Source organism: Bacteroides acidifaciens (assembly GCF_024623065.1).
In the GTDB taxonomy this organism is placed as follows: domain Bacteria; phylum Bacteroidota; class Bacteroidia; order Bacteroidales; family Bacteroidaceae; genus Bacteroides; species Bacteroides acidifaciens.
Genome location: NZ_JANJZR010000034.1, coordinates 1 through 43978, shown reverse-complemented (window position 1 = coordinate 43978; position 43978 = coordinate 1). Strand labels below are relative to the sequence as shown.

Annotated in this window: 39 protein-coding genes, 2 tRNA genes and 1 pseudogene; 17 read left to right on the top strand and 25 right to left on the bottom strand. The window is 41.1% G+C overall.

All coding sequences use genetic code 11. The annotated features are described in order from the left end of the window. Positions 1-100: 100 nt before the first annotated feature. Positions 101-784, bottom strand: coding sequence for an energy transducer TonB (locus tag NSB03_RS11595; RefSeq protein WP_024988428.1), 684 nt, complete (start codon positions 782-784; stop codon positions 101-103). 842 nt (positions 785-1626) lie between these two features. Here NSB03_RS11595 and NSB03_RS11590 point away from each other — a divergent pair. Next, the gene (locus NSB03_RS11590; RefSeq protein ID WP_024988427.1) at positions 1627-3735 is read left to right on the top strand and encodes a BT4734/BF3469 family protein; all 2109 of its coding nucleotides are present in this window, start codon (positions 1627-1629) and stop codon (positions 3733-3735) included. Positions 3736-3990: 255 nt separating this feature from the next. Here the strand turns inward: NSB03_RS11590 and NSB03_RS11585 are convergent, their stop codons facing one another. Then, on the bottom strand, positions 3991-4698 hold the full coding sequence (locus NSB03_RS11585; protein WP_024988426.1) for a hypothetical protein: 708 nt from the start codon (positions 4696-4698) through the stop codon (positions 3991-3993). 482 nt (positions 4699-5180) lie between these two features. Here NSB03_RS11585 and NSB03_RS11580 point away from each other — a divergent pair, with 482 nt between their 5' ends. The 5 genes and pseudogenes from NSB03_RS11580 (at position 5181) to NSB03_RS11560 (ending at position 9476) form a co-directional block, all read left to right on the top strand. Next, on the top strand, positions 5181-6404 hold the full coding sequence (locus NSB03_RS11580) for a site-specific integrase (protein ID WP_024988425.1): 1224 nt from the start codon (positions 5181-5183) through the stop codon (positions 6402-6404). Between the two features lie 25 nt (positions 6405-6429). Then, positions 6430-7571 (top strand): annotated as a pseudogene (locus tag NSB03_RS11575) (PDDEXK nuclease domain-containing protein). A gap of 228 nt (positions 7572-7799) precedes the next feature. Continuing rightward, entirely contained in the window at positions 7800-8372 is a 573-nt protein-coding gene (locus tag NSB03_RS11570; protein WP_009860058.1) for a Crp/Fnr family transcriptional regulator, read from the top strand. Between the two features lie 9 nt (positions 8373-8381). Next, on the top strand, positions 8382-8945 hold the full coding sequence (locus NSB03_RS11565; protein ID WP_009860057.1) for a Crp/Fnr family transcriptional regulator: 564 nt from the start codon (positions 8382-8384) through the stop codon (positions 8943-8945). 99 nt (positions 8946-9044) lie between these two features. Beyond that, positions 9045-9476: a GNAT family N-acetyltransferase gene (locus NSB03_RS11560; RefSeq protein ID WP_015546400.1), complete on the top strand. Its 432-nt coding sequence runs from the start codon at positions 9045-9047 to the stop codon at positions 9474-9476. A gap of 13 nt (positions 9477-9489) precedes the next feature. Here NSB03_RS11560 and NSB03_RS11555 read toward each other — a convergent pair whose 3' ends face one another. Further along, positions 9490-10464 (bottom strand): IS982 family transposase, encoded by a 975-nt coding sequence (locus tag NSB03_RS11555; RefSeq protein WP_024988424.1) that lies wholly within the window; start codon positions 10462-10464, stop codon positions 9490-9492. Between the two features lie 71 nt (positions 10465-10535). Between NSB03_RS11555 and NSB03_RS11550 the strand changes: the two genes are divergently transcribed. The 7 genes from NSB03_RS11550 (at position 10536) to NSB03_RS11520 (ending at position 15068) form a co-directional block, all read left to right on the top strand. After that, complete coding sequence (locus NSB03_RS11550; RefSeq protein WP_167371345.1) at positions 10536-10697, top strand: hypothetical protein; 162 nt, start codon at positions 10536-10538, stop codon at positions 10695-10697. 21 nt (positions 10698-10718) lie between these two features. Next, positions 10719-11387, top strand: coding sequence for a hypothetical protein (locus tag NSB03_RS11545; protein ID WP_024988423.1), 669 nt, complete (start codon positions 10719-10721; stop codon positions 11385-11387). Between the two features lie 29 nt (positions 11388-11416). Continuing rightward, complete coding sequence (locus tag NSB03_RS11540; RefSeq protein WP_024988422.1) at positions 11417-13708, top strand: outer membrane beta-barrel family protein; 2292 nt, start codon at positions 11417-11419, stop codon at positions 13706-13708. A gap of 12 nt (positions 13709-13720) precedes the next feature. After that, positions 13721-13972, top strand: a complete 252-nt coding sequence (locus NSB03_RS11535) for a 4-fold beta flower protein (protein ID WP_128824472.1) — start codon at positions 13721-13723, stop codon at positions 13970-13972. Positions 13973-13992: 20 nt separating this feature from the next. Beyond that, on the top strand, positions 13993-14232 hold the full coding sequence (locus NSB03_RS11530) for a hypothetical protein (protein WP_024988420.1): 240 nt from the start codon (positions 13993-13995) through the stop codon (positions 14230-14232). Then, positions 14186-14605 (top strand): RteC domain-containing protein, encoded by a 420-nt coding sequence (locus NSB03_RS11525; protein ID WP_024988419.1) that lies wholly within the window; start codon positions 14186-14188, stop codon positions 14603-14605. Before NSB03_RS11530 ends, NSB03_RS11525 begins: the two co-directional genes overlap by 47 nt. A 130-nt stretch (positions 14606-14735) precedes the next feature. Next, the gene (locus NSB03_RS11520; RefSeq protein WP_024988418.1) at positions 14736-15068 is read left to right on the top strand and encodes a helix-turn-helix domain-containing protein; all 333 of its coding nucleotides are present in this window, start codon (positions 14736-14738) and stop codon (positions 15066-15068) included. A 55-nt stretch (positions 15069-15123) separates the two neighbouring features. On the opposite strand, the gene NSB03_RS11515 is transcribed toward NSB03_RS11520, so the two are convergent. The 8 genes from NSB03_RS11515 to NSB03_RS11480 all read right to left on the bottom strand — a co-directional run bounded on the left by NSB03_RS11515 (position 15124) and on the right by NSB03_RS11480 (position 21110). Continuing rightward, on the bottom strand, positions 15124-15843 hold the full coding sequence (locus NSB03_RS11515) for a hypothetical protein (RefSeq protein ID WP_117987799.1): 720 nt from the start codon (positions 15841-15843) through the stop codon (positions 15124-15126). Between the two features lie 4 nt (positions 15844-15847). After that, a complete protein-coding gene (locus NSB03_RS11510; RefSeq protein ID WP_024987965.1) occupies positions 15848-16765 on the bottom strand; it encodes a relaxase/mobilization nuclease domain-containing protein in 918 nt (305 codons plus the stop codon). Beyond that, on the bottom strand, positions 16731-17114 hold the full coding sequence (locus NSB03_RS11505) for a MobC family plasmid mobilization relaxosome protein (RefSeq protein ID WP_024987964.1): 384 nt from the start codon (positions 17112-17114) through the stop codon (positions 16731-16733). The genes NSB03_RS11510 and NSB03_RS11505 overlap by 35 nt, the downstream gene beginning before the upstream one ends. A gap of 146 nt (positions 17115-17260) precedes the next feature. Continuing rightward, positions 17261-18226, bottom strand: a complete 966-nt coding sequence (locus tag NSB03_RS11500) for a DUF8464 domain-containing protein (protein WP_005782049.1) — start codon at positions 18224-18226, stop codon at positions 17261-17263. 163 nt (positions 18227-18389) lie between these two features. Then, positions 18390-19469: an AAA family ATPase gene (locus NSB03_RS11495; RefSeq protein ID WP_369888742.1), complete on the bottom strand. Its 1080-nt coding sequence runs from the start codon at positions 19467-19469 to the stop codon at positions 18390-18392. Next, positions 19469-19756: a helix-turn-helix domain-containing protein gene (locus NSB03_RS11490; protein ID WP_005633171.1), complete on the bottom strand. Its 288-nt coding sequence runs from the start codon at positions 19754-19756 to the stop codon at positions 19469-19471. The genes NSB03_RS11495 and NSB03_RS11490 overlap by 1 nt, the downstream gene beginning before the upstream one ends. Before the next feature lie 125 nt (positions 19757-19881). Then, the gene (locus NSB03_RS11485) at positions 19882-20790 is read right to left on the bottom strand and encodes a hypothetical protein (protein ID WP_024987962.1); all 909 of its coding nucleotides are present in this window, start codon (positions 20788-20790) and stop codon (positions 19882-19884) included. A gap of 236 nt (positions 20791-21026) precedes the next feature. Then, a tRNA-Leu gene (locus NSB03_RS11480) sits at positions 21027-21110 on the bottom strand. Positions 21111-21274: 164 nt separating this feature from the next. Between NSB03_RS11480 and NSB03_RS11475 the strand changes: the two genes are divergently transcribed. Further along, a complete protein-coding gene (locus tag NSB03_RS11475) occupies positions 21275-22357 on the top strand; it encodes a mannose-1-phosphate guanylyltransferase (protein WP_024987961.1) in 1083 nt (360 codons plus the stop codon). 147 nt (positions 22358-22504) lie between these two features. Here NSB03_RS11475 and NSB03_RS11470 read toward each other — a convergent pair whose 3' ends face one another. The 3 genes from NSB03_RS11470 to rpsO all read right to left on the bottom strand — a co-directional run bounded on the left by NSB03_RS11470 (position 22505) and on the right by rpsO (position 25227). Beyond that, entirely contained in the window at positions 22505-24154 is a 1650-nt protein-coding gene (locus NSB03_RS11470) for an AMP-binding protein (RefSeq protein WP_257466402.1), read from the bottom strand. A 42-nt stretch (positions 24155-24196) separates the two neighbouring features. Then, a complete protein-coding gene (locus NSB03_RS11465; protein WP_065539709.1) occupies positions 24197-24772 on the bottom strand; it encodes a helix-turn-helix domain-containing protein in 576 nt (191 codons plus the stop codon). Between the two features lie 185 nt (positions 24773-24957). Further along, entirely contained in the window at positions 24958-25227 is a 270-nt protein-coding gene (gene rpsO / locus NSB03_RS11460; RefSeq protein ID WP_004296393.1) for a 30S ribosomal protein S15, read from the bottom strand. A 155-nt stretch (positions 25228-25382) separates the two neighbouring features. On the opposite strand from rpsO, the gene typA reads away from it, so the two are divergent. Next, positions 25383-27182: a translational GTPase TypA gene (gene typA / locus NSB03_RS11455; RefSeq protein ID WP_004317549.1), complete on the top strand. Its 1800-nt coding sequence runs from the start codon at positions 25383-25385 to the stop codon at positions 27180-27182. 90 nt (positions 27183-27272) lie between these two features. Here the strand turns inward: typA and NSB03_RS11450 are convergent, their stop codons facing one another. The 3 genes from NSB03_RS11450 to pckA form a co-directional block, all read right to left on the bottom strand. Continuing rightward, positions 27273-27797, bottom strand: a complete 525-nt coding sequence (locus tag NSB03_RS11450) for a chromate transporter (protein ID WP_008642639.1) — start codon at positions 27795-27797, stop codon at positions 27273-27275. Further along, complete coding sequence (locus tag NSB03_RS11445; protein WP_024987960.1) at positions 27794-28351, bottom strand: chromate transporter; 558 nt, start codon at positions 28349-28351, stop codon at positions 27794-27796. The genes NSB03_RS11450 and NSB03_RS11445 overlap by 4 nt, the downstream gene beginning before the upstream one ends. Positions 28352-28625: 274 nt before the next feature. Continuing rightward, complete coding sequence (gene pckA, locus NSB03_RS11440) at positions 28626-30233, bottom strand: phosphoenolpyruvate carboxykinase (ATP) (protein ID WP_024987959.1); 1608 nt, start codon at positions 30231-30233, stop codon at positions 28626-28628. Between the two features lie 286 nt (positions 30234-30519). On the opposite strand from pckA, the gene upp reads away from it, so the two are divergent. Then, positions 30520-31173, top strand: coding sequence for a uracil phosphoribosyltransferase (gene upp / locus NSB03_RS11435; RefSeq protein ID WP_024987958.1), 654 nt, complete (start codon positions 30520-30522; stop codon positions 31171-31173). Between the two features lie 4 nt (positions 31174-31177). Here upp and NSB03_RS11430 read toward each other — a convergent pair whose 3' ends face one another. The 8 genes from NSB03_RS11430 to NSB03_RS11395 all read right to left on the bottom strand — a co-directional run bounded on the left by NSB03_RS11430 (position 31178) and on the right by NSB03_RS11395 (position 43728). Next, positions 31178-32053: a helix-turn-helix domain-containing protein gene (locus NSB03_RS11430; protein WP_024987957.1), complete on the bottom strand. Its 876-nt coding sequence runs from the start codon at positions 32051-32053 to the stop codon at positions 31178-31180. A gap of 38 nt (positions 32054-32091) precedes the next feature. Then, complete coding sequence (locus NSB03_RS11425; RefSeq protein ID WP_024987956.1) at positions 32092-33729, bottom strand: efflux MFS transporter permease; 1638 nt, start codon at positions 33727-33729, stop codon at positions 32092-32094. Positions 33730-33778: 49 nt separating this feature from the next. Beyond that, a complete protein-coding gene (locus NSB03_RS11420; RefSeq protein WP_065539713.1) occupies positions 33779-34870 on the bottom strand; it encodes an HlyD family secretion protein in 1092 nt (363 codons plus the stop codon). A 22-nt stretch (positions 34871-34892) separates the two neighbouring features. Further along, positions 34893-36224, bottom strand: coding sequence for a TolC family protein (locus NSB03_RS11415; protein ID WP_024987955.1), 1332 nt, complete (start codon positions 36222-36224; stop codon positions 34893-34895). A gap of 283 nt (positions 36225-36507) precedes the next feature. Beyond that, the gene (locus NSB03_RS11410) at positions 36508-39021 is read right to left on the bottom strand and encodes a YfhO family protein (protein WP_257466401.1); all 2514 of its coding nucleotides are present in this window, start codon (positions 39019-39021) and stop codon (positions 36508-36510) included. A 168-nt stretch (positions 39022-39189) separates the two neighbouring features. Next, positions 39190-40608 carry an adenosylhomocysteinase gene (ahcY, locus tag NSB03_RS11405; protein WP_024987950.1) on the bottom strand — a complete coding sequence of 473 codons (1419 nt, stop codon included), beginning with the start codon at positions 40606-40608 and terminating at the stop codon, positions 39190-39192. Between the two features lie 396 nt (positions 40609-41004). After that, on the bottom strand, positions 41005-42693 hold the full coding sequence (locus tag NSB03_RS11400) for a S41 family peptidase (RefSeq protein WP_024987949.1): 1689 nt from the start codon (positions 42691-42693) through the stop codon (positions 41005-41007). A 45-nt stretch (positions 42694-42738) separates the two neighbouring features. After that, a complete protein-coding gene (locus tag NSB03_RS11395) occupies positions 42739-43728 on the bottom strand; it encodes an adenosine kinase (RefSeq protein ID WP_257466400.1) in 990 nt (329 codons plus the stop codon). A gap of 77 nt (positions 43729-43805) precedes the next feature. Here NSB03_RS11395 and NSB03_RS11390 point away from each other — a divergent pair. Further along, positions 43806-43879, top strand: a tRNA-Asn gene (locus tag NSB03_RS11390). Positions 43880-43978: the final 99 nt, after the last annotated feature.

Genomic DNA, 43978 nt, shown 5'->3' with positions numbered 1-43978 from the left:
TAAATATACATAAAAGTTCTCTCATATCAGCGGATAGAGAGAACTTTTTTTTCGGTGGGGACTTTTTAGTCAGCCCCCATTACTCATCCATTCCAAGTTACTACTGTAGTCTGAATACCACAGGCACAGTATATTTCACTCGAACTTTCTTGCCATTCTGTACTCCGGGCTTCCATTTCGGCATAGAGCTTATCACACGGATAGCTTCTTTGTCCAAATAGGCATCCACCCCTCGTACCACTGCCGGATTCGTAATCGTTCCGTCTTTGTCAACAACAAACTGAACAATCACTTTTCCTGCTGAACCCATTTCTTGAGAAATAGTCGGATACTTGATATTGGTACCCAAATACTTCATCAAAGCAGCCATGCCACCGGGGAAGTCCGGCATGATTTCTACATGTTCATGTATTACATCTTCTGCCACCTCTTCTGCTTCCACAACTGGTGGTATCCAAACAATGTTAGGAGCCGCGTCCATGTCCTCTCCTACCGTAGAAACATCATCCGCCACCTCTATATCGTTTTTTACTATTTCTAATATATCCACGACCTTAGTTTCGGGAGGTGGAGGCGGTTCCAGTCTCTCTTCCGGGAATGTGATTGGAACTAACTCTGTAACATAGATGGATTCATCATCTGGTGATAATGCCGCAATCCTGACATCATGCTGTGTCCATTCGAACGAAACGAACATGAAGGCAAGCGCAACAACCAAACCCATCAACAACCAAGAACCTCGTTGATTCTCAATTGCAGCCTTTTTTGATTTCTTGGCTTCCATAAAAAATGTGTTTAAGTAATTAATAATAGAAAATATATAGTATATATACTACTTTTCGTTTTTCTTCTTAAAGCATTACTTAAAGTGCTCTCTAGCTGCAATAAATATAGTATTTTTATGGATAGACTGTTACATTCGCTCTTGTTTATTTCATTCTTTTTCCTTCTTTTCGATAAAATTTATGAAAAGATCATCACTCGCCTCATTATGGCAAATCATTTCATATTTTTCTTCCACTTGCCCCACATCACGAGCACAAAGCATCATCTTTGTAATAACCAATGAAAAACAGCCCAGACTATATACATGCAAGTTGGATACAATCTTTCATCTTTCACCGATTTGTATAAAACCGTCTGTTTATCGTACTTTCCAAACGTTAATAGTTCATTCCCAATCTTTCACCACATCATTCATCTATCACTACTTGCCACACTCAAAACTACCGCTACTTTCCGCCCAAAGTATTAATAAATAAGTTCCGTTCTATTAGAAGCAAACTTCCTTTCCATTGATTATAAACCTCCTCTCTATTAATTACAAACTTTAAATGCAAGTTCCGTTTTTATAAACGCAAGCTTTGATTATAAAAACAAAGCTTGCAATTTTATAATCAAAGCCTTCATTTATAGTTTTTAATTAGTCAAGAACAACTTTGCTATTAATCAAAAGCAACTTTACATCTAATAGAAAGGAAGTTATCTATTAATAGACTGCGGGGAAAGTAGTATATCCAAGGCCCTAAGTCAAGAATACAGGACATTTATTTGCAGAGCCCGATAATAAAACATACCTTTACTCGCCTTTTTAAGCAAAAGGCATCAACAAAAAACATATTTATTATGAAGCTTACCCTAACACGAGACAACGGGGATACCTCAACCATGCGAACGCTGGACATAAACTTGCAAATGGAAGCGATGAAACATGAAACGAAAGCCCAACCTGTCAGCAATCTACGAACAAGCATTCGTTACGCGTCACCGGGCTACCGGCTGGAGGAAGCCAAGAAACTGACAAAAGTCATCCCCGCCGCAACCTTCCGCAAGACAGTCAACGGCATACAGATGACCGGATACAACGGAATCATACAAATAGAAGTGAATCACCTGGCAAACCATATGGAAGTGAACCGTGTAAAACAGGAAGCTGCCGAACTTTCGCAAACATTTGCAGCCTTCATGGGTTCCGGAGGACATTCCGTAAAGATATGGATACGATTTACACGACCGGACGAGTCACTTCCCCAAAAACGAGAAGAAGCGGAAATCTTTCAGGCACATGCCTACAGGAAGGCAGTCAGCCTGTACCAACCCGTCCTTTCCTATCCCATCGAGCTGAAAAATCCGACACTGGAACAGTTCTGCAGACAGACTTATGACCCGGAACTTTATTATAATCCCGAGTCTACCGTATTTTATATGCGGCAACCGTTGGAAATGCCTTCGGAAACAACCTACAAGGAAGCCGTACAGGCAGAAACATCGCCATTCAAACGGCTGATTCCGGGATACGACAGTTTCGACACATTGTCCGCACTCTTCGAGGCAGCCTTGAATAATGCATACCAATCATTAAGCGAGTTATCGCCGAGAGTTCATGCACGTTCGGACGAAGACCTAAAACCTTTGTTGGTTCAGGTAGCGAAAAATTGCTTTCAGGCGGGGATACCGGAAGAAGAAACCATCCGTTGGGCGACCGCTCATTTCTATACCAGAAAAAAAGAATTCCTTATCCGGCAAACAGTACAGAACGTATACACATGCGAAAAGGGCTTCGGAAAGAAATCTCCCTTGTCGGCAGAACAGGTACTAGAATTCCGGACGGAAGAGTTTATGCAACGAAGGTATGAATTCCGCTATAATACGATGACGACGGTCACGGAATTTCGCGAGCGAAATGCGTTTTGCTTTTATTTCCGCCCCTTGAGTACCCGGGTACGCAACAGCATTGCCATGAATGCGAGACAGGAAGGGCTCAACCTTTGGGACAGGGACATTATCCGCTACCTGGATTCCGACCGTGTTCCTATTTTCAATCCTATTGAAGATTTTCTATTCGGGTTGGATATTCGTTGGGACGGACGCGATCGGATTCGGGAACTGGCCACCCGTGTTCCCTGCGACAATCCCCATTGGCCCAACTTGTTTTATCGCTGGTTTCTGAATATGGTGGCGCATTGGCGTCAGACTGACCGGAAATATGCAAACTGCACCGTGCCGCTGCTTGTCGGCCCGCAAGCATACCGAAAATCGACATTCTGCCGGAGCCTGCTTCCACCCGAGTTACAATCATACTATACCGACCGCATTGATTTCAGCAACAAACGGGATGCGGAATTATCCCTCAACAGGTTTGCGCTCATCAATATGGATGAGTTTGACCAGAACGGAGTCAGCCAACAGGCATTCTTGAAACATATTATACAAAAACCGGTTATCAACATCCGCCGTCCGCACGGGACAGCTACCATGGAGATGCGCCGCTACGCATCCTTCATCGGAACAAGCAATCACAAAGACTTGTTGACCGATACTTCCGGCAGCCGACGTTATATTGTCATTTCCCTGACCGGACCGATTGACTGCTCGCCTATTGATTATGAACAACTGTATGCACAAGCCATGCACGATTTACATAAAGGAGAACGATACTGGTTCGACACGGAAGATGAAAAAGTGATGACCATGAATAATCAGGAATTTCAAGTAATGCCTATTGCCGAACAGTTATTTCACGAGTATTTCCGAGCAGCCAAAGAGGAAGAAGAATGTGAGCAGTTGCTCGCTATTGAGATTTTGGAACAATTACAACGTGACAGCAAAATTCATGTATCCATTTGCAGTATTGTACAGTTCGGAAGGATATTGCAGAAGAACAAAATCCCTTCTGTGCATACCAAACGTGGGAATTTCTATAAAGTGGTACGAATCAAGCCGGGAAAAGAATGATTTAGATGAACGCTACATCCGGTGAAAGATGACAGATGCTGATTGTTCGTATTTTCATCTTTCACCGTCATAAAACGCCGGTGAATAAAGAGTTTCAAGAAGAAGGTGAAAGATTGAAAGATAAAAAACTGTTTTGCTATAAGTTGATTTTATCTTTCCTATCGTTAGAAATGATAGACCACTTCTTCCTATCCGCATCTTCCCCTATCCACCTGTCCTGCTTCCATTTCATGTCCGAAGGCATCAGCCAAAGACTTATTTGAAAGCAATTATAGGAATTACCTTTGTACTTCCATACTGTTGATACTTATAGTTTCCAATTTGTCTTGCGCATTTTCCTTGTGGAGCTTTTACTATTTGATTGTTATAAAAATTACTACCCTCTTGAGCTAATATTAAGACTTCTAAATCAGAAGTAAAGACATGTTCTGAAATGGTTTCTCTAATTTCCAAAGCAATGGCATCGCCAGAATCCAAAACTTTCTGTACTTCAAAATTTTTCCTACTTACACATTCACCGGGTTTCTCAAACAATGTTTTTCCGAAATCCTTTTTTTCAGTAACAGTTCTATTTGATTTCGGTAATTCTACACCATCAACTATTCTAATAGCTGGTACTGTTTTCTCTATTTCCATTTTAGTACTATACTTATAAGTACCCACATGTTGAGCGCACTGGTCGTTTTTAAGAACGATTTTTTGGTCATCATAGAACTGTTGGCTTTCATTCGGCATAATAAAAACTATTGAGCCAAAAGATTCATCAGCGTAAGCCAATGCGCATCCAGATTGCACTACTTGGAATACTTCAAATTGTGAGTATTCCATATAATCACCGGGTTCTTCAAACATTTCAAGTCCAATAATTCCCGGAGTGTTAGAAAGATTAACGTAAAATGCGAAAGCGAATGTCAGCATAATACCTGTGATTACACCAAGCACGTAAATAATCCATTTTTTCATATCACTTTAGTTATTAAATCATAATCAATAATTTAAAGTCCTCTTTGGACATTTTCTCGATTGAAACGAGCCATTCAAGATAAGAAATATCATCTTTAATTTCTCTGAAACATATCGAACCAATTCTTATAACAAAGTGCTTGATTTAATCTATCAGCAAACCAATGAGTTACGAGGAGTAGAAAAGAAAAGCGGAGAGAGTTTTTCAACTTTCTCCGCCTCAGTACCCAGACCCGGTACAAACCATAGAAATCATAGGAAAACAAAAGAATTTATTCACCTTATTATCAACAACTTGCATATTTCTTATTTTCTCCATTTTTGCCATATTTTGCCCATTTTCTGTTATTCAGTACACTTTTAGTACACTTTGAAATATCATTTTCTTTTGTACCTTTGCAATATCAGAAAACAAAAGAAAATCAACTATTTAGCGTAATCACCCGGTTATGGTACCTAAATCGGGATAAAACCTCTAAACAATGGCAAAGTTAGAAAATAAAACGAAAGAAAACCCCAAGTTAGAGCAGAATAAGCTCTCGGATGGTAGAATTAGCCTTTACTTAGAGTATTATTTAGGTAGAGAGGAAAAACCCGTATTAGATGAAAACGGCAATCAAGTGTACTATGATAGTGGAAAGATGCAAGGCAAGCCCAAGTTTGCAGTAAAGCACAATAGGCGAAAAGAGAACCTTAGTCTGTATCTGATAGATAAGCCCCGTACTCCTGCGGAACGCCAGCGGAACAAAGAAACGTTGGAACTTGCCACAAAGATACGTGCAGAGCGTGAGCAGGAATTTAAAGAAAGTATGTTGGGCTATCGGTTAAAAAAAGATAGAACGGTCAATTTCTTAGACTATTTCCAAGCCTATATCAACAGTTATACCAAGAAAGATATTCGCATGGTACAAATTGCGCTTAGCCGTTTTAAGGACTTCTTAAAAGAGCAATACCCCATGAATGAGTTTAGTATCAAACCGGAACTTATTACCAAAGAAATGATGGAGCAGTTTGTAGCCTATTTGCAATCCCGAAGTGTGGGTGAGGGAGCTAAAAGCATTTACCAGCGTTTTAAGAAAGTTATTCGATATGCGATTGACCACGATGTAATGTTGAAAGACCCGTGTAAAAGTGTTACCTGTAAAGTGGATAGCCAAATGCTTCGAAAAGATGTTCTTTCTCCCGAAGAAATACAAAAGTTGGCGGCTTGCCATTATGACAACGAGAACCCGAATGTCAGACGGGCTTTTATCTTCTGCTTATACTGCGGTCTGCGCTTCTGTGATGTAAAAGACCTTACCTATAAGAATGTGGATTACGCTAATCGGTTATTGAAGTTTGAGCAAAGCAAGACAAAGGGACATTCTGTCAGTAGTGGTGTGGTTATTCCTTTGAATGACGGTCTATTGTCTATCATTGGTGAAGCCCCGGCAGATAAAAACTGTTTAATATTCGATTTGCCTACTTACGAAAGCTGCTGTAAGTCAGTAAAGCGTTGGGTAAAGAGAGCCGGAATAGACAAACATATAAGCTGGCATTGTGCAAGACATTCGTTTGCCGTGAACATTCTGAATAATGGGGCAAATATCAAAACCGTAGCCAGCCTTTTAGGGCATAGCGGATTGAAGCATACGGAGAAGTACACCCGTGCGGTGGATAAATTGAAAGAGGAAGCAATAAACAGCTTACCCGAACTAAAGTTTTAACCATAAAAGACTTATCTTTGTAACTATGAACTTTGAAGCATTAGTAAAACATATCAGCACGATACAGAACACGTTGCAGGCACAAGCCGCACATGCTGTAAACCTTGCCCTTACTTCCCGTAACTGGCTTATGGGTTGCTATATCGTAGAATTGAAGACCGTGCCGCCTACGGTGAACAACTGTTGAAGAAGCTGGAACAACGACTGAAAACAAAAGGGCTGAATGAACGTAGATTCCGTGAATTTAGGCGGTTGTATCTTGTTTATCCACAACTAAAAAAACCTGTTACACAATACATTGCATCACAAATTCAAATTCGGCAGTCATTGACCGCCGAATTCACTGAACCAACTCGGCGGTTGATGACCGCCGAATCTGAAAGTGGAGTTTGGAAACTATCAACAGAATACCCACAAACCGAAACATGGATGATTCCAGCTGATAGATTATTCAATAAATTATCTTCCACCCATTTAAACACTATATCGGGAATTGAGAACCCGGTAAAACGTGCTTTCTATGAAATGGAAACTATTCGTGGCTGCTGGTCTGTAAAGGAGTTGGAGCGACAAATCGCATCTTTATATTACGAACGTAGCGGACTATCCAAAAACAAAGAAGCCCTCTCCGCTTTAGTCCAGCAACAAGCAACCTTATTACAACCTAAAGATGTTATCAATACTCCTGTTACTTTGGAGTTCTTAGGGTTGAATGAACGTGCATTGGTGACAGAAACTGATTTGGAACAAGCCATTCTTGACAACCTGCAACACTTCCTGTTAGAAATGGGACATGGCTTCTGCTTTGAAGCCCGGCAAAAACGCATCTTGATTGATGAAGATTATTTCTTTGCCGACCTTGTGTTCTATCACCGTATTTTGAAATGTCATGTTATTGTAGAATTGAAGATAGACAAGTTCCACCATGAGTATGCTTCGCAACTAAATATGTATCTGAACTATTTCAAAGCGGAAGTGATGCAGCCGGATGATAATCCACCTATCGGTATTCTGCTTTGCACTGAAAAGGGAGATACATTAGTAAAGTATGCCACAGCCGGATTAGACCCAAATATCTTTGTACAGAAGTATAGGATAGAGCTTCCAACAGAAGAAGAAATAAAAGAGTTCATTTCTTCCTCAAACTATGAGAGTTACAAACTTTAAAATTGGCGAAAAGAAAAAGGTTATTTCTTCTTTCGCCAGCATATACTTTCAGTCAATAGAAATAAGTCTAGTTCGTTTTGGATATATATACAAAAGCACAAACTAAACTCACAATAAAGTGGATTAAAAAAAGAGAAGATGTTTTGATAAAGTCAGGAATCTATTTTTGCTTTTTGAGAGAACAACTCACGAAGTTATTCTATATTTCAATTGTAATTAGTTTATAGTATGGAAGATTTTAACTCACAATATGCCAACCATTCGAAATTAGAACAGCTAAAGCAGTTCATTTTGGAACATGGTACTTATATCGAACTCAAAAAGGGCGAACGATTCACTATTCAAGGCAAAGTGAATCATCGGGGAGCTTATATTGAACACGGCTTATTGAGATATACTCGTGTGGATGAAAAAGGAAACATACACATAGTAGGATATACTTTCTCCGGAGAATTTGCAGGAAGTTTATGCACTCTTATAGAACCCAATCAACCGTCATTAGTAACAATTGAAGCCGTTTGCGATACAAAGATTTGTTATATGTCCTATTCAAAAGTGGAGGAATTCTTTGCTGCAAATGTAGAAACCATGCAACTAAAATGTACGCTTGTTGAACAATCATACTTATTAATGTATCATAGATTAATGGATATGTACTGCAAGACCACAGCAGAGCTGTATCTTGACTTATTGAATAGATGCCCCAATATTCAAGAGTACATTACGTTAAAGGAGATTGCTTCTTTCTTGCAAGTCACACCGGAAACAATCAGTCGCATACGCCGTGGACTGAATAAATAGCTTACGATAATGAATGATTTTAATACATATCTCAACAATTTGGACTATTCCCATGTAAAAGATTTATTTGCGAGAAAAGGGATATTGCGTACTTACCATAAGAAAGATTTCTTTATCCGGCAAAATGAGGTGGAACGTTTTGCTGGATGGGTAAAACATGGCACATTTCAATATACGCATATTGACGAAGAAGGAGAAGAACACATTGTAGGATATGCTTTTACCGATGAATTTGTATGTGACTATTCTTCTTTTATGAAAAGTTGTCTGTCAGCAGTGAGCATTCAAGCGTTAACAGACTGTTCTGTTTATGAAATATCACGCCATGATATTATAGAATGTTGGGAAACGAATATGGAAACTCAACGATTAGGAAGATATGTAGCTGAAAATCTATATGAAATGGTGTATGAACGATTGCTCGATTCGTATTGTACACCTGAAATACGATATCAAAGACTAATGAAACGTTGTCCTGACCTTAAAGATACTATACCCTTGAAAAGTATAGCTTCTTTCTTAGGGGTTACTCCTGAAACAGTTAGTCGCATACGCCGCAAACTGGAGAAATAGCCAATCTTTTAACATCCATTATACCGGGGTCTTGACAATTGTCAAGACCTTTTTTCTTTATTCTTCCGTATTTTGCATTCATGATTTAATAACATTGATATGATACGTAAATTAACACAAGAAGAATATAATAATGCGGCTGATTTGTCCTATCAAGTATATATGGAATGTGGCAGGAATGATTTCACCCAAGAAGGTATTGAAACCTTTAAAAGTTTCGTGTATGACACATCGTTGATGAATACACTTGACATATATGGTGCTTTTGACAATCATTTATTGATAGGAATAATCGGTGTACATCAAGAAAGGCAACATATATCCCTCTTCTTTGTCTTGCCACACTATCATCAGCAAGGAATAGGGAAATCGCTATTTGATTATATGATGAGCAATTGTAATTTCACTTATATAACAGTTAATTCTTCAACCTATGCAGAAACTTTTTATACATCTTTAGGCTTCAAAAAAGTGGGTGAAAAAGAGATTAATAAAGGTATTGTTAGTATCCCTATGAAGAGAAATATATAACCCGTTGGCGGAATTAAATTAGCGCATATTTAATTCTGCCAATAGGTCTTTGATTTTTGTAGTTAATATATTGTAGGATTGTCAGTGCGCTAATTTTGCCGATAATTCGGGTAAACAATCCTTCTATGTCTTTCGCATAATTTCGTTCAATCATAAACTGGTCACAAAGCTGTGAGAATAGAGTTTCTACTCTTTTTCTTGCCTTGGCGAAACATGCCAATGTCGGTTTCCAATCTTTCTGGTTGCTTCTATACGGAACTTCCAATCTGATATGGGCGGTCTCAAAAAGGTCCAGCTGTACATCAGCACTGATATAGCCTCTATCTCCAATTACTGTGCAGTCAGAGTAATCCACTTTGACATCTTTCAGATAATGAATGTCATGTACGCTTGCTTTTGTCAAGTCAAAGGAATGAATAACCCCACTCAATCCGCACACGGCATGTAACTTATAGCCGTAGTAATAAACTCCTTGTGATGCACAATATCCAAACGATGGAGCTTTCTCTATTTCATTTTTGCCCATAGAACATCGCTTGGCACGAGCAGGACGACAAACTTCTATCGGTTTTGAATCTATACAGAAGTAGTCTTCGCCACCATCAATAGTTGCTGCCATCTTTTCTCGAATGGCAGCACAAAGAGAAGCCGTGAACTTTCTCCTGTCATTGTATTGCCGACGGGATATTAAATGAGGAATCTCAGATTGATATTCTCTCAGTTTAACAAACAAAAGGGATTCACTGTCAATGCCAATGGATTCAGAAGCCATACCCAGAGCAACTACTTCCAAGTCGGAAAATCTGGGAACGACACCACATCGAGGTATATTACCTTGCTTGTTGACCAAATTCCCTGCAAACTGCTTGCAGATGTCGAGAAATTTTGCGAATATTGCATATAGGTTGTGCATATATGAATTAGCTATTAATTGATTAGGAACCATTAATATACTAATAATCAATATCATGCACAACTTTTTATACATAAATATTTTATATTCTTAATTCCGCCAACGGGTATATATAATTATTGTCAATCACTTAAAATAGAGATAAGATGAAAAAGAAAATTACTTTATGTATGGTGCTTTCCACATTCATTATTTGCGCCATGTTATGTCTGACAAATTGTAGTAACGATGATGCCCCTACTTCTGTCTTCACCCCCGAAGCCTATAATCCCAATAAGATGGTGTGGACGTTGAAGAAGATGTATTAACGGATAAGGCTTAAATGAAGTGTGGATGCGACTAATCAGATAATTTCAAACGTTTGGAAAACAGCAATATTTTTGTTGTTTTTTTTATTTCTCGCCCGTCCAGTCAATGCACAAGTACAAAACGGGTGGACTCCAAACGATTCTGTCCGATTGGCTAAAATGCTGAAAGGAGAAATGCCTATCCATATTGATGATGCTTTTAAAAGGGAATTAGAACAGTCTATTATTGGTCATTCGCCAAAAGACGATAATAGATACTGGGATGATTTTAGGTTAGATATTGATTTTAAAGAAGATTTTCCGAATGTAGCAAATATTGGGTGCGCCACAACGTTTCACAATAAATTAAATCATAACAATAATCTATTGAATGGAAATCTAAAATGCAAAAGCCTTATGTTCAATAGTCGGATAGATAAAAATCTACCTCTTATAAAGATTCAACAAAATACAAATATGGCTATTCCTTTAAATAAGAAACTATATTTTAGTGTATATGGAAACTATACACTGGATAAAAAACGGAGTGTGATACTTCCTGCAACTTCTATCCCTTATCAGATAGGAGCAGGATTTTCATATGAGATAGGCAAATATGTCACTATTAAATCCCAAACGAACTACCAATATAACATAATACAAAGAAGATGGGAATGGTTCTTTGGTGCAGGAGTTTCTTTTACCTTTTAATAGTTTTGTAATCAATAAACTGAATTCGTATGATGCGATTAAATAAAATAATAACATTGACATTTTTCTACCTATTTTTAGGTTGCTATCAAACAGTCGCTTGGGGGCAAACGATTAACGGAAAAATAATAGATGACAAACAACTACCTATAGACGGTGCGACTATTATTTTGCAAGCAATGGATTCGACCTATATAGGCGCATCCATTTCCAATTCCGACGGCATATTCGTTTTTAAAAGCCAACAGAAAGAATACCGCTTGATAATACAACACCTTTTATATGAGACTAAACAAATGGTAGGTAAGGGAAATAATGCTGGAACTATTCAACTTCAACCTCAAGACTATGCTTTGGATGAAGTTATTATAAAAGCAGAACATCCTTTTGCAAAAGTAGAGAATGGACTTTTAGGATATAATCTTGCTGTTCTTACCCAAAATCAACTCGTAAACAATGCTTATGAAGCATTGACAAAGATACCGGGAGTACAAGAAGATAGAGGAATACTAACTTTGGCTGGAGCAGGAAAACTGACTGTTATTTTAAATGGTAAACCTACAACAATGGATGCCGGACAACTTGAAACAATTCTGCGCAATACTCCGGTTAGTCGTATAGAAAAAGCAGAAGTAATGTACAGTGCGCCTCCTGAATATCATGTACGGGGTGCAGCTATTAATATGGTTTTAAAACATTCAAACGACTACTCTATTCAGGGGGAGATAAGTGCTAACTATAAAAACCAATATTTCAATGATGGAGGAATGAATGGAAACTTTCGTTTATCAACTCCCAAAATGGCTTTTGATGTAATGTACGGAGCAAATAACGTAAAAAAGATGGAGTACATAGACCTTGATTCCAAACATACACAAAAAGGTGAACTACATAATATCATACAAAATGAACAGTTGCGTAGCAAGTACTGGAAACACGACCTTAGAGCAGCTTTTGAGTATAACTTCAACAACAAAAACAATATCAATATAGCATACACAGGTAGTTATACCCCCGACCAGTATAATAATAGCCGGACATCAGGCAATTACCAAACCAGCAATGTCGATAAATATATTGACAATCAAATGCGCAATATTACATTGCAATATCATTCAGGCTTCGGACTTGACATAGGTGGTGATTATACATATTATACTTCTAATAATGCCCAAAGACTATATGCTGATTATCAAGATGGAAGTCAGAGTAGTTTCTCTATGGTTGGTGGACAAAAAATAGACCGCTACTCTATCTATGCAGACCAGAAACAATCTCTATCAAAAGGATGGAATCTGGGTTATGGAATTTCCTATCGATTTGCCAAAGATCTTGATTTTCAAACTTATGATAAAGTGACAGGTAACATTCAAACTCAAAATACATATTCCAATCTAAGAGAACAAACTACCAGCTTTTATGTATCATTGAGCAAAAACTATACAACAGGTACATCTTTATCCGTTTCTGCTACGGGAGAATATTATACTATTGGAAATTATCATAAATGGGCAGTTTATCCACAAGCATCGTTGACTTATTTTAAAACACCGAAACATGTGTTTCAACTTTCATTATCTACGGACAAAACTTATCCAAGCTATTGGGATATGCAATCTTCCGTCAGCTATCTTAATGGATATACAGAATTATGGGGAACACCGAATTTGAAGCCAATGACGAATTATAATCTGAATGGAAGCTATATTTTTTTGAATAAGTATATTCTTAGCCTGTTTTTCACGCATACATCAGATTATTTCACACAAGCTGCCTATCAATCTACTGACAGGCTGGCACTAATCTATAAAAACACAAATTGGAACTATATGCAGGTGTGGGGAGCAAATATCATATTACCCTTTAAAGTAGGAAACTGGCTGGATTCCCGATTAACCTTAGTCGGTATGCAAATGCACCAACGCTGTGATGATTTTTTCGACATCCCTTTCAATCGTAAGAAATGGGTATTTAGCGGCACACTGGATAATACATTTAAAGTAAATAAGAATTTGTCTTTCGAGTTAATGGGAAATGTACAGACCCCCGTCATACAAGGGACATTTGATATAGAATCTATTTTTAATCTCACTGCCGGATTGCGATGGAATTTCGCAAATGATAAATTGAGTTTATCTGTCCGTTGCTATGACATATTTGATACAGGGATGCCTGCAACAAAAGTCCGTTTCAAAGGGCAAAACTTGAATATGGATAGCGGATTTTATTCACGAGCATTTACTCTGCATTTCAGTTATCGCTTTGGTGGATATAAGAAAAAGGAGATAAAAGGAGTAGATACATCAAGATTTAGATACTAATTCAAAAATGATATGAGAACATTGTTACTAATTCTGAGTGTTTTATGTTTTGGTTCATGCAAAACATCATTGATTACCTATCGAAATGGATATATATTTGACAAGCAAGGTGAAACGATTGGTAATTATACTAACGGGTATATTTATAGTTCAAAGAGAATACTTAAAGGATATTATTCCAATGGGTATATTTATGATGATAATCACAATATTGTAGGAAATTATGCAAATGGATATGTAAAAATGAAAAACAAAGATGATTAATAATATAATTTCAACACTACATGGAAAGTGTATTACAACAGAGATTTTTCCGTTTATTATCGGAATACTCGCAGTATGAAGTTTCTGAATTAGAGTTAACAGAAGCCATTGAAGAATTGGCTATCCATTTAGCAGATTCCAGTATGAACGAGCAGGATTACAACGTTTTACTGCGTTATTTTTCCTTTGGTTTACACCGTCTTAAATCGTATCGTGTACGGTTTGAGCAAGAAAAAAATGCCCTATCTGCATCTAATTGATGAAGCGATAGGGCTTTTAAACACTGAAATACGCCTTATTGAATGGCGCATCAAGTACCCGAACCAACTACAGCAATGTATTAATAAACAAATCATTTCTCCTCTTTTTCTTGCAGACAAAACAACTCTTATCAACATCATGGAAATGGTAAGCGGTCTGTTCCTCTCCAAAGACATCGTATATAAGAACGGAAAGCCTGCCTATTTGGTGGATTTATCTAAAGGCTTTGAATGGTTGTTCAATATCAAGATAGGCGACTATTACCAAAAACATGAGGACGTGATAAAACGGAAGCCGGGCAAACTGACCGAATTTCTTAATGGACTGGCAGACCTAATCAAAAAGGAACATGACAAGAAAGGATATAGATAATCAGCAACTTATGGTTTATTTATAGGGGATTCCATTAGTTCCCCTATAATTTCTTTGCATCCATTTTTAGAACTTTGCTTCATCAATCGATTGACAAATAAGAATGTATAACCTGAAACATGAAGCAATTATGTATATAGAGAATGACGAATTTGGTGAATGGATGCAGAAGCTGTATGCCAAACTGGAAGAACTCTGCAAAGATGTACGGGTACTACGCAATGCAGACAGGGTACTGCCCGAAGATGACAACCTATTGGATAATCAGGACTTGTGCCTGCTGTTCAAAGTAAGTATCAAAACCCTGCAACGCTACCGGGCTCTCGGTGCGCTGCCATACTTCACTATCAACGGAAAAGTGTATTACAAGGCTTCCGATGTACGGGAGTTCATCAAAGAAAGGTTCAGTATTACCACGCTACGCCAGTTCGAGAAAGAACACTGCACGAAGAAAAAGAAGTAAATCTAAAAAGCCGGAACGGTGAATGTACTTCATCATTTGTTCCGGCTTTCCCTGCTTATGGCTTGCCCAACTTATCGGCTTCTTTCTTTAGCTGTTCGGCTTGCTCGTTCAACAGCCTTGCACGTTCCAACGCTTCCGCCTGCTTTTGGATGCGGTATTCAAAATCCATCACTGAATCGGTCAGACTTCGGATAAAACCGTTATCCCGTTGCCACTTGAACTTGTTTTCCAGCATATCAAGAGTTTCCCCGTCTGCCTGTCCTTGCATCAGCAAATAGCGATATTTCATATCGTTGTCCTGCAACTGCTGCATACGTTCAGCCAAACGGACATTCAAAAATATGGAAACGGAACAGACAACCAGCACTGCCGAAAAAACAAACAATCCCGGACTAATCCAAGAAGCGACCTTGTTGTAAATCCGTTGATAGAACGGTAAGGGCATAGCTTCCTCTTTATCCATCTTGCAAGAGCCCAAAGTATCAATCATTACCTTGAAACAACGGTAGGTTTCCAATGTTATTTTCTTGGTGTCCTCTATGTTCTTCTGCTGACCTCGCATCCTGCTCCTTATGTCGTCAAGTTGGCTTTGAATAACCTGCAACTTTTCTTCGGGAACAGCCGAATTACTGTGCAGTTCCGACAACGCTTGTTCTATTACTCCCAGCCGTTCGAGAGTTTCCTCCCGACTGGCTGGCGTTACCTGTGCTTCCTGCTTCTCTTTCAGTTCCGTAACCATAGAGAGAAGCCCCTCTAAAATCAAATTATCCTCCATGTCTTTACAGTTTAAGTCGTTTTTTCTTTTTCTTCTTTCTCAAATTAAAATTAGGTTCTTCATCCACTGGGGGAGAAGAAGCGGAAAACAGACCGAGCGAACCAGTTATCAACGGACTGTCAGCCTTGCCCGGTGCAGGTACTTGTTCCCGAACAGGTGCGAAGGTTGTTTGCCGTTGGCTTCCGGCAACATTCATTCCTGCATCCCCGAAACATTTATCCAGTTTGGAAAAACTGAAACTGCGGTCTATCTCCGAACCCTTGAATGTGTATTCGCCTTTGGAAAAGGATATGCCCTGTATCTCATCGGTCTGTCCCTTTCGTTTGAACTGGACGGTGATACCCTTTTCCGCTAACCGCTGCTGTAACTGCTGCCAGTTACGGGATTTGCCGATTTCATTCTTCACAGCCGTGTAAATCTCGTATTTCGACTTGTCCGGCTCTTTCAATCGGTGCTGCTTTACCTGTTCTTTTCCGCCAGCAAAATAAAGCCCGTGTTTGGTTTTCAGCTTCTTGCAGACCTGCTCGTTACGGTACATATCGTTCCTGTCCGAAATGGTCCTGCCGTTGTTGTCTATGCGGTTGAATACAATATGTACGTGCGGATGCTCCCGGTCTTGGTGGCGCACGATGATATACTGCGTATCGGTGATTTTCATTTCACGCATATACTCCTGTGCAAGCTCTATCATTTTCTCGTCCGTCAATTTGGGTACATCCACTGCCGAATAGCTTAACGCAATGTGTCCGACCGGCTTCTTCAAATCGGGATTCATCCCGGTCTGCATACAGAAGCTGCGGATTATATCGCTCCAGCTTTCCGTCAGAACCCCGTCCGCATGAAGCAAAACCGCCTGCTCCTTGCCAAGCACATAGTTCACACAGCCCTTAAAACCGCTTCCCTTTTTTATTTTTCCAATCATCCGACAAATGATTTATGATTTCAATAATCCTATTTTTGAGCTTCACCAGTTCCACCGCCACCAATGCGAAACCTCCGGCATTTGCCCTATGCGCCAGCTGATTGATGTTGTTGGCTTCCCCTGCCAGCTTGCGGATGGTGTCCGCATCCTGCCTGTTCAGCCGGGGTATGACCTCTGCCGAAACAACTGCCTGCCGTACATACTCACTGACACGCAACCCGGCTTCTCCGGCTCGCTTCCTGATGGCGTAATACTGCAACTCGGTCAGTTTCGTACTGACAACCCGTTGCTGCTTCTCTATCCGTTTCTTTGCCGGACGTCCCCCCGGCTTATCCTTTATATTCGTCATAGGTTTTTACGTTTAAATGGTGTCTTAAAAATTGCGACCAACGGGAGAAATTTTCTTTGCGATGAGCAAAGCAAGGTAGTTTCGGTTTACCGAAACATAACCTTGCTCTCCCTATGAAACCGCCAGCCGCTGGCAATCCTGCCGGATTAAATGCCCCTGCCTCTCTTTTGTTTTTGGGCGGCACGTTGTCCGGTTTTCTGCTTCGTTTCCTGTACTTGGCTGGCTGCGTTTTTCTGTTCCTGCTTCCTGCCGCACAGATAATCGTTCAAGTCCGAATACCCTCTGTAATTGTGCGAGAAGTCACGCACACGGTAGGAGTATTCCAATTCGATAGCCCGTGTTGCCTTATACCCTGTCTCATCATTGTCAAGCATACAGTGGATGCGTTCATACGGGTATAGCACATCAATGGCTTTCGGCACATTGACAGTCGAGTTAAGAATAACATAGTCCTGCCTGTCAAGGTCAGGCATGGTCGGACAGTTCTTCATCCGGAGCGTAAGGAAAGAGAGGTAGTCCATGAATCCCTCGAATACCAGACACTTCTCTCTCGGCTCTCCCTGCTGCCGTATATGGGTGATGTCTTTCGGGGCAATGCAGCCTTTGAAAAAGGAATTGCGAACCTCGTAACCTCCTGCCATGTTCGGAAACCCGATAGCAAAGAACGGCTTCCCGTTATTGGTAAAATGAAGTTCCTTACATTCTCTTTTTGCCAGCTCAATATTGATACCCCGTCCCTGCAAATAACGGAGCAATGCCGGATGAGTTAAGTCCCGGACTTCCAAATGTTGGAAACTTGGTTCTGTCCTACACTGGGGAAAAGAAAAACTGACTGGGCGAACATTCGGGGTCTGCTCTTCTATCCTTTTTAAAAGGTAGGGCAGACTGTCGGAAAAGTAAAGTTCCTTTGCCAGGGCGATGATGTTGCCGCCTTTCCCTGCGCCAAAGTCATACCAAAGGTTGCGGTCTGTATTCACCTTAAAGGACGCTTCGTGTTCCTCTCTCAGTGGTGATTTATACCATAAGCCGTTACCCTGCTGCTTGACGGGCGAATAACCTAAACTATGCAGATAGTCTGCAATGGGTATTTGTTTCACATCTTCGATGTTCATAACATTTTCTTTTTGGGGATTAAAAAATAGTTGAAAAGTGCACCAGTCCTGTTTAGTCCGTCATATATATACCCGTACCATACTAAACCTGCCTGCTGTCGATACCGGGAAACAGACAGTCCGTTCCGCTTATATATACACCCGGACTAAACCAAACCGACTTTTAATAATGAAAATCAGGATTGTAGCGATAGCCCTTACCCTCTTTCACAATCATGCGCTTGTTCACAAGGAACTTGTTAAGCGACACAAGGACATTGCGTCCACGCTCGTAACCTATACTTGCGTAACCTTGTTTCAATGCCGCTATCACATTGGAATAGCCTTGTACAACCTGCTTACCGAAACCGTTCTCCAATGCTTCCCGGTGCTGCTGTTCCGTCAGCTCTGTAAGCGGAAAGCGTCTGTCCTGCTTGGATTGCTGGAATACATAACCGTTCATGACTTCGGGCAAAGCGTTATCATTGATGCGAAATGCGAACGGGTCAAACTCCCGGTCACGTATGTGCATCGCCTTTACTTCACTTATATTGCCGTCCTGCGTGCTTTTCGTGATTTGCAGGACGGTTTCAGCTTTGTTGTTCAGCTCTGTACCGATATGTCCTCTTGTGTTATCATCCCCCTTGTTCAAATGCAGTACGGTATGGATATGCAGATTATACCCACTTGACCAGCGCATCAAAAGGTTGATTAGGTCGGTCGATTCGCTCGGACTGTTGATGTCGTACATCAAATCACGGATTCCGTCAATAATGAGCAACCCCACATCGGGCATATTCTCTAACATATAGCCAATTATCTGCTTACGTTTGTCGGGGGTCTGCTCCCTTAACACAATGAAAACAAAATCGTCCACATCTTTATCGGTCGGCAGTCCGGCAAGGCGCAAAATACGTTCCATGACCTTATGGCAATGGTACTTGCTCTGCTCGGTATCAACATAGAGAATTTTGCGCTTGTTCGGTGGCAGATATGCCGAATACTTCAAAACCTCGTCATTCTTCAATGCAGCCGCAACAATGGCGGAAATGTTGAATGTCTTTTTGCTCTTGGCTTTGCCTGTGGATGCACTGAAATTGCCCAACGTGCCGATAGTAGAACCGTTCACCCAAAGAATTTCGGGCGGTACTTCATAAGTGTCCGTCACCTTTAGACGAATGGTTTTCCAAAGGGCTGCAAAATCTTCTTTCGTCATGGCTGTACCTTGTCCGATTTCCTCTTTCGTCTTGTTTTCCATAGCCATTATTTCTTTAGAGGACGGTTAAGGATATACTTCTGCGCTTCCTGCTCTATCTGCGCCTGCGTCTTCACCGGGTTCTGACGCAACCATGCTTCCAGCTCAGCCTTTTCAAAATAAAGCATTTTGCCTTGTGGCTTGTAATGGGGTATCAAGTTACCCGAAGTCAGCTTGTACAGGTAACTTTTAGAAAGGTTCAAGAACCTGCTCGCTTCATCGAAGCTAAGCACGTTCTTTGAAAGGAACAACATCTTTTCGAGTTCGGAAACTCTTAACTCCAAGTCTTTTTCCATATCGTTTGGGATTTTAGGTGAAACAATATGAAGGTGCGCACCCTCGTCTTTTGTGTTAACGGGGGCAAAGTTAAGAGGTTGAAAATGAAGTCTAATTGACCTTTGTTTGAGCGTTCAATCTATGCTCAACCTTTTTGCAGTTGTTTGATGTATTTGTCTATGATTTCATATCCTTTCGGATAGATGTTCTTCGCCTGGTCTGTCGCACTCGACAAGTCAGTACGTGTAAGCGGTTCTCCTTTTATCTTCTTCAATATCAACTTGTTGTTTGCTATAACTGACTGCCACTCATAAACGATGTAGTTATAACAGCTGAGTTGCATCATTAGATAAGCCAACAGACGGGTATTATTAACTTTCAATACACCGTCCAACTTACAGTTGAAAAAATCGGTAAGTATTTTGGTGCTGACAGTAGTAGTAAACATATTCGCTTCGTTCACACATTCGGTCAGAAGTTTGATTTCATTGGCTTTCAAAGTGGATTTGAAGGGATTGCTTTTACCCACAATCTTGGCTGGAGTGGTTTCTACACTTTCATCTTTTTCTTTTGGCAAGACTTGTTCTTTAGTGGCAACAGAATCTGTATAGTATTTGCTCTCCTGCTCTTGCAGAAAGTACAAATACTTGGAAAGTACCACAAGGCTAACGATGATGGAAAAATAGGGAAGCCGTTCATCATAGCAAGACGGTTCATGCAAATATGCATCCATATCAAAATCAGAACAGCGGAAAACGATGTACTTTTTCCTCTCATCAGAGTTCAAGTCCTCAAAATAACCGCTTTCCCACAAAAAATCAGGAATATCCATATCCAATACAATGTTACGCACGACACGGTATTTTTGTTGGATGGCTACAATATTTTCAGTCACACGGAAAATTTCTTGTCGCAAATAATCCTTTAGCTGGGCTTGCGTCAAATATTCACGTTTTAAAAATAGTGCATCTACTTTAGTTTTATAGTCATGAGCTATACAACTATCTAATATCTTCTGTATTCCTCTGAAATTGGTTTCTATATGATTTTCCATAATCGTGTGCCTTTAAACGTTCTTACTACAAATATAAGGTAAGAATCTCACTTTTCCCGAAAACATCGGCAATAATAAGGAAGAAAAGACAGGATAAGAGTTAAGAAATTATAAAGATACAGGGAGAAAAATTATAAAAGTACACCTTTTCTTTGTATTCGTCATTCAGTACACATTTAGTACGCCCTATAAAAGCAGAAAACCCTGACAATCAGGTGATTATCAGGGTTTATTCGTACCCAGACCCGGGGTCGAACCGGGATGGAAGTGAATCCACTGGTGTTTGAGACCAGCGCGTCTACCGATTCCGCCATCTGGGCGCATACTTGATTTCTCAATTGCGGTGCAAAGATACAACATTATTTTGATTCCACAATAGTTTGACGAAAAAAAGGAGAAAAAAATAATAAAACATATCTTAAACACTTCTCTATTCAGAGAATAAACCGTACATTAGCAGAAACTTTAAAATAGAGTCACTATCATGACAAACCAGGATAATTATTGCGTGATTATGGGTGGCGGCATTGGAAGCCGCTTCTGGCCGTTTAGCCGCAAAACATTGCCCAAACAATTCTTAGATTTCTTCGGAACGGGCCGTTCACTTTTGCAACAGACTTTCGACCGGTTCCAAAAGATTATCCCAACAGAAAATATTTTCATCGTTACCAATGCAATGTATGCGGACTTAGTGAAGGAACAATTGCCCGAAGTGAACGAAGAACAGATTCTGCTGGAACCCGCAAGACGAAATACCGCTCCGTGTATAGCATGGGCCGCTTACCACATCCGGGCACTGAACCCGAACGCCAATATCGTAGTCGCTCCTTCAGACCATTTAATTTTAAAAGAGGATGAGTTTCTCGCCACTATCGAAAAAGGACTTGATTTTGTTTCACGCTCGGAAAAGCTACTGACATTAGGTATTAAACCCAATCGCCCGGAAACAGGGTACGGATATATACAAATAGACGAACCCGCAGGAGAAAACTTCTATAAAGTAAAAACATTCACAGAGAAACCGGAACTGGAATTAGCTAAAGTATTCGTAGAGAGCGGAGAATTTTATTGGAATTCCGGCCTATTTATGTGGAATGTAAATACAATCATCAAAGCAAGTGAAGATTTACTGCCTGAATTAGCTTCCAAACTGGCACCGGGAAAAGATATTTATGCCACCGACAAGGAGAAAGCATTCATCGAAGAAAACTTCCCAGCATGTCCTAATGTATCCATCGACTTCGGCATTATGGAGAAAGCGGATAATGTGTATGTATCATTAGGAGATTTTGGCTGGTCCGATCTTGGAACTTGGGGATCACTTTATGATTTATCGGAAAGAGATCCGGAAGGCAATGTTACGCTGAAATGCCATTCACTTATATATAATAGTAAAGATAATATGGTAGTACTTCCGAAAGGCAAACTGGCCGTTATCGATGGACTGGAAGGATTTCTGATAGCCGAATCGGACAACGTTCTTTTGATTTGCCGCAAAGATGAAGAACATGCTATCCGTAAATATGTAAACGACGCCCAAATGCAACTGGGCGATGATTTCATTTAATAACACGCAACCTGACGCCGGAGACAAAACCGGATAAGACTATACAAATAGTGAACGGTGAACAAACTGCATAATTGATTGCAGAGAGTTCACCGTTCACAGTTTATAATCAAAAAACTTTGTGTGTCTTTAAATAATCATAAATTTCTAAATAATCTCTATTCCCTGCTCTTTGCAAAGTTGCAGCCCCAGGTCTTTCAGTCTGAACTTTTGAATCTTTCCACTGCCCGTCATCGGGAATTCGTTCACAAAGAAGATATATTTTGGTATTTTATAGCGGGATATTTTATTTCTACAGAAGTCTTGCACGTCCTCCGCCTGCATCGTCACACCTTCCTGCAAGATGATAAACGCCCCGACAGCCTCACCGTATTTTTTTGAAGGGATACCCGCTACCTGAACATCTTTCACTCCGTCAAGTTTATAAAGGAACTCTTCGATTTCACGTGGATAAATATTTTCTCCACCGCGAATAATCATATCTTTGATTCGTCCGGTAATCCGGTAGTTTCCATCTTCATCTTTTATACCCAGGTCGCCGGAATGCAGGAAGTTGTTGGCATCAAGCACTTCGGCGGTTGCTTCGGGATTCTTATAATATCCCTTCATCGTGTTATAGCCACGATTGCACATCTCACCTTGTACGCCGACCGGACACTCCTCGCCTGTTTCCGGATCGAGCACCTTAACTTCCGTAAATTCAAAATCACGACCTACCGTATTGCAACGTACATCGAACGGGTCGTCAATACGGGTGGCCGTCATACCCGGAGCAGCCTCTGTCAATCCGTAGACGCTGGTCACCTTCATATACATTTTCTCTTCTACCTGCTTCATCAGTTCGACAGGACACAGCGAACCCGCCATAATACCTGTACGTAGACAAGACATATCAAAGAGATCGAACATCGGATGATGCAATTCGGCAATAAACATAGTCGGTACTCCGTAAAGAGCCGTACAACGTTCTTTATGAATAGAAGCCAACACAACCAACGGGTCAAAACGCTCAACCATCACTTGTGTACAACCATGGGTCAGACAGTTCATGGTAGCCAGTACAACTCCAAAACAATGGAACAACGGGACGCAACAGCAGAGTTTGTCATCCGCCGTAAACTTCATGTGCTCACCGGTCAGAAATCCATTATTGGTGATATTATAATGTGTCAACATCACCCCTTTCGGGAAACCGGTAGTGCCCGAGGTATATTGCATATTTACCACATCATGGCAGCTAACCTTGCTCTTGAGTTTGTTCAAACGATCATCAGCCACATTATCCCCCAGCAACAGAATCTCAGCCGTGTTATACATTCCACGATGTTTTTCCTGCCCCACATACACTACATTCTTCATGTACGGAAAACGCTCACTCTTTAAATGTCCGCGTTCGCAAGTTTTCAACTCGGGCAGCATTGTGTAGGTCATCTGTACGAAGTCGCTGTCCTTCTCACCATTCACGATACAGAGAGTATGCATATCCGAGTTCTGGCAAAGATATTCCAGTTCGGATTGCTTATAGTTCGTATTTACAGTAACATATACCGCCCCAATCTTGGCACAGGCATATAGCAATGTCAGCCAGTCGGGCACATTAGCAGCCCAGATACCGACATGCGTACCTCGCTCCACACCGATGGCGATAAGCCCTTTTGCCATATCATCCACACGACGATTAAACTGGCTCCAGGTAAAACGGAGATTACGGTCGGAATATACAATATATTCTTTATCAGGAGTCTCTTCAGCCCAGTGTTCCAGCCACTGTCCCAAAGTACGGTCAAATAATTGCATGGAGTTCTTTCTATACTTAATACTTGATATTTAATACTTAACTCAAATCGGCGTATAAATTACTGCCAGGATTTTTGCAGCCTGTCCCTCATAAGCATGTACATGATGAGGAACAATGGAATCATAATAAATGCTATCACCCTCTTCCAGCAGATAGGTATTTTTACCATAGCTGATTTCCATGATACCTTCCATAACCATGATAAACTCTTCTCCTTCATGAGAAGAAAGCACGAAGTCAGTATCTTCTGTCGGCATCACATCGATAATAAACGGTTCCATGTGACGGTCCGCCTTTGACTTGGACAACGAGTGATATTCCATGTGTTTGCGAGAGTGAATCGCATTATTGGAAAAACTGATCGCATCCTTGGCTTCTTTCTTACGGCATACTACCGGTCCCACTTCATCCTGATCATCAAGGAAAGTACCCAGACGTACTCCCAACACACGCGCAATCTTAATCAGCGGTGCGAGAGAAGGTATATCAATGTTATTCTCAATACGTTCAACCTGTTCGATAGCCAAACCTGAACGTTGTGCCAACTCTTCTATGCTTATTGATTTATCTTCGCGGAGGGCTTTAATTTTCTCGCCAACAATCTTACTTGTATCCATTTTGAAAGCATTTTAGTTATCAAAGGTGATAAATTATAATAATTAAGCTGCAAAAATAGCAAAATCTTTAGATGAACACAATTATAACCGAAGAAAATACGACTATCAGGAAGAAAAAGAAGAAACTAAAAAAAGCCGCTCCTCTATCATGAGGAACGGCTTTAAATCTTTTCGCGACAAGCAGATTACTTACGCAAACCGAGCTCTTTAACAATAGCACGATATCTTTCGATATCTCTTGCTTTCAGGTAGTCGAGTAAGCGACGACGCTTACCTACCAACATTGTTAACGCTCTTTCAGTACTATAATCTTTTCTGTTGAGCTTCATGTGCTCAGTCAGATGAGAAATACGGTAGGAAAACAATGCCACTTGGGCCTCAGCTGAGCCGGTGTCAGTGTTAGACTTTCCGTACTTTCCGAAGATTTCTTGCTTTTTAGCAGCGTCTAAATACATAATTCTTAGAATTTTAATTGATAAATTATTCTTTTGAGCGTGCAAAGATAGGCATTATCTTTATATCACACAACGATTTACAAGAAAAAATTGCTATCATTGCGTATATTTCTAATCCTATTTTCGTACCTTTGCAGCCAAATAATAGGTATTATATGCAAAATATTCGAAACATTGCAATCATTGCCCATGTTGACCATGGGAAAACAACGCTGGTTGACAAGATGCTATTGGCCGGAAATTTATTCCGCAGCAACCAAAATAGTGGTGAACTTATCCTGGATAACAACGATTTGGAACGCGAACGTGGTATAACAATTCTCTCCAAAAACGTATCCATCAATTACAACGGTACAAAAATTAATATTATTGATACTCCGGGACACAGCGACTTCGGTGGTGAGGTAGAACGTGTATTGAATATGGCCGATGGCTGTATTCTGTTGGTAGATGCCTTCGAAGGTCCGATGCCCCAGACTCGTTTCGTACTGCAAAAGGCGCTCGAAATCGGTTTGAAACCCATTGTGGTAGTTAATAAGGTAGATAAACCTAACTGCCGCCCGGAAGAAGTTTACGAGATGGTTTTCGACTTGATGTTCAGCTTGAACGCAACGGAAGATCAGTTGGACTTCCCCGTGATTTATGGTTCCGCCAAAAACAACTGGATGAGCACCGACTGGCAGCAACAAACTGACAGCATCACTCCGCTACTGGATTGTATCGTCGAAAACATTCCGGCACCGCAACAGTTGGAAGGTACTCCCCAGATGTTGATTACTTCTCTGGATTATTCTTCTTATACCGGTCGTATTGCCGTAGGTCGCGTACATCGTGGTACATTAAAAGAAGGCATGAATATAACGCTTGTGAAACGTAACGGCGATATGTTCAAGAGCAAAATTAAAGAGCTCCATGTTTTCGAAGGTTTAGGCCGTGTGAAAACAAATGAGGTTTCTTCCGGTGACATCTGCGCGCTGGTAGGTATTGACGGATTCGAGATTGGAGATACAGTTTGTGATTTCGAAAGTCCGGAAGCACTGCCACCCATCGCAATTGATGAACCAACCATGAGTATGTTGTTTGCTATCAACGATTCTCCTTTCTTCGGTAAGGATGGTAAGTTTGTGACTTCACGTCACATCCACGACCGTCTGATGAAGGAACTCGACAAGAACCTGGCTCTCCGCGTAAGAAAGAGTGAAGAAGACGGTAAATGGATTGTTTCCGGCCGTGGTGTACTCCACCTTTCTGTATTGATTGAAACAATGCGCCGCGAAGGATATGAACTGCAGGTAGGTCAGCCACAGGTTATCTTCAGAGAAATCGACGGCGTGAAATGCGAACCGATTGAAGAGTTGACCATCAACGTACCGGAAGAATATTCCAGCAAGATTATTGATATGGTTACCCGCCGTAAAGGTGAAATGGTAAAGATGGAAAATACAGGCGAACGCATCAATCTTGAATTCAATATGCCTTCACGCGGTATCATCGGTTTGCGTACCAATGTACTGACAGCTTCTGCCGGTGAAGCCATTATGGCACACCGTTTCAAAGAATATCAGCCGCACAAAGGAGAAATTGAACGTCGTACCAATGGTTCTATGATTGCTATGGAAAGCGGAACAGCTTTTGCTTATGCCATCGACAAATTACAGGATCGCGGTAAGTTCTTTATTTTCCCGCAGGACGAAGTCTATGCAGGACAGGTAGTAGGCGAGCACTCTCATGACAACGACTTGGTTATCAACGTAACCAAATCGAAGAAGCTGACGAATATGCGTGCTTCCGGTTCGGATGACAAAGTACGTCTGATTCCGCCTATCCAGTTCTCACTTGAAGAAGCATTGGAATATATTAAGGAAGACGAATACGTGGAAGTTACTCCAAAGGCAATGCGCATGCGTAAAGTGATTTTGGACGAAATCGAACGTAAACGTGCCAACAAGAACTAACCATTCTTTCATTATATTATAATAGAAATCCCGGTGAAACGCTGTGTTTTACCGGGATTTCATTTTTTCCTGCAAATATTACAAACATTACTAATACAACAACAATCCTACCACACCCGCCAGACAAATCAACAGGATAGGGTGAAGATTCCATTTCCATGTAACCCAAAAGGCTGCCGCAAAAATACCGATACTTTTATAGTCCATAAAATTTTCTCTATTCATCATAAGCAATGCAGCCGAAGCAATCAGAGCAACCGACATAGGTAACAGTCCGGACATAGCCGCCTTAATATACTTGTTATCCTTACACTTCGCAAAGAAATAAGAAATGAGCAACACTAGAATAAAAGAAGGTAAACAAACCGCTACCGTAGCTAGCACCGCTCCCCACACGCTTTGCGTTACCGCATACCCTACATAAGTAGCACTATTGATACCAATCGGCCCCGGAGTCATTTGCGAAATCGCCACCACATCCGTAAACTGTTGGGGAGTCAGCCAATGATGAATATCCACTATCTCATGTTGAATAAGGGAAAGCATTGCATATCCACCTCCAAAACCAAACATTCCTATTTTAAGATACACCCAAAGTAACTGCAAATATATCATATCTCTTTATTCATTATTTTTTCTTTCAACCACAATGTATATACCAGTCCTCCCAAAATTCCTGCCAATACAATATAAATAGGAGACAGTCCAAACTGCCAAATCAAAAGAGTAGCTATGGCAGGAGCAACCAACTGAAGGTATTTCAGTTTCAGAGCTCTTACAGCCGAAATACAAGGAAACAGAATCAACGCTACCACAGCAGGACGTATTCCATTAAAGATGCGAATCATCACTTCATTATCTTGAAACCGTGCAAAAAACATGGCTATCAGCATCATGATAACAAAAGAGGGAAGAATCGTAGCCAATGCACATACCAGACTCCCACCCACTTTATACAACTTATATCCCACAAAAATAGAAATATTCACAGCAAACACACCCGGTAGTGATTGCGTCAAGGCAAACATCTCCATAAATTCCTCCTTACTCATCCACTGTTTGGCAACGATCTCCCGTTCAATCAGTGGAATCATGGCATAACCACCACCAATAGTAAACATTCCAATCTTCGCAAACGTCACGAACAATTTCAAATACTCTAATACCATTCCTACTTTCTAATTTTCCGACATTTTCTATTTATTTTCTAATAAGCCCTTCAGCCACATCATATTCAATCCGGCAGTTACATTCCTTCACTGTTTTAAAGTTTGCCTGTATCCAGATACGTCATAGCTATCATTAAAAGTAAATAACTCCATTTTGACAAATATAGAAAAAAAACAAAACAGACAATATTCCTTTTCATAGAAAGACACAGTATAGCAATAAAAAAGGCGGTTCGAAATCGAACCGCCTTCCATATTATATCTGATTCTCCAATTAGAGTTTCGGACCAGCAGCAACCAAAGCCTTACCAGCTTCGTTACCAGTAAATTTAGCGAAGTTCTTAATGAAACGTCCAGCCAAATCTTTTGCTTTTTCTTCCCATTTGCAAGCACATTCGTAAGTGTCGCGCGGGTCAAGAATCTTCGGATCAACACCCGGAAGTTCTGTAGGAACAACAAAGTCGAAGAAAGGAATAACCTTAGTAGGAGCTTTGTCGATAGAACCGCTAAGGATAGCGTCGATGATACCACGAGTATCTTTGATAGAGATACGTTTGCCTGTACCATTCCAACCTGTGTTAACCAAATATGCCTTAGCACCAGTCATCTCCATCTTCTTAACCAGTTCTTCTGCATATTTAGTCGGGTGCAATGACAAGAAAGCAGCACCGAAGCAGGCAGAGAATGTCGGAGTCGGTTCAGTGATACCACGTTCTGTACCAGCCAATTTAGCTGTAAATCCAGACAAGAAGTAGTATTGAGCCTGTTCCGGATTCAGGATAGATACTGGAGGCAATACACCGAACGCATCAGCAGACAAGAAGATAACTTGTTTTGCGTGAGGACCTTTAGAAACCGGTTTAACGATGTTTTCGATGTGATAGATAGGATAAGAAACACGAGTGTTTTCAGTCACGCTCTTGTCAGTGAAATCAATCTTACCGTTAGCATCAACAGTTACGTTTTCAAGTAAAGCATCACGTTTGATAGCATTGTAGATATCCGGTTCGCTATCTTTATCCAAGTTGATAACCTTAGCGTAGCAACCACCTTCGTAGTTGAATACACCTTCGTTATCCCATCCGTGTTCGTCATCACCGATCAATTTACGTTTCGGGTCAGTAGACAAAGTAGTCTTACCTGTACCAGACAATCCGAAGAAGATAGCAGAGCTAGTTCCTTCCATATCTGTGTTAGCAGAGCAGTGCATAGAAGCGATACCACGAAGCGGGTTCATGTAGTTCATAATAGAGAACATACCTTTCTTCATTTCACCACCGTACCAAGTATTCAGGATTACTTGTTCTTTAGTCTTCAGGTTGAATACTGTAGCAGTTTCAGAGTTCAAGCCCAGTTCTTTGTAGTTGTCAACTTTTGCTTTAGAAGCGTTGAAACATACGAAATCAGGTTCTCCGTAGTTAGCAAGTTCTTCAGCAGTCGGGCGGATGAACATGTTAGTTACGAAGTGAGCCTGCCAAGCCACTTCCATGATGAAACGTACTTTCATACGAGTAGCTTCGTTAGCACCACAGAAAGTATCAACAACGAACAAACGTTTGCCGGAAAGTTGTTTTACAGCTTTAGCTTTCAAGTCAGCCCAAGCTTCTTCAGAACATGGTTTGTTATCGTTTTTGTATTCGTCAGAAGTCCACCATACAGAATCAGCAGAAGCTTCATTTTTAACGAAGAATTTATCTTTAGGAGAACGACCGGTATAGATACCTGTCATTACATTAACAGCACCTAATTCAGTTACTTGACCTTTTTCAAAGCCTTCCAGACCTGGTTTTGTTTCCTCAGCGAACAAAACGTCATAAGACGGATTGTGCAAAATCTCGGTCACACCTGTGATACCGTACTTGCTTAAATCTAAATTTGCCATTTTCTTTGAATTAATTAAAAATTGGTATTTTGTTTTATTATCTCTTTTCACCTTTAATTAAGAAGGGGATTGGGAACACCCCCTTGTAAATCCGGGTACAAAAGTAACACTTTCTTTGGAAAGGAAGAAGGTATTAGAGAAATTTTTCCCTAATTGAATCTCTTTTATAAATTCCTAACAATATCTGCAAACTGAACGTTGCAATTTGAAAGATTATCACTTACTTTGCAAGTCAGTATGCTAGCAATGCTGTGAAAATAAGATTAAAATCTGAATAAAAAATAATATGAAAGTAATTGATTTTGGCCAAACTAATTCGATTCTAAACCAGTACATATCCGAAATCAGGAATGTAGAAGTGCAAAATGACCGCCTGCGTTTCCGCCGTAATATCGAGCGTATCGGAGAAATCATGGCTTATGAAATGAGTAAAGAGTTTCAATACTCGGTAAAGAACATCCAGACACCATTGGGCATCGCTCCGGTCAGCACGCCGGACAACCAATTAGTAATCAGCACTATTCTACGTGCCGGTCTTCCTTTCCACCAAGGTTTTCTGAGTTATTTCGACGGGGCGGAGAATGCGTTTGTTTCCGCTTACCGCAAATATAAAGATACGCTAAAATTCGATATACACATAGAATATATCGCTTCTCCCCGCATTGATGACAAAACGCTGATTATCACCGACCCTATGCTGGCAACAGGAGGAAGTATGGAACTTAGTTACCAAGCAATGCTAACTAAAGGACACCCTGCCGAAATTCATGTTGCTTCGATTATCGCCAGCCAAAAGGCTATCGATCATATAAAGAATGTATTTCCTGAAGACAAGACAACAATCTGGTGCGCAGCCATTGATCCTGAAATCAACGAACATTCTTACATTGTTCCGGGACTGGGCGATGCAGGCGATCTTGCCTATGGTGAAAAAGAATAAACGTTTAAAGATCCTTCCGATATTGCTGCGGTGAAACCCCAACCTGCTTCTTAAAGAACGTACCGAAATAGGAAGCATTGGGGAAACCGAAGGCATTTGAAATCTCCTGAATATCCTTCTGCGTATTTTTAAGTAATGAGATGCTCTTACGAATGATAGCTTTGAATACAAGTTCCTGCACAGTATATCCGCAGATACTTTTAGAAACGGCAGAAAGATATTTAGGAGACAAACACAATTTATCCGCATAAAACTCAACACCCCGCTCCTGCATATAATATTTTTCGATTAACTGGATCAAATGAATAAAGACTTCGTTTTTGCGTCCTCCCACTTCCTGCCCGTCATTGACGAGTTTGCGATTATAAATAGAGCAAATCCTGTACGTCAATGCAAGTAGAAGTAATTTCTGTTCATAAAGTTTAAATGAATTTTCCTCTGACTGTAACACATTGTCCAATAAGGACATATACTTTACTACCTCTTCTTCCTCACCAGTAGACCAGACACAAGAAGGTTCTTCGGGAGTAAGGCGGGAATACATATACATGGAAACAACCAGATTCCCCATAATATCCCGGATAGGTTCTATCTGATAGATCAAAATCCGCACCTCCATGTCTTCCGACTCTTGCAAAACCTGAAACTCACCGTCTTCGGGAATAAACAAACTTTCGCCTGCTTCTGCTAAATGCTTTTTCTGATTAAGCGAAAACTGGAAATTGCCCTGGTGGCAAATAATCAGCCCTAGTCCTTTCATTTGGAAAGGTTTCTTCAGTGAGGGGGGAAAATTTATAAATATCCCTTCGGAGCTACATATATTTTTCCCACTTAACAAATCGCGATCAAACTGCAATAAACGTTCTTGTCCGCTATTCATCATACTAATATATTAACAGATCATTATCAAAAACGACGCTAAGTTAGCAATTTTCGTTTAGGATAAGGAACAACAAGCACAAATATCATACAAATTAATCCACCATAAATTGTCCATCCCGCCATCTCTTTGAGTGCAGAGAGCGTGGCCTGCACCTGAATACGCCCCTTGGTAGATATAGCAGCCATGTTACGGGCTTCCGTCTCACTCTTTCCCTGATATTTCATACCCTGTATCGTACCAAGGTAAGAAGTGGAAGCATCCGGATTAAGCAGGTCCACATTTTGCGCATAACGGGTTATATAGTGTTGCTGCCGCTCTTGCAAAACATTGGTATAAATTGCTCCGCCAATACTCGGTCCTACCACCATACGCACGGTAAGCATAATGCAGATCCAGGTGGAAAGATATTTAAAAGGCATACGTTGATTGGCATAAGCAGCCGTCAGCGCATACAGAATCATCATGCCTGTGGCACGGATGATAACTGCATATTTCAGACGCTCGTAAACTCCTGCTGTCTGTACCTCGAAATACATGAAAACAGCTGATAAAGACAGGAAGAAGAATCCCATCGCAAACAGATACTTAAAATGTAATCCTTTACCTCCCAACACCATAGCAATCACGGCACCAATAGCATAACCTACCATACACCAATTACCTAATGAAGCATTTTGCAAATTATCGAGATGCATCCCCACTCCTGCAAACACATTGACAAACATAGCACTGGAGTTTATCACCATCAATAATAAGTAAAGTAATGCTCCCATACGTATAGTACGCAGTTTGAACGCATCCAGCAAAACATAAGGCGACCGGCGCGTTACGTCCATATATAGAAAAATTCCCGCAAACAGAATACTTACAGCTGTCGCCCAACGGATAGATTCGTCATCATACCAGTCGAGCACTTTTCCATAAACCAGCACATACGTAAGACAAGTCAGCGAGATGCAAAATGCAGTGACATTGCCGAACTTACGGAAATTAATAGGAAACCTTCCGGGAAACTTATAATTCGGCATGGTAATCAACAAAAGCAAAATAGAAATCAGAAGAATCCCCATCATAAAGTAATACACATATTTCCATTCATATTCAAAGGACAGCCAAGCCGTCAATGCCGTGCCCGACTGTCCTAGAATCATAAAAAACAGATAAACAGCCGGCTGACTCACACATCTTTCAATGTCCAATTTATTCCAACCGGCAGTATCCTTCGGCTCCAACCCCGGAGTAATATTGCGGGTAGCTTCCATTCCACCCGCATACCAAATGAGTGTGAACAGATTGACCATCATCAGTACCATACGCAAGAAACCCGTCAAAAGACTACAAAGCGCCAGCAGAAAAACGCTGTCTGTCTTTGCACAGATATAACTGAATATATACATGAACGCAAACCCGACAATACACATCATCTTCTCCCGCCGCACACACACCAACTGATATAGGAAAGGAGCAAAGGCTGCCATACCAATAGAAGTAACAAAGTTGGCAAACTGGATATGCTCGGATATAATGCCAAGCCCGCTCATCATTTCGGTGCTATTCACCGAATAAACCCCACCTACCGTAAGAATCGGCAGAAAGAAAAATAACAGAATGATAATGCCCAACGGTTTGGGCATCCAGCTATAGAAAGGATAATTTTTAGGATAAGAGGGCATTAATCTTTGATTTATGAATTATGATTTATGAATTATAGGTGCACGGTGGTTAGAGTTTGGCTTTCACTACTACCATCATGCCTGCTGCTAATCGTTCGTTGTCTTCTTTCGATAAATCGGTGAAGTCGATGCGTACGGGGATGCGCTGTTGGATCTTCACAAAGTTACCTGCGGAGTTATCGGTCGGCACTAATGAATATTTGGAGCCGGTAGCTCCTGATATAGAGGTGACTTTGCCTTTAAACTCTTTATCGCTAATGGCATCTACTGTGACAAATACTTCCTGTCCGATATGCAGGTTCTCGATTTGTGTCTCCTTATAATTGGCAACGATCCATTTCTGGGTATCAGGAAGAATATAGGTGATGGTCTGCCCTGCCGAAATAAACTGTCCTTCCTCTAATGAGCGACGGCCGAGTTTTCCGTCACAAGGAGCTATTACAACCGTATAGGAAAGATTCAACCGGGCCATTTCGAGCGCAGCTGTTGCTCTTTGAATAGCCGCTTCGGTATTCATGCGACGGTAGGACACTTCATCTACACCGGAAAGAGCTGCTTTTTTCTGCCTTTTCGTAGCTTCCAGCTTCTTACGCGTAGCTTCATAATCAGTGACAATCTGTTCAAGTTGGATAGGAGTAGCCGCATTTCGTTTCACGAGGTTCTCATATCGTTTCCGGTCTTTTTCCAGTTTCGCCAACCGTACTTCAATTTCGGCAATAGACGCATCGTAAACAGATGCTGTTGTCTGCGTGGTATTGAGTGTAGCATTGATGACGGTCGCACCGGCTTGCGCATCTTTCAAGGCAGCTTCAGCCTCCATTACGCGAATTTTATATTCACGATCATCCAGTACCAGCAAAGTATCTCCTTTATGTACCTCCTGATGTTCTGTAAAGTAGATTTTGTCAATGTAACCTGAAGCACGTAGATTGATAGGAGACACATATTGTTCTATTTGTGCATCGTTACTAGTCTCCGTCTGGCTATAATTCAAAAAAAGGCAGATCACTTCAATCACTCCCCAAATAATAATAGCCACTCCAAGAAGGCTGATAGCAATCTGCCAGCGACGAAGTTTCTTCATTTTTTTTGCTTTCTCCTGATGAGCAGCGGAAGGAAGGTTATTTTCCATTGTTTCCATATTTATGATTGTTATTTGCATATTATTTGACTAATGATTCTATTTGTCCGGTCAGTTTAAGCAGCATCAGGTTAGTCACCCGATAATTATAATGTGCGCTGATATAGTTGTTTTGAGCTTCACTCATCTGCATTTCATCTTGCAGCACTTCCGTCATAGAAGCAATGCCTTCCCGGTAACGGTCGGAAGTGACTGCGTACACATCTTCGGCAAGCAAGTAGTTATCCTTCTGTTTCTTAAAGTTACGCTGATTGTTCATCAGGTCGTTCACAGCATTCAGATATTGAGTTTGCAAATTCTTCCGGGCGTCTTCCCATGCCAATCTTTTATTCTCTATATCGATCATCGCCTTCTTTATTTTATAGGTTTTATCCAGTCCGTCGAAAATCGGAATACGCAAGGTTAGCCCCACTCCATAGGAACGAAACCATTGATTGGACGGACCGGAGTGGAACCAATGATAACCTTTATCCGTATATGCGGCATATCGCCAGCTACCTGTCAGACTAAGAGAAGGGATATATCCATTAGTAATGATCTTCTTTTGACGTTCCGCCAGTTGCACTTGCGATTGTGAGAGTTGAAGTTCATAGATATTTTCCGACAAGCCAGTCAGGGCTACCGTAGTAATGCTATCGGCATTTACAGGTGTCAGCGCGATTTCCTTTTCAGCCGGATAATCCATAATGTATTTCAGCATATTCAACTGCTGTTTCATCATTGCTTGTGCATTGTCATATTGCACCTTCAGATTTTCCAAATTGATATTGACTCTTTTCAGATCGACTTCCATAGACATTCCATTATCGAAGAAAGCCTGTGTAATATCTCTCAATTCTTCCAGACGGGTGATATTTGCTTTTATCAGCATGATTTGTTCGGCCGTGACCTGTCCGAGATAATACATCTTACTGATTTGAAGAATAACATCTTCCCTGGCTTTTCCATAAGACAGACGACTGATTTCTTCCATCACTTTAGCTATGGACATAGAAGTATAAAGAGTCTGATTGAAAAGCGGCATCTGCATTTCCAGTCCTGCATTAGCAGAATGTTGCAATGTTTTCGTTATATTATAGGGAACTCCGTAAGATGAACCGTCTGTGACTGACACCGGAGGATCAAAATTGTTATTATAACCGGCTATCGCATTAATTTGCGGCAGCAGCTTCGAACGGTTTTCAGATACGCCATATTTACTTTTTTGTATTTCTTTACGTTTCCCTTCTAACGACAAGTTATTGTCAATACCAATGCGGAGACAATCCTCTAATGTCAGAATCTCTACCTCCTGTGTGTTTCCACGTAACACGAACAAGAAAAAAAAGGAAAAAATGAATAGTAGTCTTTTCATAACATAATGCTCTATTATTGGCTACAAATTTAGTAGCTTACAGCATAATAAGACTATCCACAAACTATTTGTTTATATTCATATTTTCCTTTTTCAATGAACAAACAATAAACAACTACTCTCATAAAACATCACACTTAATATATTTCTATGAACAGTGTTTGTTTTTTCATATTTTTTTAGTGAATGAAAAATAAAGGCGGCGCCCTTTGTGAGGAGGAGCACCGCCTTTATTTTATAACCTTACCATACATTATGAAGGTTAATGACTATTACATTTCGTTTAAGACTTCTTCGCAATCTTGTTCCGCTGCGTCCACGCAAGGACCATAACTCCGATCAGCAACAAAGCCAGTGCTGCATAAGCAATACTTTCTGTAACCTGTATGCTTTGCGGGTCAAACCACATTTCGATGGTATGTTCTCCTGCCGGTACATTTATCGCACGCAAGATATAATCTGCACGGGCAATATCGACGGGCTGACCGTCAATAGTCGCCTGCCATCCCGGATAATATATTTCGGAGAAGACAACAACTCCGTCTTTAGAAGTGGAAGCCTTGTAGACCAGACGATTCGGCTCATAACTAGTCAGTTGGATGGTAGATAGAGAATCTTTATATCCTTCTGTCACACCTTTCAATTGTTCTTTAAACTTCACATCCACTACGGCTGTTTCCGTTGGAAGAATATCATTCAAAGCGTCGATTTCTTCATTTGCATTATTTACATACTGTACCTTGTCTACGAACCACGCATTGCCGTATGCATAAGGATTTACCACAGGAACAGCCTGCCCTTGCTCGCCGGCAGGGAAAATGAAGTATTTTGTATTCAGCATATTCAGTACACGGAATTTGGAAGCGTCTACACTGTCCATCTGTCCGCCGGCAGTAGCCACCGCCTGATAGGTTTCCTGCATTTCGGGCATGATATGATGATCTATCATTTCCTGATAGCGACGGAGCTTCGCTGCATGATAGCCACCGACACTTTTATGCCAGTATGCTGTATTGTTTTCATTAAACGTATTACCGGGGAAGCCTATAAAGTTCAACACACGATAATTTAAAGTAGTATCCTGAAGGATCATCTCATCCGCCTGTGTTTTAACAAACACTTCTGTCTGTTTGGATTTCGGCACAAACTGTTCGTCATTCAAATAGCGTTTATTGATGCTCCACATATCTATCAGACATAAAAGCGCAATACCAGCCAGTGTGAAAGAAGCTTTCAACTTCCGCTGTTGATAGAGGAATAAAAGCACGCAACCTATCACGATAATAAAGAAACTGCGCCATGCATCCGAAGCAATAATAGCTTTACGCATTTCAGTCAGGTTTGCCACAAGCGGAGCCAAATGTTCGGCTGGAAGTCCTTGTTTCAAGGCAGCCATCTCTTGTGTCGTAATAAAACCGGAGAAGAAAATACCTGGAGCAACAGCTAAAATCAACGCAACACCGGCAGTCAGTACCAAAGTGGCAATCGCCCCTCCACGGTTTTCTTTCAACTTCAGCGTATCCGGCTTACTCAAAATCTCTTTCAAGGCAAAAATCGCCAACAAAGGAATGGTAAATTCAGCAACCACCAGAATGGAAGACACGGCACGGAACTTATTGTACATCGGAACGTAATCAATAAAGAAGTCTGTCAGTCCCATGAAATTCTTTCCCCATGAAAGCAGAATCGAGAAGATAGTAGCTCCCAACAATGCCCATTTCAGAGGACCTTTCACTATGAAACAACCCAATATGAACAAGAACATCACAAATGCCCCGACATATACAGGACCAGCTGTCCACGGTTGCTCACCGAAATATTGCGGCAACTGCGAATAAATACTGTTATACATTGGATTGGCCTTTGCCATAGCAGCTTCGCTTTGCGACATCGTAGATCCTGATCCTCCTCCTTTTACGTTCGGAACCAGCAATGTCAATGTCTCGCCAATACCATAACTCCAATTGGTTATGTAGTCGCGATCCAACCCGCTACTTGTCTGGCTGGCCGCAGCGCCCTCCTGCTTCAATTCGCTCTTGCCGCGCATCGTCTCCTTACTATATTCATAAGTATGATACAGATTGGAGATATTGATGCAAACTCCTACCACGGCAGCCAATACCAAAATTGCGCTGGCCTTGAAGAAATGAGGGAGTTCTTTCTTTTTATAAGCATCTTCAAAATACGCTCCCACGAAAAACAGGATCACAAACATGAAATAATAGCTCATCTGAATGTGATTCGATTGAATCTGAAGGGCAATGAACAACGCTGTAATAATTCCGCCCAACAAGTATTTTTTCCGGTAAGCCAGAACAACACCCGCAATCGTGGGCGGGATATAAGCCAACGTCACAAACTTCCAAATGTGCCCTGCCGGTATCAGAATGAAGAAATAGGAAGAAAAAGCCCATATCACTCCGCCCAATCCTGCCAGCCAAGCCGATATTCCGAAGGCGCGCAAAAGGATATAGAATCCGAGCATCATAATAAAAGTCAACACCACATAATCCGGGAGAAAGAGGCGATAAACCTTCTCCACCCCTTTCAGTGACGTTGTTGAGTCGTAACTCGGAGACATCTGATAGGTAGGCATACCTCCAAAAATCGAATTCGTCCAACGCGTACGTTCTCCGGTACGTTCGAGATACTCTTTCGATTCTTGTCCCGCACCGACTCCGGCAGCCGTGTCATGCTGAAACAAGATACGACCTTCGATATCAGCCGGGAAAAAGTAAGCGAAAGAAAGAATGATAAAAGCCAGAATGGCTATTAAGTCGGGAAGAAACTTTTTCATTTACGATGACACGATTTACTATTTACAATTGAAGTCTGAATATAAAAATAAATACGATCTGACAATCTAACATTTACAATTAACAACGGTGGAATATTGATAACAACGAAATATCAGTATCCCACATTTATCAACCATAAATAGTAAATCGTCAAATCGTAAATCAAATTAGTATCTATAATGATCTGCTTTATAAGGTCCGTCCACTGACACACCAATATAGGCAGCCTGTTCAGGAGTCAGCTTGGTCAGTTTCACACCAATCTTTTCAAGATGCAGGCGGGCCACTTCTTCGTCCAGATGCTTCGGCAAGCGATATACATTGATATCATATTTCTTATTGAACAGTTCTATCTGTGCCAATGTCTGATTCGTGAACGAGTTACTCATCACGAATGACGGGTGTCCGGTTGCACATCCCAAATTTACCAAACGGCCGTCAGCAAGCAGAATGATGCTGTGACCATCCGGGAAATAATAACGGTCTACTTGTGGTTTGATGTTCACACATTTGATGCCTGGATAACGTTTCAAAGCATCTACCTGAATTTCATTATCGAAATGACCGATGTTGCAAACGATAGACTGATCTTTCATTTTCTCCATGTGGTCGATACGGATAATATCAATATTACCTGTGGTAGTCACGAAAATGTTGCCTTCCGTGCAAGCTTCTTCCATAGTCACTACTTCAAAGCCTTCCATAGCAGCCTGCAATGCACAAATCGGGTCTACTTCCGTCACAAGCACTCGCGCTCCGTAAGAACGCATAGAATGAGAACAGCCTTTACCCACATCACCATAACCACATACTACCACCACTTTTCCGGCAATCATTACGTCTGTTGCGCGCTTTATACCGTCAGCCAACGATTCACGGCAGCCATATAGGTTGTCAAACTTAGATTTTGTGACCGAATCATTCACATTGAATGCCGGGAACAACAGTTTCCCTTCTTCCTGCATCTGATATAAACGGTGTACGCCTGTCGTAGTCTCTTCAGATACGCCGCGCACTTCTTCCGCTACACGATGCCAACGAGTACTGTCTTCTGCCAATACTTTCTTCAAGATTGCATTCAGTTCTATTTCGTCCTCTGCATGCACTTCTTTATCCAATACGGCAGCATTATTCTCCGCATCATAACCTACGTGAATCATCATCGTTGCGTCACCGCCATCATCAACAATCACATTCGGCCCTTTGCCACCGGCAAAGCTCAATGCCTGCAACGTACACCACCAATAATCAGCAAGGGTCTCTCCCTTCCATGCAAACACAGGCACACCCGCAGCAGCGATTGCAGCCGCCGCATGATCCTGCGTTGAATATATATTACAAGAGCACCAACGTACTTCAGCTCCTAAAGCCACTAACGTTTCAATCAACACAGCCGTCTGAATGGTCATGTGCAACGATCCCATAATGCGGGCACCTTTTAACGGTTTGGATTCTCCATACTTTTCGCGAAGAGCCATCAGGCCGGGCATTTCTTTTTCTGCCAAATCGATTTCCTTGCGTCCGAAATCAGCAAGTGTAATGTCTGCCACCTTGTAGGGCAGAGTAGAGAATAATTCTGTAGACATATTGTAAATCATTTATATATAATGGATGCAAAGATAGAACATTCTGATTAGTAGGGCAAAAGCTATCCGTTTTTTTATATTATAATAACTAGGGAGATCATCCTGTTTGCCGAAACCATGCATTATATTTACAACAAACAAAACGGTTTATATAACATTTAGTAAATAGCAGTAAACCCTCTATGCGAAACTATGACAACAAAACAAGAGAAGAGCCATTGAAAAAAATGAAACAATTAGATAAGAAAAAATGAACATCTTTCTTCCGATTCGCCATGTCTTAAACAGAAAAAGGAACTGGATGCCACCAGCATAATATGCCGAGATTATAGAAAAGACAAACGGTGGATAGCTTTTACCATATAGCCATCCACCGTTAATTTTATCTATGCACTATCATTTCTTTGCAACCGGCGTACTCAGCATTTCTTTATATTTTACCGGATCATTCAGAATCTTCACCGCTTCTTTCAGTCCATCGTCATCCTTCAACTGCTGTATGATATTGCCACGTTGATAGTAGTAACGTCTGATAATCTCAGAAGCAATCATTTTCTTTATATCACCGGAGAAATAATCCAAGTCACGCTCCAAATCATGATTCAGCTTCTTCTCGAGTGCCTTGAACTCTTCGGAAGCGTCTTTCATATATCCTTCAAATTCTGCTGCTTCCTTCAAGGTTTTCAGAATCTTCTCGCTCTGCTGGTCGTATTTAAAGTCGGCTTTCTTCACCAATGCTTTAAAAGCATTATAATCTGCGTCCGTCACTTCAAACTTCTCAGGAGTCACGATGGTAGGATGATTCAGACAATATTGAGTGGCATAATCGAAAATCAGGTTGTCACGCACCAGATAAAACAAGATGTTCGGCAACTTTTCCTGCTTGACAATAACATCCGGCATCACACCGCCGCCATCGCGCACTTCACGCCCTGCCGCTGTATGGAACACCTTGGTCAGGCTGTCCGGAATAGCGCCTACACTTCCGTCTTCATTGCGGTGCTTATAGTCGATAGCCTGCACGCAACGTCCGCTTGGAATGTAATATTTGGAAGTAGTCACCTTCATCATTCCGCCATAAGGCAGGGAACGGGGAACCTGTACCAATCCTTTTCCAAAAGTACGGTTGCCGACAATCACTGCACGGTCAAGATCCTGCAAAGAACCCGACAGGATTTCGGAAGCGGAAGCCGTACCACTATTTACCAACACGGCAATCGGAATATCCAAATCCAACGGTTCACGTAAAGTCTTATATGTATTACTGGCCTGTTTGATTTTACCTTTTGTCGTAACAATCACTTTTCCGCGCGGCAGGAAATAGTTGGCTATTTCCACAGCCTCATCCAGTAAACCACCACCATTATTCCGAAGGTCGATTACCAATGAAGTAGCTCCCTTTTTCTTCAAATCAAGAAATGCCTTCTTGAAATCTTTCGAGGGATTACCGGAGAAAGTACTCAGATTAATATACCCTACATGATTATCCAATACATCAGCATAAGGAATCGCAGGCGTCTGGATAGATTCACGTACAATCGTGAATTCTATCGGCGTACGCTCGCCTTTAGCATTCGGACGTTCAACTTTCAGTTTAAAACTCGTACCTGCCTGTCCGCGCAACATCTGGCTGACCTCCCCATTATTCTTACCTGCAAGGTCCACACCGTCAATCTCCATCAAAACATCCCCGGCTTTCAATCCAGCCTTCGCTGCCGGCGTCCCTTCAAACGGTTCGGCAATCATGGAGCGTTTCAGCTTTGTATTATAAGTAATAAGGGAACCAATTCCGCCAAAGCTACCTTTCACCATCTGTTCCAACTCACTCTGGTCTTCTTCCGGATAATATTCAGTATAAGGGTCCAGCGAATAAAGCATATTGTCAATGCCTTCCCGGATTGTCTTGTTCGGGTCGATCGTGTCTACGTAGAACATATCCAGTTCCTTCACCATCGCATTGAATATATCCAGATTCTTGGCAATCTGGAAATTGCGGTCGTCGCCACTCTTGAAACTAAAGAAAGCTACGATAGCCGCAACAGCCACTACAATAAGAGCGACCCGTCCATTCTGCAATTTTTTCATACTTCTTTTCCTGTAAATGAGTTGTAAAAGTAACTCAATCCCTGGTTATTCCGCCAGAATCCTGTTAATATTTAACTTAATTTCATTCCAACGTTCCTCCGGTATTGTTGTTCCGATTACCTGGATAACATTTCCCGAAAGAATAGAACCTATTTTAGCACACTTCTCCAGCGAATATCCACACGTCAAACCATATAAAAAACCGGAAGCAAAATAATCGCCCGCACCAGTGGTATCCACCACTTTCCTAACCGGGATAGCGGCAACTTTAATTTCTTCCGTACCCTTGCGAATATAAGAGCCGTTTGCGCCCACCTTTACGATAGCGATGCTGCATTTCTTGGCAATGATTCCCAAAGCCTCTTCCGGTTCCTTGCCTGTAAACGCTTTCGCCTCTTCCTCATTCGCAAAAACAATATCTACATACTTATTTATTAACAAGGAGAAAAATTCCAGATCATTCGCCACAATATTATAGCTTGCCATGTCAAGGCAGATCTGCAAACCCGCTTCTTTCGCCAATTCAATGGCATGAAGAATCATTTCGTGGTCTTGAACCAAGTATCCTTCTATAAACAGGTATGCATACCCTTTAAACATCTCGAGAGTCAGGTCTTCTGCTTTCAAAGAAGCGGCCGCCCCCAGATAAGTTCCGAAAGTACGTTCCCCGTCCGGCGAAATAAAAGTGGACGCAACTCCGGAAGGCAACTGTTCCGAGAGCAATAATTTGTCTTCAATATTGTTTTTCTGAAGATTTTTTCGAAAAAAATCTCCATAATGATCATTTCCCACTTTTCCGATAAAACCAGTTCCGGCACCCAGACAAGCCAGGCCAAGGATGGCATTTCCAGCCGATCCGCCCGTTGCCAAATGGGTTTTCATTTGCGAAAATTCCGAGTTAATCTGTTGTAACTTAGCATCATCAATGAGTTGCATGCTTCCTTTGGGTAATCCCATTTCATCCAAGAGCGTATCATCCTTTAGGGTTGCAAGTACGTCTACCAGGGCGTTGCCCAATCCTATTATTTTGTCCATTTCAAATATTTTTTTTGCAAAGATATTGCATATTTCAAAAAAACCTACTACTTTTGCATCGCAATTGAGAAAAACATTCTTCCTTAGCTCAGTCGGTTAGAGCATCTGACTGTTAATCAGAGGGTCCTTGGTTCAAGTCCAAGAGGAAGAGCAAAGTTCAAAATCTTAGTTGCAAACATTCTTCCTTAGCTCAGTCGGTTAGAGCATCTGACTGTTAATCAGAGGGTCCTTGGTTCAAGTCCAAGAGGAA

Excerpts from the sequence above, each read along its gene's own strand:
- NSB03_RS11470 (WP_257466402.1), bottom strand. The coding sequence starts at position 24,154 with ATGCAATTATTTGACCGTACTTTGGGACAGTGGCTGGAACACTGGGCT.
- NSB03_RS11400 (WP_024987949.1), bottom strand. The coding sequence starts at position 42,693 with ATGAAAAAATTGCAGAATGGACGGGTCGCTCTTATTGTAGTGGCTGTT.
- NSB03_RS11530 (WP_024988420.1), top strand. The coding sequence starts at position 13,993 with ATGGAAAGTGTATTACAACAGAGATTTTTCCGTTTATTATCGGAATAC.
- NSB03_RS11425 (WP_024987956.1), bottom strand. The coding sequence starts at position 33,729 with ATGCCCTCTTATCCTAAAAATTATCCTTTCTATAGCTGGATGCCCAAA.
- NSB03_RS11515 (WP_117987799.1), bottom strand. The coding sequence starts at position 15,843 with ATGGAGGATAATTTGATTTTAGAGGGGCTTCTCTCTATGGTTACGGAA.
- NSB03_RS11595 (WP_024988428.1), bottom strand. The coding sequence starts at position 784 with ATGGAAGCCAAGAAATCAAAAAAGGCTGCAATTGAGAATCAACGAGGT.
- NSB03_RS11495 (WP_369888742.1), bottom strand. The coding sequence starts at position 19,469 with ATGGCTATGGAAAACAAGACGAAAGAGGAAATCGGACAAGGTACAGCC.
- NSB03_RS11465 (WP_065539709.1), bottom strand. The coding sequence starts at position 24,772 with ATGGATACAAGTAAGATTGTTGGCGAGAAAATTAAAGCCCTCCGCGAA.
- NSB03_RS11395 (WP_257466400.1), bottom strand. The coding sequence starts at position 43,728 with ATGGACAAAATAATAGGATTGGGCAACGCCCTGGTAGACGTACTTGCA.
- NSB03_RS11570 (WP_009860058.1), top strand. The coding sequence starts at position 7,800 with ATGGAAGATTTTAACTCACAATATGCCAACCATTCGAAATTAGAACAG.
- NSB03_RS11450 (WP_008642639.1), bottom strand. The coding sequence starts at position 27,797 with ATGATATATTTGCAGTTACTTTGGGTGTATCTTAAAATAGGAATGTTT.
- NSB03_RS11430 (WP_024987957.1), bottom strand. The coding sequence starts at position 32,053 with ATGAATAGCGGACAAGAACGTTTATTGCAGTTTGATCGCGATTTGTTA.
- NSB03_RS11445 (WP_024987960.1), bottom strand. The coding sequence starts at position 28,351 with ATGGTATTAGAGTATTTGAAATTGTTCGTGACGTTTGCGAAGATTGGA.
- pckA (WP_024987959.1), bottom strand. The coding sequence starts at position 30,233 with ATGGCAAATTTAGATTTAAGCAAGTACGGTATCACAGGTGTGACCGAG.
- typA (WP_004317549.1), top strand. The coding sequence starts at position 25,383 with ATGCAAAATATTCGAAACATTGCAATCATTGCCCATGTTGACCATGGG.
- NSB03_RS11555 (WP_024988424.1), bottom strand. The coding sequence starts at position 10,464 with ATGTATAAAAAGTTGTGCATGATATTGATTATTAGTATATTAATGGTT.
- NSB03_RS11485 (WP_024987962.1), bottom strand. The coding sequence starts at position 20,790 with ATGGAAAATCATATAGAAACCAATTTCAGAGGAATACAGAAGATATTA.
- NSB03_RS11585 (WP_024988426.1), bottom strand. The coding sequence starts at position 4,698 with ATGAAAAAATGGATTATTTACGTGCTTGGTGTAATCACAGGTATTATG.
- NSB03_RS11420 (WP_065539713.1), bottom strand. The coding sequence starts at position 34,870 with ATGGAAACAATGGAAAATAACCTTCCTTCCGCTGCTCATCAGGAGAAA.
- NSB03_RS11560 (WP_015546400.1), top strand. The coding sequence starts at position 9,045 with ATGATACGTAAATTAACACAAGAAGAATATAATAATGCGGCTGATTTG.
- NSB03_RS11550 (WP_167371345.1), top strand. The coding sequence starts at position 10,536 with ATGAAAAAGAAAATTACTTTATGTATGGTGCTTTCCACATTCATTATT.
- NSB03_RS11410 (WP_257466401.1), bottom strand. The coding sequence starts at position 39,021 with ATGAAAAAGTTTCTTCCCGACTTAATAGCCATTCTGGCTTTTATCATT.
- NSB03_RS11590 (WP_024988427.1), top strand. The coding sequence starts at position 1,627 with ATGAAGCTTACCCTAACACGAGACAACGGGGATACCTCAACCATGCGA.
- NSB03_RS11490 (WP_005633171.1), bottom strand. The coding sequence starts at position 19,756 with ATGGAAAAAGACTTGGAGTTAAGAGTTTCCGAACTCGAAAAGATGTTG.
- NSB03_RS11415 (WP_024987955.1), bottom strand. The coding sequence starts at position 36,224 with ATGAAAAGACTACTATTCATTTTTTCCTTTTTTTTCTTGTTCGTGTTA.
- NSB03_RS11500 (WP_005782049.1), bottom strand. The coding sequence starts at position 18,226 with ATGAACATCGAAGATGTGAAACAAATACCCATTGCAGACTATCTGCAT.
- ahcY (WP_024987950.1), bottom strand. The coding sequence starts at position 40,608 with ATGTCTACAGAATTATTCTCTACTCTGCCCTACAAGGTGGCAGACATT.
- NSB03_RS11505 (WP_024987964.1), bottom strand. The coding sequence starts at position 17,114 with ATGACGAATATAAAGGATAAGCCGGGGGGACGTCCGGCAAAGAAACGG.
- NSB03_RS11540 (WP_024988422.1), top strand. The coding sequence starts at position 11,417 with ATGATGCGATTAAATAAAATAATAACATTGACATTTTTCTACCTATTT.
- NSB03_RS11510 (WP_024987965.1), bottom strand. The coding sequence starts at position 16,765 with ATGATTGGAAAAATAAAAAAGGGAAGCGGTTTTAAGGGCTGTGTGAAC.
- NSB03_RS11475 (WP_024987961.1), top strand. The coding sequence starts at position 21,275 with ATGACAAACCAGGATAATTATTGCGTGATTATGGGTGGCGGCATTGGA.
- NSB03_RS11565 (WP_009860057.1), top strand. The coding sequence starts at position 8,382 with ATGAATGATTTTAATACATATCTCAACAATTTGGACTATTCCCATGTA.
- NSB03_RS11520 (WP_024988418.1), top strand. The coding sequence starts at position 14,736 with ATGTATATAGAGAATGACGAATTTGGTGAATGGATGCAGAAGCTGTAT.
- NSB03_RS11535 (WP_128824472.1), top strand. The coding sequence starts at position 13,721 with ATGAGAACATTGTTACTAATTCTGAGTGTTTTATGTTTTGGTTCATGC.
- rpsO (WP_004296393.1), bottom strand. The coding sequence starts at position 25,227 with ATGTATTTAGACGCTGCTAAAAAGCAAGAAATCTTCGGAAAGTACGGA.
- NSB03_RS11580 (WP_024988425.1), top strand. The coding sequence starts at position 5,181 with ATGGCAAAGTTAGAAAATAAAACGAAAGAAAACCCCAAGTTAGAGCAG.
- upp (WP_024987958.1), top strand. The coding sequence starts at position 30,520 with ATGAAAGTAATTGATTTTGGCCAAACTAATTCGATTCTAAACCAGTAC.